The sequence below is a fragment of the Pseudarthrobacter raffinosi genome, assembly GCF_023913835.1.
In the GTDB taxonomy this organism is placed as follows: Bacteria; Actinomycetota; Actinomycetes; order Actinomycetales; family Micrococcaceae; genus Arthrobacter; species Arthrobacter raffinosi.
In genome coordinates this window covers 56,373-111,152 of sequence record NZ_JAMXBG010000011.1, presented here as the reverse complement: position 1 = coordinate 111,152, position 54,780 = coordinate 56,373, and the positions used below count along the sequence as shown (strand labels likewise).

65 protein-coding genes and 1 pseudogene (2 of these 66 running past the window's edge) are annotated in these 54,780 nt (G+C 61.8%); 22 read left to right on the top strand and 44 right to left on the bottom strand.

Annotated elements, in window-relative coordinates:
- A protein-coding gene (locus NG697_RS12705) for a hypothetical protein (RefSeq protein WP_252614408.1) crosses the window boundary here: on the bottom strand, positions 1-64 show its start. 239 nt of this gene lie to the left of the window's left edge; 64 of the gene's 303 nt are visible here — the first part of the coding sequence; the start codon lies at positions 62-64; the stop codon falls past the left edge of the window.
- A gap of 604 nt (positions 65-668) precedes the next feature.
- Between NG697_RS12705 and NG697_RS12700 the strand changes: the two genes are divergently transcribed.
- Together NG697_RS12700 and NG697_RS12695 are read left to right on the top strand one after the other, a co-directional pair.
- Positions 669-1,481 (top strand): hypothetical protein, encoded by an 813-nt coding sequence (locus tag NG697_RS12700; protein WP_252614407.1) that lies wholly within the window; start codon positions 669-671, stop codon positions 1,479-1,481.
- Between the two features lie 136 nt (positions 1,482-1,617).
- The gene (locus NG697_RS12695) at positions 1,618-2,397 is read left to right on the top strand and encodes an Rv1352/Rv1906c domain-containing protein (protein ID WP_252614406.1); all 780 of its coding nucleotides are present in this window, start codon (positions 1,618-1,620) and stop codon (positions 2,395-2,397) included.
- A gap of 16 nt (positions 2,398-2,413) precedes the next feature.
- Here NG697_RS12695 and NG697_RS21545 read toward each other — a convergent pair whose 3' ends face one another.
- Entirely contained in the window at positions 2,414-3,607 is a 1,194-nt protein-coding gene (locus NG697_RS21545; protein ID WP_509908556.1) for a zinc-ribbon domain-containing protein, read from the bottom strand.
- Positions 3,608-3,958: 351 nt separating this feature from the next.
- Between NG697_RS21545 and NG697_RS12685 the strand changes: the two genes are divergently transcribed.
- Positions 3,959-4,150, top strand: a complete 192-nt coding sequence (locus NG697_RS12685) for a hypothetical protein (protein ID WP_252614404.1) — start codon at positions 3,959-3,961, stop codon at positions 4,148-4,150.
- A gap of 150 nt (positions 4,151-4,300) precedes the next feature.
- Here NG697_RS12685 and NG697_RS12680 read toward each other — a convergent pair whose 3' ends face one another.
- Positions 4,301-4,444 (bottom strand): hypothetical protein, encoded by a 144-nt coding sequence (locus NG697_RS12680; RefSeq protein ID WP_252614403.1) that lies wholly within the window; start codon positions 4,442-4,444, stop codon positions 4,301-4,303.
- 9 nt (positions 4,445-4,453) lie between these two features.
- Positions 4,454-4,672: a hypothetical protein gene (locus tag NG697_RS12675; RefSeq protein ID WP_252614402.1), complete on the bottom strand. Its 219-nt coding sequence runs from the start codon at positions 4,670-4,672 to the stop codon at positions 4,454-4,456.
- Positions 4,673-4,865: 193 nt separating this feature from the next.
- On the opposite strand from NG697_RS12675, the gene NG697_RS12670 reads away from it, so the two are divergent.
- Positions 4,866-5,327: a helicase associated domain-containing protein gene (locus tag NG697_RS12670; protein ID WP_252614401.1), complete on the top strand. Its 462-nt coding sequence runs from the start codon at positions 4,866-4,868 to the stop codon at positions 5,325-5,327.
- Positions 5,328-6,100: 773 nt separating this feature from the next.
- Here the strand turns inward: NG697_RS12670 and NG697_RS12665 are convergent.
- Positions 6,101-6,310, bottom strand: coding sequence for a hypothetical protein (locus NG697_RS12665; protein WP_252614400.1), 210 nt, complete (start codon positions 6,308-6,310; stop codon positions 6,101-6,103).
- A gap of 652 nt (positions 6,311-6,962) precedes the next feature.
- Between NG697_RS12665 and NG697_RS12660 the strand changes: the two genes are divergently transcribed.
- Positions 6,963-8,528 (top strand): hypothetical protein, encoded by a 1,566-nt coding sequence (locus tag NG697_RS12660; RefSeq protein ID WP_252614399.1) that lies wholly within the window; start codon positions 6,963-6,965, stop codon positions 8,526-8,528.
- A gap of 51 nt (positions 8,529-8,579) precedes the next feature.
- On the opposite strand, the gene NG697_RS12655 is transcribed toward NG697_RS12660, so the two are convergent.
- Positions 8,580-8,921, bottom strand: coding sequence for a hypothetical protein (locus NG697_RS12655; RefSeq protein WP_252614398.1), 342 nt, complete (start codon positions 8,919-8,921; stop codon positions 8,580-8,582).
- Positions 8,922-9,144: 223 nt separating this feature from the next.
- Here NG697_RS12655 and iscB point away from each other — a divergent pair, with 223 nt between their 5' ends.
- The 5 genes from iscB to NG697_RS21350 all read left to right on the top strand — a co-directional run bounded on the left by iscB (position 9,145) and on the right by NG697_RS21350 (position 13,503).
- Complete coding sequence (gene iscB, locus NG697_RS12650; RefSeq protein WP_256472942.1) at positions 9,145-10,725, top strand: RNA-guided endonuclease IscB; 1,581 nt, start codon at positions 9,145-9,147, stop codon at positions 10,723-10,725.
- 72 nt (positions 10,726-10,797) lie between these two features.
- Entirely contained in the window at positions 10,798-11,385 is a 588-nt protein-coding gene (locus NG697_RS12645; protein WP_252614396.1) for a hypothetical protein, read from the top strand.
- Between the two features lie 34 nt (positions 11,386-11,419).
- A complete protein-coding gene (locus tag NG697_RS12640) occupies positions 11,420-12,181 on the top strand; it encodes an ATP-binding protein (protein WP_252614394.1) in 762 nt (253 codons plus the stop codon).
- A 107-nt stretch (positions 12,182-12,288) separates the two neighbouring features.
- On the top strand, positions 12,289-12,720 hold the full coding sequence (locus tag NG697_RS12635; protein WP_252614393.1) for a hypothetical protein: 432 nt from the start codon (positions 12,289-12,291) through the stop codon (positions 12,718-12,720).
- A 306-nt stretch (positions 12,721-13,026) separates the two neighbouring features.
- Positions 13,027-13,503 (top strand): double zinc ribbon domain-containing protein, encoded by a 477-nt coding sequence (locus NG697_RS21350; RefSeq protein WP_374209923.1) that lies wholly within the window; start codon positions 13,027-13,029, stop codon positions 13,501-13,503.
- 311 nt (positions 13,504-13,814) lie between these two features.
- Here NG697_RS21350 and NG697_RS12630 read toward each other — a convergent pair whose 3' ends face one another.
- Both NG697_RS12630 and NG697_RS12625 read right to left on the bottom strand, forming a co-directional pair.
- Entirely contained in the window at positions 13,815-14,087 is a 273-nt protein-coding gene (locus NG697_RS12630; protein ID WP_252614392.1) for a tyrosine-type recombinase/integrase, read from the bottom strand.
- Between the two features lie 23 nt (positions 14,088-14,110).
- Entirely contained in the window at positions 14,111-15,409 is a 1,299-nt protein-coding gene (locus tag NG697_RS12625; RefSeq protein ID WP_252614391.1) for a Y-family DNA polymerase, read from the bottom strand.
- Between the two features lie 72 nt (positions 15,410-15,481).
- Here NG697_RS12625 and NG697_RS12620 point away from each other — a divergent pair, with 72 nt between their 5' ends.
- The 3 genes from NG697_RS12620 (at position 15,482) to NG697_RS12610 (ending at position 19,805) form a co-directional block, all read left to right on the top strand.
- The gene (locus NG697_RS12620; protein WP_252614390.1) at positions 15,482-15,823 is read left to right on the top strand and encodes a hypothetical protein; all 342 of its coding nucleotides are present in this window, start codon (positions 15,482-15,484) and stop codon (positions 15,821-15,823) included.
- Between the two features lie 1,057 nt (positions 15,824-16,880).
- Positions 16,881-17,861, top strand: a complete 981-nt coding sequence (locus NG697_RS12615) for a hypothetical protein (protein ID WP_252614389.1) — start codon at positions 16,881-16,883, stop codon at positions 17,859-17,861.
- A gap of 756 nt (positions 17,862-18,617) precedes the next feature.
- Positions 18,618-19,805 carry a hypothetical protein gene (locus NG697_RS12610; protein ID WP_252614388.1) on the top strand — a complete coding sequence of 396 codons (1,188 nt, stop codon included), beginning with the start codon at positions 18,618-18,620 and terminating at the stop codon, positions 19,803-19,805.
- Here NG697_RS12610 and NG697_RS12605 read toward each other — a convergent pair.
- From NG697_RS12605 to NG697_RS12560, 10 genes and pseudogenes are all read right to left on the bottom strand, one after another.
- Positions 19,792-20,042: pseudogene (locus NG697_RS12605) on the bottom strand (Y-family DNA polymerase); the annotation flags it as partial. The gene NG697_RS12610 and the pseudogene NG697_RS12605 sit on opposite strands and share 14 nt — an antisense overlap.
- A gap of 8 nt (positions 20,043-20,050) precedes the next feature.
- Positions 20,051-20,422 (bottom strand): LexA family protein, encoded by a 372-nt coding sequence (locus NG697_RS12600; protein WP_252614425.1) that lies wholly within the window; start codon positions 20,420-20,422, stop codon positions 20,051-20,053.
- Between the two features lie 369 nt (positions 20,423-20,791).
- Complete coding sequence (locus tag NG697_RS12595) at positions 20,792-21,181, bottom strand: hypothetical protein (RefSeq protein ID WP_252614387.1); 390 nt, start codon at positions 21,179-21,181, stop codon at positions 20,792-20,794.
- Between the two features lie 105 nt (positions 21,182-21,286).
- Positions 21,287-21,553, bottom strand: a complete 267-nt coding sequence (locus NG697_RS12590; RefSeq protein WP_252614386.1) for a hypothetical protein — start codon at positions 21,551-21,553, stop codon at positions 21,287-21,289.
- A 168-nt stretch (positions 21,554-21,721) separates the two neighbouring features.
- Entirely contained in the window at positions 21,722-22,516 is a 795-nt protein-coding gene (locus NG697_RS12585; RefSeq protein ID WP_252614385.1) for a hypothetical protein, read from the bottom strand.
- Positions 22,517-22,518: 2 nt separating this feature from the next.
- The gene (locus tag NG697_RS12580) at positions 22,519-22,905 is read right to left on the bottom strand and encodes a hypothetical protein (RefSeq protein ID WP_252614384.1); all 387 of its coding nucleotides are present in this window, start codon (positions 22,903-22,905) and stop codon (positions 22,519-22,521) included.
- A gap of 32 nt (positions 22,906-22,937) precedes the next feature.
- Positions 22,938-23,429, bottom strand: a complete 492-nt coding sequence (locus tag NG697_RS12575) for a hypothetical protein (protein WP_252614383.1) — start codon at positions 23,427-23,429, stop codon at positions 22,938-22,940.
- A gap of 85 nt (positions 23,430-23,514) precedes the next feature.
- Entirely contained in the window at positions 23,515-23,721 is a 207-nt protein-coding gene (locus NG697_RS12570; RefSeq protein WP_252614382.1) for a hypothetical protein, read from the bottom strand.
- Positions 23,722-23,789: 68 nt separating this feature from the next.
- Positions 23,790-23,939: a hypothetical protein gene (locus tag NG697_RS12565; protein ID WP_252614381.1), complete on the bottom strand. Its 150-nt coding sequence runs from the start codon at positions 23,937-23,939 to the stop codon at positions 23,790-23,792.
- A 194-nt stretch (positions 23,940-24,133) separates the two neighbouring features.
- Positions 24,134-24,532 (bottom strand): hypothetical protein, encoded by a 399-nt coding sequence (locus tag NG697_RS12560; RefSeq protein ID WP_252614380.1) that lies wholly within the window; start codon positions 24,530-24,532, stop codon positions 24,134-24,136.
- A gap of 614 nt (positions 24,533-25,146) precedes the next feature.
- Between NG697_RS12560 and NG697_RS12555 the strand changes: the two genes are divergently transcribed.
- Both NG697_RS12555 and NG697_RS12550 read left to right on the top strand, forming a co-directional pair.
- Positions 25,147-25,566 (top strand): hypothetical protein, encoded by a 420-nt coding sequence (locus NG697_RS12555; RefSeq protein WP_252614379.1) that lies wholly within the window; start codon positions 25,147-25,149, stop codon positions 25,564-25,566.
- A gap of 250 nt (positions 25,567-25,816) precedes the next feature.
- A complete protein-coding gene (locus NG697_RS12550; protein WP_252614378.1) occupies positions 25,817-26,203 on the top strand; it encodes a hypothetical protein in 387 nt (128 codons plus the stop codon).
- A 912-nt stretch (positions 26,204-27,115) separates the two neighbouring features.
- Here NG697_RS12550 and NG697_RS12545 read toward each other — a convergent pair.
- Positions 27,116-28,879, bottom strand: coding sequence for a hypothetical protein (locus tag NG697_RS12545; RefSeq protein WP_252614377.1), 1,764 nt, complete (start codon positions 28,877-28,879; stop codon positions 27,116-27,118).
- Between the two features lie 522 nt (positions 28,880-29,401).
- Between NG697_RS12545 and NG697_RS12540 the strand changes: the two genes are divergently transcribed.
- Complete coding sequence (locus NG697_RS12540; protein ID WP_252614376.1) at positions 29,402-30,256, top strand: restriction endonuclease; 855 nt, start codon at positions 29,402-29,404, stop codon at positions 30,254-30,256.
- A 559-nt stretch (positions 30,257-30,815) separates the two neighbouring features.
- Positions 30,816-31,064 (top strand): hypothetical protein, encoded by a 249-nt coding sequence (locus tag NG697_RS12535; protein ID WP_252614375.1) that lies wholly within the window; start codon positions 30,816-30,818, stop codon positions 31,062-31,064.
- A gap of 34 nt (positions 31,065-31,098) precedes the next feature.
- Here NG697_RS12535 and NG697_RS12530 read toward each other — a convergent pair whose 3' ends face one another.
- The 5 genes from NG697_RS12530 to NG697_RS12510 form a co-directional block, all read right to left on the bottom strand.
- Entirely contained in the window at positions 31,099-31,335 is a 237-nt protein-coding gene (locus NG697_RS12530; RefSeq protein WP_252614374.1) for a hypothetical protein, read from the bottom strand.
- A 96-nt stretch (positions 31,336-31,431) separates the two neighbouring features.
- Positions 31,432-32,004 (bottom strand): recombinase family protein, encoded by a 573-nt coding sequence (locus tag NG697_RS12525; RefSeq protein WP_252614373.1) that lies wholly within the window; start codon positions 32,002-32,004, stop codon positions 31,432-31,434.
- Positions 32,005-33,018, bottom strand: coding sequence for a hypothetical protein (locus NG697_RS12520; RefSeq protein WP_252614372.1), 1,014 nt, complete (start codon positions 33,016-33,018; stop codon positions 32,005-32,007). It lies immediately after the preceding gene.
- On the bottom strand, positions 33,015-33,593 hold the full coding sequence (locus NG697_RS12515; RefSeq protein ID WP_252614371.1) for a hypothetical protein: 579 nt from the start codon (positions 33,591-33,593) through the stop codon (positions 33,015-33,017). Before NG697_RS12515 ends, NG697_RS12520 begins: the two co-directional genes overlap by 4 nt.
- Positions 33,590-34,654, bottom strand: coding sequence for a hypothetical protein (locus NG697_RS12510; RefSeq protein WP_252614370.1), 1,065 nt, complete (start codon positions 34,652-34,654; stop codon positions 33,590-33,592). The genes NG697_RS12515 and NG697_RS12510 overlap by 4 nt, the downstream gene beginning before the upstream one ends.
- A gap of 238 nt (positions 34,655-34,892) precedes the next feature.
- Between NG697_RS12510 and NG697_RS12505 the strand changes: the two genes are divergently transcribed.
- The 4 genes from NG697_RS12505 (at position 34,893) to NG697_RS12490 (ending at position 38,892) form a co-directional block, all read left to right on the top strand.
- Positions 34,893-35,717: a hypothetical protein gene (locus NG697_RS12505; RefSeq protein WP_252614369.1), complete on the top strand. Its 825-nt coding sequence runs from the start codon at positions 34,893-34,895 to the stop codon at positions 35,715-35,717.
- A gap of 503 nt (positions 35,718-36,220) precedes the next feature.
- Positions 36,221-36,934: a hypothetical protein gene (locus NG697_RS12500; protein WP_252614368.1), complete on the top strand. Its 714-nt coding sequence runs from the start codon at positions 36,221-36,223 to the stop codon at positions 36,932-36,934.
- A gap of 47 nt (positions 36,935-36,981) precedes the next feature.
- Positions 36,982-37,233, top strand: coding sequence for a helix-turn-helix domain-containing protein (locus NG697_RS12495; protein WP_252614367.1), 252 nt, complete (start codon positions 36,982-36,984; stop codon positions 37,231-37,233).
- A 414-nt stretch (positions 37,234-37,647) separates the two neighbouring features.
- Positions 37,648-38,892 carry an SNIPE associated domain-containing protein gene (locus NG697_RS12490; RefSeq protein ID WP_252614366.1) on the top strand — a complete coding sequence of 415 codons (1,245 nt, stop codon included), beginning with the start codon at positions 37,648-37,650 and terminating at the stop codon, positions 38,890-38,892.
- Between the two features lie 30 nt (positions 38,893-38,922).
- Here the strand turns inward: NG697_RS12490 and NG697_RS12485 are convergent, their stop codons facing one another.
- The 16 genes from NG697_RS12485 to NG697_RS12410 all read right to left on the bottom strand — a co-directional run bounded on the left by NG697_RS12485 (position 38,923) and on the right by NG697_RS12410 (position 51,725).
- A complete protein-coding gene (locus NG697_RS12485; protein ID WP_252614365.1) occupies positions 38,923-39,690 on the bottom strand; it encodes a metallophosphoesterase family protein in 768 nt (255 codons plus the stop codon).
- Positions 39,687-40,004, bottom strand: a complete 318-nt coding sequence (locus NG697_RS12480) for a hypothetical protein (protein WP_252614364.1) — start codon at positions 40,002-40,004, stop codon at positions 39,687-39,689. Before NG697_RS12480 ends, NG697_RS12485 begins: the two co-directional genes overlap by 4 nt.
- Before the next feature lie 104 nt (positions 40,005-40,108).
- Positions 40,109-40,957 (bottom strand): FtsK/SpoIIIE domain-containing protein, encoded by an 849-nt coding sequence (locus tag NG697_RS12475; RefSeq protein WP_252614363.1) that lies wholly within the window; start codon positions 40,955-40,957, stop codon positions 40,109-40,111.
- 68 nt (positions 40,958-41,025) lie between these two features.
- Positions 41,026-41,460 carry a hypothetical protein gene (locus NG697_RS12470; RefSeq protein ID WP_252614362.1) on the bottom strand — a complete coding sequence of 145 codons (435 nt, stop codon included), beginning with the start codon at positions 41,458-41,460 and terminating at the stop codon, positions 41,026-41,028.
- Positions 41,460-42,407 carry a hypothetical protein gene (locus NG697_RS12465; protein WP_252614361.1) on the bottom strand — a complete coding sequence of 316 codons (948 nt, stop codon included), beginning with the start codon at positions 42,405-42,407 and terminating at the stop codon, positions 41,460-41,462. The genes NG697_RS12470 and NG697_RS12465 overlap by 1 nt, the downstream gene beginning before the upstream one ends.
- Before the next feature lie 35 nt (positions 42,408-42,442).
- Positions 42,443-42,823 (bottom strand): hypothetical protein, encoded by a 381-nt coding sequence (locus tag NG697_RS12460; protein ID WP_252614360.1) that lies wholly within the window; start codon positions 42,821-42,823, stop codon positions 42,443-42,445.
- Between the two features lie 174 nt (positions 42,824-42,997).
- Positions 42,998-43,849 carry a hypothetical protein gene (locus tag NG697_RS12455; RefSeq protein WP_252614359.1) on the bottom strand — a complete coding sequence of 284 codons (852 nt, stop codon included), beginning with the start codon at positions 43,847-43,849 and terminating at the stop codon, positions 42,998-43,000.
- Positions 43,842-44,594, bottom strand: coding sequence for a hypothetical protein (locus NG697_RS12450; RefSeq protein ID WP_252614358.1), 753 nt, complete (start codon positions 44,592-44,594; stop codon positions 43,842-43,844). The genes NG697_RS12455 and NG697_RS12450 overlap by 8 nt, the downstream gene beginning before the upstream one ends.
- 47 nt (positions 44,595-44,641) lie before the next feature.
- A complete protein-coding gene (locus NG697_RS12445) occupies positions 44,642-47,008 on the bottom strand; it encodes an FtsK/SpoIIIE domain-containing protein (RefSeq protein WP_252614357.1) in 2,367 nt (788 codons plus the stop codon).
- Positions 47,009-47,023: 15 nt separating this feature from the next.
- Positions 47,024-47,923: a hypothetical protein gene (locus NG697_RS12440; RefSeq protein ID WP_252614356.1), complete on the bottom strand. Its 900-nt coding sequence runs from the start codon at positions 47,921-47,923 to the stop codon at positions 47,024-47,026.
- Positions 47,924-47,925: 2 nt separating this feature from the next.
- A complete protein-coding gene (locus NG697_RS12435) occupies positions 47,926-48,873 on the bottom strand; it encodes a hypothetical protein (RefSeq protein ID WP_252614355.1) in 948 nt (315 codons plus the stop codon).
- 152 nt (positions 48,874-49,025) lie between these two features.
- Complete coding sequence (locus NG697_RS12430; RefSeq protein ID WP_252614354.1) at positions 49,026-49,376, bottom strand: hypothetical protein; 351 nt, start codon at positions 49,374-49,376, stop codon at positions 49,026-49,028.
- 49 nt (positions 49,377-49,425) lie between these two features.
- Positions 49,426-49,968: a hypothetical protein gene (locus NG697_RS12425; RefSeq protein ID WP_252614353.1), complete on the bottom strand. Its 543-nt coding sequence runs from the start codon at positions 49,966-49,968 to the stop codon at positions 49,426-49,428.
- A gap of 29 nt (positions 49,969-49,997) precedes the next feature.
- Positions 49,998-50,747, bottom strand: coding sequence for a M50 family metallopeptidase (locus NG697_RS12420; RefSeq protein ID WP_252614352.1), 750 nt, complete (start codon positions 50,745-50,747; stop codon positions 49,998-50,000).
- The gene (locus tag NG697_RS12415) at positions 50,748-51,326 is read right to left on the bottom strand and encodes a hypothetical protein (protein WP_252614351.1); all 579 of its coding nucleotides are present in this window, start codon (positions 51,324-51,326) and stop codon (positions 50,748-50,750) included.
- A 210-nt stretch (positions 51,327-51,536) separates the two neighbouring features.
- On the bottom strand, positions 51,537-51,725 hold the full coding sequence (locus NG697_RS12410; RefSeq protein ID WP_252614350.1) for a hypothetical protein: 189 nt from the start codon (positions 51,723-51,725) through the stop codon (positions 51,537-51,539).
- Positions 51,726-51,908: 183 nt separating this feature from the next.
- Between NG697_RS12410 and NG697_RS12405 the strand changes: the two genes are divergently transcribed.
- The gene (locus NG697_RS12405; RefSeq protein WP_252614349.1) at positions 51,909-52,445 is read left to right on the top strand and encodes a hypothetical protein; all 537 of its coding nucleotides are present in this window, start codon (positions 51,909-51,911) and stop codon (positions 52,443-52,445) included.
- Between the two features lie 49 nt (positions 52,446-52,494).
- Here the strand turns inward: NG697_RS12405 and NG697_RS12400 are convergent, their stop codons facing one another.
- From NG697_RS12400 to NG697_RS12385, 4 genes are all read right to left on the bottom strand, one after another.
- On the bottom strand, positions 52,495-53,112 hold the full coding sequence (locus NG697_RS12400) for a hypothetical protein (RefSeq protein ID WP_252614348.1): 618 nt from the start codon (positions 53,110-53,112) through the stop codon (positions 52,495-52,497).
- 77 nt (positions 53,113-53,189) lie between these two features.
- Positions 53,190-53,858 (bottom strand): hypothetical protein, encoded by a 669-nt coding sequence (locus NG697_RS12395; RefSeq protein WP_252614347.1) that lies wholly within the window; start codon positions 53,856-53,858, stop codon positions 53,190-53,192.
- Positions 53,859-54,040: 182 nt separating this feature from the next.
- Positions 54,041-54,667, bottom strand: coding sequence for a signal peptidase I (locus NG697_RS12390; RefSeq protein ID WP_252614346.1), 627 nt, complete (start codon positions 54,665-54,667; stop codon positions 54,041-54,043).
- Positions 54,668-54,695: 28 nt separating this feature from the next.
- Positions 54,696-54,780, bottom strand: the 3' end of a protein-coding gene (locus tag NG697_RS12385) for a TasA family protein (RefSeq protein ID WP_252614345.1). It continues 560 nt past the right edge of the window; only the last 85 of its 645 coding nucleotides appear in the window; its start codon lies off the right edge, out of view; its stop codon occupies positions 54,696-54,698.

The window sequence follows — 54,780 nt, the reverse complement described above, 5'->3', positions numbered from 1 at the left end:
CGACCCGTTGGCTGTCCATGAGTCCGCGCACCGAATCTATGACCGCGATTTCCTCTTTCTTCATGCATTCTACTGTGGCATCAACAAATCCGTTGCACAAGGAAAGGTGTCGCGAATCGCGGGATAGGGGTTCATTTAGCGGAGATTGGCTGTCAGGTCAGTCTCAGGCAGGTAATTGAAGCGATCTTTCGGCCTGGAACCCGGTTTTGTCCACTTTGCGGGGAGCTTTGTCCACCCTTATCCACCTGCTCTCCACTTCGCTCATGGTCTTGCATCCCAGTACTGGCGCGGATTTTTGGGATTCGATCCACTTTGTCCACCTTTTCAGTAGAGGAGCTCCCCATCTAGATGTCATGGGCACGAACGAACGGACATGCATCGGAGGGAAGGAGAATCTCTCTATGCGAGGGCCCTCTTGGAAATAAGTGGACAAAGTGGATAGAACTTAAATAGGAGAGACAACTTCCTTGTAAATAAAGGGATGCAGGGGGCATCGAGAGATTTTCGGCGAAGTGGATAGAGGGTGGATAGAGGTGGATAAACCCTCCTTCAAAGTGGACAAAAGTGGATGTGGTTTCTTGTCGGCTTGTGACTGGGGCTCCCGTCCGGGCGGAATCGTGCTCTACAACTGTCCGCGGCTCAAGCCCACTGCCCCTAGACTTCAGGCCGTGATCAAATTCGCGGTCGATGACGAAGAAGAAGTCCAGTACAGCCAATGGATCATGCGGCTGTTCTCCAGGACAGAAGAAATCGATGCCGCCCTGGAGCGCCGGTTGGAGCCGCTTGAAGGTTCCGCTCTGTCCCTGGACGACATCCGGTGTCCGCATTACCCCGTCTCCGGCTACGCCGTCGGCCAGCTCTCGGTGGCCATGGGCTGCATCGCTTCCTTGAAGCTGATGATGGTCCATGAATCTGATGGCAAATTCCACATGGTGGCCAGCCCCTTTGGCGCCTACGCCCTGGTGCGGAACGCTCTGGACTCCGCAGCCGCAGCCCTGTGGCTGCTGGAACCCGTGAACGGCACCCTACGGATCAAACGAAGGATCCAGCTGGGTGTAGACGAGGTTGGTAAGAGCGCCGCCCTGCGCGAGACCATGGGCCAGCCGTCGGTGAAGGCCCAGCGCCGCGCTCGGATGCAGGAAGTGGCAGAGCTCGCTGGGCTGGCAGGGTGGAACCCTCTGAGCAAGAACGAGGGCCTGCCAACCATGACGAAGATGCTCAAGGATTTGGAGCGACTGCACTCAAACGTGGTCTTTCCCTGGTTGGCCGCATGGCAGCTTGCAAGCGGACATGCGCACGGGAAGGTGTGGGCTCAGACCTCGACGAACGAACTGCAGGAAATCGAAGGCACCCGGACTGCGACAGGAGCTCAGTTCCAGATGACGATCCGGTATGGGATGCTCGCAGCCCTCCTGCTTGAAGCCATTCAGCTGCTGGAGACCGCCGGCGCCCGCTACATCGAGCTTTCCGGCGGACACTGAACATAGCCGCGGGGCAGAAGATCGAATATGACGGGCTTGATTCGCAGAACTCCCGTCACTTCTCGGACCGCCGCCAGTGGGCCGGTACTGTTTGCTCACGTGGCGCAGTGAAGCGCTCCGACCATTGGGGGATGTTTTGAAATCGACGCTGTACGCTGCACTGCTAGTGGCCTGTTCGCTGGTGATGGCCGGCTGCGCCGCCGGTGCTCCTGAGGCTTCCACGACGACGTCTCCAACGCCGAGCAAGTCCACGTCGGCGAGCCCAACGCCAACGCCTGCCAAGACCACGAAGACGGCAAGCCCAACGCCCACGGCCACTCCAGCCGGCCTTACTTACGATCTGCGTTGCAGGGTCGGCAGCGACGGGCCTGCTGTCACCGTCACCGATTACCGGGCGGCCTGGGCCCAGCCTTTCGACTTCTGCACGGTCAACACTGCCGCAGGCAAGCCTTCTGCCGCGGAGAAGGCAGCCGGTGACGCATCCGGCGGAAAGTCTCCGGACACAGCAAAGTTCCTGTACTCCCTGTGCGCCCAGACCGCAGGCCTCTACTTCAACGGCACCGTCAGTGAAGGTCAGGCCAAGGAGATCGCAGCCGCCCTGACGCTGTGCCCCGACCACCCCAAGCGTGCCGCGCTGGAAGCCAGTGCTAGTGCCGGGCTAGCCCTTGAATCGGACAAGGCCAACGGAAAGCTTGTCTATTCGGGGAAGTACCTCGTGGGTAAGACTGCGCAGCCGGGTACGTGGCAGTCTCAGGGGGAGTCGGTCGAGAACTGCTACTGGGAAGTTTCCGACGCTCAAGGGAATATCATGGCCAACAACTTCATCAGCATCGCCCCACAGTTCACGATTTACGTCCCGCCCACGGCTGCAGGGTTCACAGTCCAGGGCTGTGGCTTCCGGTGGATCTGGGGATAGTCGCTATGGAGAGGCCTCACAGCTGATTGAGCCAGCCGGCTATCGCTTCCATAGCGGTCTTCGGTCGCGGGGCACTGGAATACACCCGGATCTCCCTGTAGTGCTGATGGTGGATGGGGAGCCGAGGCAGACCGTCCTCGCGGAGGCGTATTACGAGGAAGCCGGCGGCCAGCAGATCCAGGGTCTTACGTTCGTCTGTGATGATCTTCGCGGGCGCTGAATGCCAGTAAGCGCCGTCGTATTCGATGACCAGCTCCTTCCCATCCACCTTCGCGTAGATGTCGGCCGTCCAATTCTTGCGGGTGGAGAACTGCTTGGAGCGGAGATTGGCGCCGGACCGGGCGCCCTTAAAGATTTCCTTGGCGGCGGCGAAATGGGCCAGCTCGACCTTTGATTTTCCTGCCTCCCGGCAGTCCGGGCACTCTGCTCCGTTGGACCGGGCACTGAGGGGACTGTCCCATACGTGGGACGGGTTGGTCGCGCAGATCCACTGCGGCAGGAATGGCGTAGCGGCATGTGGCCGGACGTCCCATGCGCTCAGGGGGTTGGATGGGCTCCACTCGGCGGCCAGGCCAGGGTCTTGCCAGGCCAACGACCCAAGAATGGTTTTGCACTTCGGGCACCGCAGTCTCTCGTACTTGTCACGGTTCCGAGGGCTGTCCTGCCATTCATGACCGCAGCAGTCGGCCTTCCAATGAACAATTTTCTTGGAGTCCCACACAACGTCCTGAGTGGTGAGCTTGCCGTTGAGGGTCGGGTGCCACTGCGAGGCAATCTCCGGCAGGATGTCCGCCAGCCAGTTCTTCTGGGTCCGGCGGGTCTCAATAGCCCGGCAACTCGGGCAGCCCGCCGTGAGAAACCGTAGTGGATCAAGCCTGGGATGGTGTCCTACGGGGCACCTGAAGCGCCGCAACTGCCAGTCGCCTGAAACCATGACAGTTTTCGGGTCGGCTTCGTCAGCCCATGCAGCGGCCAGTTCGGGAACGTCCGCGACCGGGGTGGTTCGGAATCGATCGACTTCCGCGACCCACTCAGCTTGTCGCTTCTCGCTACAGTCAGGGCACGAGTGGCGTCTGACGGTCATCTCGAGGACCCGCTCTTCAAATGAGAGCTGGCAGTCCGGGCAGATCCAGTGGCATGAGCGTGTTGCACGCAGGGTTACGGTCCGGAAGGTCTTTTCGTCATTACGCCGGTGGTCCCACCACTTCAAGGCCTCATCCTCTGATTCAGCCAACAAGGTTTTGGCCCCTCGGGGAATGACCGGGTTCGAAGACCGTATGTTCCGGGAGGGGGTAGCGGAGGGCGCCGCAGTCTCCTTCCTGCGTGACGGTCTCGATCTTCATGGTTGTTCCTCAGGGTCTACACCGGTACGGCCGCCCACTGACGTGCGGTCTATCCGAGCCTAACTGGACGATCTTGTGAAGGTCGGGATTCGGTGCGGGTGCTTACTGGGGACCCGTGTCGCAGATGTGGCGCCAGTGCTAAGGCAAAGCGGCGACATGTGGGTACGCTGGCATACAACGTAGCTGTGCAAGCGACGTTCCAGGAGAGGGAGACAACCATGGCGAAGAAGATTCACGAGCCCCCGCACCGGTGCCTGTTGCACTACGACCCGGAGGTCAAGGGCACTTGGATCGGGCACGGTGTCGACTTGAGCCCCCGGTGCGGACAAAGCGAGTACATCGGTGTCACCAGCGTCATTGAAGCAGTGGACTGTTTGAAGTGCCTCGCAAAGGAACAGTCGCCCGTCTGACCGGTGGCTGCCTTCATGAGGCACCAAGCCGCATCGGCGGGGGAGCGGTGACCGGCCTGCGTGCCATGTTTCTCACGGTGGAGATGAAGCAGCACCAGCTCGTCGCCAGCGAGAAGACTGAGAGCCCCTTAGAGACGTAAGAGACGGCGGCTAGAGCGTGCGGATCACAATCAGCCGGTGGACTTCCGGGATCTTGGTGTCCAACGCAGCTCTGGCCTCTTCGTAGCTTCCGCCGTCTGCAGTAATTCGGCTCTGCACGCCGTCCGCGTCTTCAACGGTGCCTGAAATCTCCACCTGACAACTCTAGGCCGCCATTGTCGAGGAAAAACCCAGTAAGCCAGGGACTGCCACGTGACATTCGTCAGCAAGGCCTGGTCCCTCGACGAATAGATGGCCGGAGCTTGCAGAGTCAGGGGGAACGATGAATACGAACCAGATAGCGAACACCAGACGAATGCCGGCCATGAGCGACGCCAGGTTGCTGCGCAGTGTGTAGCTGTCACCGACGATGACCTCGCTCAAACGCCGGGCTCCTGACCCGGAGTGGGTGCAGATGTACCGCCAGGGCATCCCGTCCCAGAAGATCGCAGCAGTCGCAGGCGCTGCAGCCAGTACGGTCCGCTATCACCTCAGCCTTGCCATACGGCAAGAAGCCGGTCTGAAAGATGCCCATGAGGCGGCTCTGGTAAAAGTCGCTCGCCAAACGTCGGCCGGGATGAGGAACCTCAAAGACATCCTGGCGTTTTACGAGACGGAAGGACGGTTGCCCACCACCAGCGAGAGGACCGCACGGCAACGAGCCCTGGGTGCCTGGCTGCACCGCCGCCGGCAGGACGTCGTGTCCGGCACACTCTCGGCGACGTACCGGGAAGCCTTGAGCGTTATCCCCGGCTGGGAAGCCCCTTCAACCTGGCGGGCCGATAACGAGACTCGGTGGCATCGCCGCCTAGACGAGGTGGCTGAATACCTGGCCGCCGGCCATGGATGGCCCCGCCACAAGGGCTTCGCCGACGAGGCGGAAAGAATCCTTGGAGTCTGGCTGCACGTGCAGCGCATCAGCCACCGTCAAGGAAAGCTTGATGCGGCCAGGAAGGCGAAGTTGAATGAGTCGCTTCCGGGCTGGAGGGAGGGGTGGCCTCGCTCTGGAGGACGCGCAGCCAGATCTGACCTCGCTTGATTCATGCGGGGCCCGAGCTCCGGTGTTGTTGGTGTCCCCTCAAAGGTTGCTCCAGCTCAGCTCGAAGCAGGGGCATGCCGTGCGGCTGAGGCCCACCGCGATACGACGGTTGCTGACCCCTTTCCTCAACAATCAGAGTTCGCCGCCGAGGACCACTACCTGAGATGCAGTCGCGGCCGTTTCCCTGCGATCCACCCAGGCCGCGCTCGGCCGCGGACCCGTCCGTGGCCAACCCGTTGCACGAGTGGTACCCCCTCATGGTGGACCTGTCCGCGACCCCCTCAGGCACAGGCACATCGCGGCTCATGAACCTGGCCCAGGAGAGACCACAGGAGGCTCTGTGCGGCCCTCGAGGGATCGTGCGGCCCGGCACGCGTGAATCGGTTTAGAGGAGCTCACGGCGGCATGTGGGGGTTTTTGGTGACCCAATGCTGGTTGGACCTGATGGTGCACCGGAACCGCTCCGGCTCCGCGTGCCGTGAACCTTCGTTGGACCGGGTTCATCCGGACAGGCTGACCCTGCCGACGGGCGGTTCATGACCCTGGTGCGAACCGCCCTCCGAGACCCCTTGAACCGGCCCCTTGAACCGGGCTAATGGACCGGCCGTTGACCCGTCATGGACCGGCCGTTGACCCTCACTCCGAACCGGCTCAATGAACCTTGCTGACCCTCACTCCGAGCCGGCTCGATGAGCCCGGTGAACCCCGGCTGTGAACCCGGTTCGATGAACCTGTTGACCCAGGCTGTGAACCCGGTTCATGCACGCGTGACCCTAGGCTGCTGACCCCGATGCTGACCCTGTTTCGGTGAGTGGGGTGACCCGGTTCACGACAGCGAAAGCCCGGCCGTCCAGGACCTCCCAGGGAGTGGCGATCTCGAAGCCCAGGATGACCCGGGTCAGCTGGGTGAGCTGGTCGAAGTCGAAGGCGCCAGGTCCGGCGTTGTACTTCACGATCCGGAGTTCCTTGCCCTCGAGGACCACGATCTCGAGGCATAGGTGGCCTCGTCTTCTGGCTGGTCATTGAGCTGGGCGATGGCAACGCAGGGAGTCATGGGGGAGTCCCTCGATCATGGTGAGCAAGAGTCTATGTGTGGTGGACGACAGGTGGCCGACAGGCGAGCCAGGAGCTAAGAGGTAACCAGGAAGATGAACTATCAGGGAAACGAAAAGGGAACCAACTAGAAGAGAAACATATAGAGAACTTAACGGTCATCTCGAAGCCTTCCGCACAGCTATCAGGTCCACTCAACGATTACGTCCAGTTCCCCGGACCGACCCCTGCCAGCCGTAACGGAGGGCGCAGCCCGAAGTGAAGGTGGCAGCCGTAACGCCAACCTTCCAGAACAACGGAACGCAAAAACGTAGACCCGGCAAAGAGAAACCCCTGCGAAGAAAGATGGCCTCAAAAGCATCCGCCGTCTTTCCGATAACCTCCACGCAGTGCGTACTGCCTACATGACGGACACGGTCCGTGCCATCGGCTTTCCCTTCTCCCGTCGGCCCTTTCCTCTCCCACCGCGGTCCATCCGACCCTCTAGTAATCCTTTCCATTGAAACAAGCACGTTCCTTTATTTCTCTCCCATGCCGCTTTGTCGCTACGCTCCAGCGGCATAGAGGGCTATACTTATTGTCATGTCCGTGTTTCTATCGTCTGCTCCCTCTCTGATCGAAGCCTTGATCAAGACCGCCTCCGCCTACCCCTCCACCAGGGCCACCCCTTCGGAGTTCGTCAAGGCCGTCTCTGTGCGGGCCTTCGCGCTTGGACTGACCGACAAAGAACTGACCCTGTTTTTGAAAAAGCAGACGGCCTCTCATCCAGGACTCTCCGAACTGCTGGCAAACCGTTCCGCTTCCCGTCGACTCATTTCGTCCTGTCGCGCAGCGGCCCGTTCTTCCAGTCCTGCGGCGGCGGCCGAAAACTCGCTCAAGACGGCTCGCCTCACCCTCGGCCGGATACTCTCCCCGGTGCCAATGGTCACGATGTGGACGGAGCCCTCGGAGGACGGAGCCGAGACAGAACCGGTCCTGGTTCCTGCGCTGACGGCAGCCCGCCAGATTCGCGCCCGGGGCACGATGGCGATCCTCTGCGTGGAGATCCTGAAATCCATTCAGGATGAGAAGGGCTGGAACACCCTGATGGTTTCCCGGAAGTGGCTCGCGTTGCGGATGAACGTCACGGTGATCACTGTGCGGGCAGCCCTTGATGACCTAGTGGCGATGGGCTGGATCACAGAGCTCGGTGGCCAGCGGCCGGACTCAGCGAAGCGCTACAAGATCGGCGGCAAGCTCACCCGCGAGCAGGGTCACGTCATAGACAACCCGCACCTCTTCACGGCCGTCGGCTCACTGGCCGGGCTCAACGATGAACCGGCTCAGACCGCGATCGTGACCCGGTCCGTGACCCACACGTCCTGGACCTACGGGGATGACCCCCTGACCTTCAAGAAGTGGCTCGTGACCCTGGCTCATGCAGCCGGTGTTGACCCGGTTCAGCTGGGTGTTCCGGCCCGGTCCATGACCCCGGTCAGGAAGGCCCTGACCCTGGCCGGCCTGACCCTGTCAGACGGGCTAAGGATAGGGGACGACAATCATGTTATGGACCGGCTCAACGAGTGGGGTCACCGGACGGGTTCATTCACCCAGGCCTCCGGGGCCAGGGAGGCGTACAAGGCTCAGGCAGCCGAGCGCACGGCGGAGTTGAACCGGGTCAGGGAGGGCCGGGCCAAGGCCAAAAAGGATCTCGAAAAGGCATTCGGTCCGGTCGGCTTAATCCCTGCTGTAGACGCACCCGTGGACCGCAGGAATGCCTGGCTGAAAGGTGCAGCCCAGGCACTATCCCGTGAGCCGATCATCGAGGACCGACGAAAGGCTCTGCAGTACGAGCTCACCCGCCGGCTCAAGACCAGAGGCTACAAAGGGGACGTTGTAATTCGGCTGGTGGAGCACCTCCTGAGCCATGCGCCGGCCCTTCTCGCTGAGGAGGCCATCCCTGCATCAACGGAAGAACCGGCCGTGAAACAGCAGTGGCTCCAGGGTGCCGCGGCCGCCGTGTCCGGCAGGGTCATGCGGTCCACCGAACGGGACGCCTTCAGCGATGAGATCTTCAGGAAGCTCCGCCGTCGCGGTTACGAAAAGACCAAGGCACAGCAACTCTCGGGTCTGATCCTGGGAGAGGTCCACCTGGCCGAAGCGGCCTAGATACGGGACACCAGTTCCGCACGGAAGGGGCGACCGCTCCGGAAGTGCGACTCATTCAGGTTCTAGGTAATGCTCCGGCATTCTTGAAAGGAATTCCCCGCTGGCCCTGTTCGTGAATGCGTCCAGTAATCGATCAGGAATCACCCAGTAATCGCGTTGTGTGTATTCGGAGACAACCATGATTGTTCCGCATTCGCCAAGCTCCATACGGTGCCATGCTTTGGTCGCTCTAACCCGCTCGCCCTGGGCGTAGGTCAGTTCCTCTGCCCTCCATAGCCGTTTCCCTAAGCGGTTGTACGCCGGGGGGAGATCAGTCCTGTGACCTGTGGCGTCCAACGGCCTTCCCGCAGCATCGGCGGCTACCGGAGTGTGGCCCTTCTTGAGACGCTTCATGGCGAGACTCTACTGGGACTGTGAAGGAGTTCGGAACAGCTTGCGTCTGGCTCGGCCCCGGATGCTGCGTTTCGCCTGGCGTGCCATTGACCCAAACCTGAGGGGAGTGGACACTCATCTCATGGAAGGCAGAACCCTTTCAACGTACACATGAGTTCCGGCTGCCGCTCGAGCCTTCAAGGCTTGGTGGTCCAGATCCAGGCATCTGTATGAGGTGACTCAGATGCCAGCGTTGCGCGTGAGAAAAAAGACCGACGGCGGAGTGCTTCCTCAGCTCCGTACCAACGAAGCCGCATCAGCAGACAAGCCTCGAGCAGGCACGAAACGGGATGCGGTTGACGGGCATCTGCCCCGAAAGCCTGGCGTGCAACATCATCGAGGGGAGACCTCCGGACGTTCACCTGCTGCCGGAGGCGTCACGGCCGACCCAGGGAAACCTGGCCAGCCAGAGCAGGGTCGTAAGGCCCAACCAATCGTCCCGGTCCTCGGGAAAGACAAAATGCCGCTCATGCCTACCAGCGCCGCGCGGGCCAGAAAACTGCTGCGGAACGGGCAAGCAGTCGTCGTCTCGGTGGTTCCTTTTGTCATTAGGCTCAAGCACAAAACAACAGCGGACGGCACGGCTTCAGTGCAGGAGATGGGGCTGGGTATCGATCCTGGCTCGAAACACACCGGGCTTGCGGTCTTCATATCCTCTGGCCCGGACCGGTCCGCCCGGCGAGGTGTATACGCTGTGCGGGTCGATCATCGGTCAGGTGCCATCACGCAGCACATGAGGTCCCGCGCCCAGCACCGCCGGCATCGTCGCGGCCGGCTTCGCTACCGGGAACCTCGGTTCTCGAATCGGACAAGGCCCGAAGGGTGGCTCGCCCCATCGCTTCAGCATCGAGTTGATGGTGTCATGTCCATGGTCAACAAGCTGAGGCGTTGGTTCCCTCTGGCCGCGATCCACCAGGAGCTGGTCCGTTTCGATACCCAGAGGATGGGGAACACGCAAATCAGTGGTAGCGAGTATCAGCAGGGAACGTTGGCGGGTTACGAAGTCCGGGAGTATCTCCTGGCCAAGTTCGGCCGAAGGTGCGTCTACTGTGACGCTGTCGCTGTTCCGCTGAATCTTGACCATGTCATTCCAAAGTCGAAAGGTGGATCTGACCGGCTCTCCAATCTGGCGCTTGCGTGCGTGCCCTGCAACGACGAAAAGGGGAACCGGCCTGTGGAGGAGTTTGTCACGGACCCGGTTCGTCTGGCGCTGATCCTGTCGCGGCTGAAACAGCCACTGGGCGACGTGGCGGCAGTAAATTCGACCCGATGGGCCCTTTGGCGCGAGCTCCAGGGGACGGGACTCCCCGTCTACGTCGGCTCCGGTGGCCGGACGAAGTTCAACCGGACACGAAATGGCCTGGTGAAGAGCCACTGGGCCGATGCCCTGGCGGTAGGGGACGTAGAAATCATCAACTCGAGCATCGATTCGGTTCTCAATGCTTATCAAGCGGGTAGGGGCTCGTACGCGCGGACGAGATCGGACAAATACGGGTTCCCCCGGCTGGCCTTAACCAGGCGCAAAGAACACTTCGGATTCACCACCGGTGACACTGTCCTCGCCCGTGTGCCCCGCGGTAAATACGCAGGCCGTTACATGGGAAGGGTGACGGTCCGTAGCAGCGGCTCGTTCGCGATCAGGGCCCGCGGCGGCACGATCCCGGCCGTCTGGCACAAGCACTGTGTCCGTGTGCAGCGCGGGGCTGGCTGGTACTTCACCACTGAGGTCGCGGGGGACGAGGAATCTTCTTGGCGCGCTGCTTGAGCCTGGCCTCCCCTTTGCGGACGTTTTGGCTGGCTAAGATCAGCACAGACAACTGCCTAGGGGAGGACATCCATGAGCGCCAAAGACCAACCGACCGAAGAAGAGCTCCGTTTCCTGAAGGAAATGGGCATGACAGAGGTCGAGCCCGGCCGATGGAGCAGCGCCTGGCAGGGGAGTGGGCCCGGCATGCAGGAGTGGCTGGACGACCTGGGAGATGAAGGTGAGGAGCAGCTGGATCTGCTGATGCGGGCCGGCCGTGTGGAGAACGAATTCAAGATGGAGCAGGGCGGTGCCGGCGCCACGGCCAGCGTGCAGCGCATCACCACAGGCCCCTTGGTTGACGCGCAGCCCCTTGAGGATCACACCCCGGTGGATCTGGCCGTGTTTGCCGCCATCAGGGACTCCAGCACGTACGACTTGGACGACCTTAAAGGGGACGACATCGAGGCGACTCTCGATCAGGTTCGCGAGGAGTACCCCTTGCTGACACCTGCCGACGCGATTGCCGTAGCCCTCCGCAAGCTCGGTATCAAGAGCAAAGCCATCCGCATCGACGCCCACACCGCAGGTCCGGACGAAGGCCCAAATCCCCGCGATTACCCCGGCTTCCGCGCCGTCCTGCTCCACTTCCCGGGCGCCAGGAGGATCTGGCTGGACTGACCTGACGGGTCAGAACAAAGGGAAATAGAAACTCTTGCGGAACCCGTTCCGACCCACTGCTGGGGCCAGACCACCTGATCTGATTGGCCGGCCCGGGATCCTCGATGCCTTCGGCAATAGATTGGCCCAGGGCTCCTCTACCTCGACGATCATCACGGGCGCCCGCGGCGTCGGCAAGACGGTCATGCTTGGGGCGGCACAGGATCTGGCAGGGAGGTCTGGCTGGGAGGTCATCTCCGAGACGGCAACACCGGGTGTGGCAGGGCGAATCGAAGAGTCACTGCGCCGGCTGATAGCGGCACGGTGCGGGCCGCCGGAGCCAGGGCTCCTAGAGGACACTCAAACCCTCTTTGAACGCCTCCGGGGTGCCGGCATGGGCCTGATCATCACCATTGACGAGATCCACGCGGTGGGCAACGGGGACTTGCCACGCCTCGCTGCATTCACAGAGGACGGAGCCGCCTTGGTTGTGGCAGGCCTGCCCTCCGAGGTCTCGGGACTCCTGAACGAAGATCCGGCCGCGTTCCTCCGTCAAGCGGAACGCATCGTCCTTCACAACGTGGACGTGGCCGACGTCGAGGAGTCATTCGCCAGGACATTTGCCGCCGGCGGGTTCGATGCCCCGGCCGGCGCCGTTCGCCAGGCTGCCGAGGCGACCGCCGGCTACCCTTTCCTCGTCCAGCTGGTCGGCTACTTTCTCTGGAAAGAAGTAGAGGGCGGTGCGGAGATGACGGCTACCGCGGTGGGGCGGGCAGTCGAAAAGGCCCAGCAGCGGTACGCGCGCACGATCCCCTAGGCAAGGGGCAAGGAAACCTATTTCACACCGTTCAGGTCTTCTGCCTTCTGCCTTCTGGTAGTAGCGTGAGGCTATACAAAATGTATAAGCCGAAAGGAGCGCTATTGATGCTGACCATCAAGGACCAATTGGCCCGGACGTTCGCCAATCGCGAGCTCAACCGGATTGACAGGCTTCGTGATTGCGCCGAGGCCAACAAGAAGGGGGTGTCCCAGGCGGAGATCGCCAGGCTGCTTGCAATCTCGCAGCCGGAAGTCAGCCGCATCCTCAAGAAGCTTAAGAACTTCCCGGAACTGCTGGACCGGACCCCGCGCGAGGTCATCCTCGACTTCCATGGCGAGCGGATTAGCCATGACCAGATGATGCACGAGCTGATGGATTGGCCCTACTCCTTCGCTGAGGACGCCGAACCAGGCAATCCTGAGGGGGCGTTGACCAGCGGAGACTGGGATCAGATCGTCGATGCGGTGCACCGCGACCTGATCGACATGGCGGACTATGAAACGCTTATGCGGACCGTCCACCCCACGGCCGCGTAGGTGGATGATGCCACCCTTCGCCGGGTCGAACATCAGCTGAATGACCTGACGGCCACAGGTGGTGAGCTGCACAGGAACTCGTCATTGGCCACATATCTTCCTGGGCAACCCATCGCCCCGGAAGCGTTCGTTTCCAGCGGCGCATGTGCCCTTACGAGCGCAGCCCCGGTGTCCTCGACGAATTCGTGCAGCCATGCGACCATCTCCGCCTTCCGGGTCCCTGGCGACCCGCCCCGCAACGCGTTCCGGATGGTTGATAGACCGCACGGACGGGAGTAGCCTGAGTAACCTTGGGAGGTGGAAAAGATGGTCGATGCAACAGAGCGAACTGAGAACGAGAACCCGCCGGGCGCGGGTGACACCACATGCCCCTTCTGCAAGGAAGTAATTCTCGCGGGGGCGGTGAAGTGCAAGCACTGCGGATCAAGGTTGGCCCCAGATTCTCCATCGCACGGGGGGCAATGTCCTTACTGCCGGGAGCAGATACATCCCGAGGCAACCGTGTGCAAACACTGCAAATCGAGTTTGCTGACGCAGCCGATCGCCGGAGCCAACCTCGGCGGGGCGTCCACCAGCGGATGTCAAGACTGCACGCCTCCTGGGTCCGATCAGTCGTCAGCGCCCTACGTGTCTCGAGCAGGCCGAAACTGCGTGAGAGTGCTTGAGTGCAATGGGGCGGATCCCCCTTACAGAGTCTGTGCTTGGAAAGTAATCTGCGTTGGGTTGACGTCTGAAGGGAAGCTGGACGTCGACATCCGTACCGGTCCTGCGTTTCCAGTTTAGAGGACTCGTGGCACACCCTCCCACGGCCGTCACTAGTGCCAACGATTGAACGCATGCCGATCGTGCTCCCGAAGTGGATGCATGCAGTACGCAGCGTCGCCCCGGACGCCGGACTTTCTGTGGAGCAGACGCTGTACTCGCTCGGGCACCGCGTGACAATGCGATAGGGCTTATACGGTCGGATGACGGCTTCGTTGGGCTACCCGCACTCGCACTAAGATGTATTCGTCCATCCGCTGACATGAAAATAGGAAACGTTTTCTCCCGCCACGGCGGAGCGAAGCGCCCCTAGACAACTAACCGCCCAAAACTCATCCCTTCGCGAACGCACGCTCGAGAAGCGACGCCGTTGTGGGATTCACGCGGATGTAGTGCTGGAGGGTGATCTTCGGGTCAGTGTGGCCGAGAAGCTCCGCGGCAAGGTCGACCCCAGCTTGCTCGTTGATTGCGGTTGCGACGGCCCGGCGGAACGTGTGGGGTGTCACTCCTTTGCGTGTGATCTCGAACCTCTCGTGCGTCCTGGATGCCTGCTCAACAAAGCGCGCCAGCTGCTGCTGAGCCTCGATGATGGTGAAGGATCTCATGAATCAATCTTCGCGCCGATAGCTCAGGCGGCCTTCACGACGAGCAGTTCGTCCCATTCGGTGGTGTACCGGGGTGAAAGTGCGGCCCGTTTCATGGACCAGTCCGGCGCAGTGGTCATCCCGGCACGGCCGAGCCCGATGGAGTCGACCCCGAATTTGTCCATGACGTCTCCGAGGAGCGCCCCGATGTGTTTGTCCTCGTGGGCGGTGCTGAAGCTCGGCAGCTGCGGCTGGGCGCCGGCGGGTCTCAGATCGGTCAGCATTACCCCGGCCCGGGCGTAGGGCACACCGTCGAAGACCAGACCTTGAAGGGCGGCCACCGCGGCCTTGGTGAGCAGGACCGGGTCCGCCGTGGGTGCGGGCAGCTTCACTGTCGCCGACGGGAACGCTGAGGCGGTCTGGTTGAAGTGGGAGGTCCCGGCGAAACAGGTGAGCACCTTGGCCTGAAGGTTCTCGCGCGCGAGCCGGACGGCCGCGTTCTGGGCGTAGATGGAGAACACCTCGTGCATCCGGGCAGCGGACATCACGGGTTTTGAGAAGGACCGGGAGAAGATCAGCTGCTGTTGGGTGGACCGTTCCTCCTCCAAAGGAAGGCACGCGATGCCGTTGAGCTCCATGATGGTGCGCTGCATCAGGACCGAGAACTTCTTCCGCATGACGTTCGGGTCGGTGGCTTTCAGGTCCGCGATGGTGAAGATGCCCAGAGCGTTCAGCCGCTTGCCCAGACGGCCAGCGATCCCCCAGATGCCTGTCACAGGCACCTTAGCCATGACCGCTTCCGCGGTGCCTGGCGGGAGAGCGTCGTAGTTGCAGACCCCGGCCATATGCGGGTTCTGCTTGGCTAGTCGGTTCGAGAATTTGGCCAGGGTTTTGGTGGCGGCGATGCCAACGCAGACGGGCAGGCCCACGTGCCTGGCGACGGCGTCCTTGATCTCGCGGCCGACCTTGAGCAGATCCTCTGGTGTGCCCCGGAGACCCAGAAAAGCCTCATCGATCGAATAGACGCTGACCTCGTAGGAGTACCTGCCGAGCAGTTCCATGACCCTCGAGCTCAGGTCTCCGTACAACTCGTAGTTCGAACTCCGGTGGATCAGGCCGGTCCGCTTGGCGTCGGCCGCCAGCTTGAACCAAGGGTCGCCGTTGTCGATCCCGAGTGCCTTGGCTTCGTTGGACCGGGCGACCACGCACCCGTCGTTATTGGACAGAACGACGACCGGTTTGCCCTCCAGTTTTGGGTCGAAGGCCCGCTCGCACGAGACGTAGAAGCTGTTCACATCCACCAGGGCGATGCTCTGGACGTGCCGTCCGCATGAGGACGTCATCGGGCATGCTCCCGGCAAGTTGCCAGTAAGCTGTCAGGAAACATACACATTGCACTCGTTTTGGGGGATCCCTTGAAGAAATTCGCTGCCGTCGTTCTGGCTGCATCAGGCCTGCTGGCCATGACAGGCTGCGCCCCGCAGCTGTCCACCTCGGAGACCTGCGTGGAGCTCCGTGCCATCACCAGCGGATTCCCGTCTTCTCCCTCGGACGAGGAAATCAAAGCCTCCATGCAAGAGGTAGACAAGCTGTCCGGGAGGGCATCCGACACACTGAAGGGCGTGCTCAAGGATGTAGCTTTCGCGAACTTGGAGCGGCTCAAGCCCGCCAAGGAGCAGGACACCGCGAAGATCGATGAGGCACAGAAGCGCATTGACGCTAAGTCCGACATGATGGAAGCCACCTGCAAGCTGTAGGTTTCAGCGCCGTTATGCCGGTAGACAGCGTTTTTCGTTCCGGCGCTTTTCCCGGCCTCTGGCCCGGATCCAAGCGGATCGAATACCACGGGACGGTGCGATTCGACGTTCACGACACACCCTTTGTTCGAATGTATGTTCGAATAAAGTGTACCGTCGGGCTCTGACAATTGGGCGTCGAGGTCACCGGATAACTGCTCCGTAGGATCGGTTCGATGAGAAAAGTAGTCATGACTCCCCAAGCGGTCGGGATACCGCTGGCGCCAGAAACACCGGCCCCGACCAATACTGCTTAAGCGCCTGGATTGGCCCGGAGGGCGAACGCCAGTGTCAGCAGCGAGTCCTCGTGTGGTGTGGGGCTTGCCATAGTCATCACCGTATCTGTGCACGTGGTTTGGACGCCGCACTGACGAATCTGTCCTGCCAAGCTAGGGGGACCCGTCCGAAGAAGAGTTTGCCCTGACGCTTCGCTCAATGCTCCGTCTCGTTGTGTCTTTTTCTATAGAGGAGCGAGGCAACGTCCAGCAGTCCCAAAACGACTCGCCCCAGAACCCACGCAAACACGAAACACCAGAGGGCATTTATGAGGAGCTGAACATAGAATGCCCGTCGATAGCAATCTCGGTGTCCATCCGTCCCACCGTGGCCAAGAAGTAGCCAAAAAGGGGGCTGAAAGTGACCACGGTGACTAGCACGAAAAGTTCATTCCCTATGACCATCGCTATCAGCATCATGCAGATAGACAGCAGGGCGTGGGTCACTGCGAGTCGAATAATTATTCTCTTAGGACCTCTCTCTGTATCCCCCACGCGGCGAGCCTAGTGGACTAGCGGGGTTCATGCCGCTTATTCGGCGCGCATTGAATCAGCTATTTCCTCCGTAGGCCTGCTTAGGGTATCCGCTTGCTCCTTGAAAGTGGGTGAGCCCTGGAGTCTCCACGAAACCGGTCATACGAGAGAGATAATTCAGCCACAGAGACGCGGGGTCTATACCGAGCACACAATTGTTGTTACGCCCGCCAAATTGGTGGGAGTGCTCAACAGGGTAAATTCTTGGGATGCCCCACACTGGAATACATGACCTCGCTGCGCGACTGGGAATCGATCTCGATCTTTCTGTTGAGCCGACCAAAGAAGATCTCCTGAGCGCTATCAACGTCGAACTCAGAGACCTGCAAGTGCCCCAACCCACCGCAGCGCAACACGCACGACAAGTTGCTCTCATTGAGGCTCGCGGTGAACTTCTTGGGACTGGCCAAGCAGGGGCGTCCCCATCCACAGATCTAGTACCCGTCTCACTCGTGAGTCAGATGGTCGAGGCCATTCAAAGTAATCTGGCCAAAGAACCGATGGCCGCTCCCTCCCGTCCAGATGCAACCTTGACCATGAGGACAAACGTCAAAGCCACTGCCACCCAGGCATCGGCGGATTTCACGAAGGCACGCTCACTACCGTTCGCTGGGGCCGGGGCGCTGGCAGTCTCGGCCTACGGGCTCAGAACCTACTTCAACGTTGGCGACGTGGAACTCCCATCAGACTGGTTCTATCCACTTTTTTGGACAGCAGTCTTCATCATCGGCGTCGGCTATCTCGCATCCACTGTGGCCCAGAGGCAAGCCAGCAGAATCCTGCGGGCGCTCTACAATCCCGACATCCAGGAAGAGGCTCTGAACCATCTTGGAGATGAATCCGTGGACTATTTCGGCAGCCACAGCCAGAGAATGATTGAGATGGATGGCGAACCCGGAAGACCGCATCGGGCTATTGACAGCGGAGATGGGATTATCGTCAATCGAAGCCTATATCGATATGGTCTACGCGAGCTCGCTTACGGGAGGGTCGGGAGCCTGAGGTCCGTTGTGGACCTTCTGTCCACGGTAGACCTCGCGGCGGCGACTGACGACGCTACAGGGTTGGCATTGGACCGTCTCTGCGATCTGAAGATAATCGAGCCCGTCGTTTACCAGCGCCGCCAAGCGTTCAGACTCATATGGGACCGTCCAGAGATCGAGATTCGCATGGGCAGCGGCCGCGAATGAACTAGAAGTTGTCCGTCCGAATAACGAGGCGTTTCTTACCTTCAACTAGTAGTGCGTTGAGCTTGGTGCGGGCTCTGTAGCACCTTCGGTGCTGAGTGGTGACTATGCCGCTGAGTGTCACCGCACGATTCTGATTGCCAGGCTAGGCCGGGCCGCCGGGAGCCCCGCTGCGGCGCCTGCCCTAAGCAGACGCCGCGAAGCTCTACTCCTGCTAAAGCGTGTTTGCCAGGGCTGCGAGGCCGCCCGCCAGGAGCGCCGCGACGGCGCCGGTGGAGGCGCAGCCCGCCGGGCGTGGTGCTGCTCAGCCGGAATCGGTGAACCAGGGGCACGATGAACCACCAGAGTCCCAGTGCGGCGAGGAAGAAGATTGCGGGAAGTGCCATGGCATTTCCGCCTTTCTGACGTGGGGGCGCAGCGCCCACTCGCTGGGTAGACGCCCCGGGTTCGAGGTATCTATCTCCATGTGTGCGGCTGGTTTCGTTCCCGCGCAGCGGTTCGAGGACGCTTACGGCCCGTTCCCATGACCGCATGTTTGGCGGCGGTGGACAGTTGCGGGGCTTAGCGCGGCAGCTGCACGTTCCCTGGATCCAGCTCCGGGCGCGGTCGAATGTATCTGATGGCGCGGCGGAAGGCGTTGCCCGTCCAGGCGATGTCGGCCGTCGAGTACGCGGGACGTCATAGCGAGTTGGGCGTCGGGTCGCGGGTGGTAAGAAAGTTGGACGGGGTATCAGAACGATAGGCAGTGAGAACAAGAGCATGTCAATTTCGGCTACGTGGGAGCAGACCCGTCATGGGCTATTGCTCGAGTTGGCGGCGCTCCCTTCCGAGGGTGATGTCGTGCAGTGGCAGCGGCGCTTGGCTGACGCGATCATCGACGCCGAAGGTGCGAAGGTCGCGACCGACATGGGGGAAGCGAAAAGACACCGGCATTTGTTGCGCGTGATCGCGGACGGCCTGGTGCATGAATTGTTGGACGAACACACGATCCGGTCGCTTTCGCGCCATCCCGGCAAACCAGCATCGCTGTTAGCGCAAGGAGCCGACTTTGATTTCGTTTTTGAGCAGGCGAGCAGGCTCCACAGCCTTGGTTTCATTCCAATCATTGCCGATTTGACGACACTTATTGGTGTGGGCGACATCGTCGGCTGGAGCGCCACCGGTGTGGTGGTGTTGGAGTGCAAAAACCGGCCAGCCCCGCTGCGAGAGGCCACGACCGGGCGGTTGGCGCGGCAACGTCAGCGTGGTGAACAGGTTGAGACGTATCTGACCACCAGCACTCTGGATGAAGGCGACTCGCTGCGGCAGGCGGTTACGATGTCGTTGCCGTCTCCCGATTGGGCTGCGGTCACTGACCTGCTCGAACGTTGCGAGGAATCGAGCTCTGGCGCCGCGGTGTATTCGCTTGGGCAGAATGACATCCTTGTGGCTGCTACGGCGCAGGCGACGCCGGAACAAGTCATGACGCTAGTGCTCGACTTCATAGAGTCGACGAGCCCGACAGTTGTGTTCTACTCGGAGCTGATCAACACCGCCAGCTACCGGTTTATGGCCCCGTCGAGTTATCCGGTCGCCGGTGACCGACGGTGGCGGCTACTTGAAGGTGAACTACGACTAATCAGGCTAATCGACATGAGCGCATTTGCGGCAGAGCTCGTGCACGAGGGTGCTGTAATCACGTTAGTGCCGGAGCAATCCGCGGCGCGGCTCGATTTGCGGATCGACGTTGACGGGCGGGAGTACACGAGGTTTACCCATCAGCTCGCAGAGTTCTGCCTATGGATGCCGGTGCCCTTGGCGGCGATACGGCAAACGCTCATTGACTACGCACTCACGCTGGTTAAGGAACGAGCGGCGGCTTCTGGTGAGACCGCTGACAGCCCGAACCTCGCTGCGGGGGACAACTTCATGTACGCCACGGTGTACAGACCCGAATCCGGGCGCTGACGTCCCAGAGCTCGTAGTTGCTAGACAGTGCGACCAAGCCCCATTCCTTGGCCCGGGGTGCGAGTTAAACCATGGCTCGCCCAGCGCTTTGGCCTCGGGGGAGCGTGTGACCGCACAGCCGTCGTTGTTGGACAGCACGATCACCGGCTTGCCCTCCAGGGAAGGGTTGAACGCCCGCTCTGCGGAGGCGTAGAAGCAGTTCACGTCCACGTGGGCGATCTGCGACATGTGCCGCATCGGTGCCGCTAGACATGGTGCAGGCATCGGGTGACGACACCCCACACGGATACTTCCGATAGCTCCGGGACGATGATGTCCGGGTAGTCGGGGTTCTCCGCTGCCAGCCTGACGCGTCCGCGCTCGAGCCGGAGCCGCTTGATGGTGAGCTCGCCGTCGATGATGGCCACCACCACGTTCCCATCCACTGGTGTGAGCGACCGGTCAACGACGAGCTCGTCCCCGTCGGAGATGCCGGCGCCATCCATGCTGTGGCCGCTGACCCGGACGAGGAAGGTGGAGGTGATGTCGTGGATCAGGTGTTTGTTGAGGTCGATGCGGCCGGTGAAGTAGTCCTGGGCCGGGCTCGGGAATCCTGCGGCCACCGAGACTGGAGCCATCGGGATACCCAGTGAGTTCAGATCCAGGCTGGGGGAGAGCGCACTTATCACCGTGACAACCATGACTTCTCCTCAGATAGAACGCGTGTTCGGCTGCCCAAAAAGAGGATCGAACACATGTCTTATTGTAGGCCGGAGCCATGACATAAGGGACACCGGATGCGCATGCGTGGCCGGAGTACAGTCTCCTCCCAGGTCGTATTCGTGGCGGTAGCGCTACGAATACGACCTGCGGCAGTCAAGGGGACCGCGGAGCCGGCGGGGTCCGTCCGGCAGAGGGAGCGAGGAAACCTTTCGGGCCTGTGCCCAGGCAAAGACAGAGCCGCCCGCCAGCAGACCAGCCGGCGGGGCGGTTCTGCGAGGTGGGGCTTAGTCGTCCTGGGCGACCAGGTCGGCGTCGGCCAGGGAGGTCCACTGTTCCAGGATTTCCTCCGGGCTTCGAACCGAGCCGGCCGGGTCAACGACCACCACGTGTCCGCGGGCGTGGCCGCTGCCGACACTGCCTGCTGCCGCGACGCCGTCTCCGGGGTTGCCGTCCTGGTCGCAGGTGACTCCGGCCGCGGTCAGGGCTGCCACGATCACCGGGGATGCCTCGGTGAAGATCGCATCGTTGTACGCCTCGGTGGCCTCGCCGAGGCCATCCTCGGTGGTGTTGTCATCCATCGCAGCGGCGGTGAAGAGTGCGTCCCACTGCTCGGCGGTGCGGACGGAGTACAGGGCGGCGGTGGCGATCTCGGCGATGGTGTTGCGCTGGTTCATGGGGGTTGCCTTCCGTGGTGCCGGGCTGAGCCGGCGGGTTCTGATCACTCGGTCTGGTGACACCCCCGAACGTTCGGGGAATGGTCTGGGTGGTGCCCGGGAGGCTTACGAGGCCATTCCGTACTTGGCGGCGAGGTAGGACTTCGGGTCATCCTGATCCAGGCCGAGGGCTTCCATCCGCTCATCCTCATCCATGCTCCAGAGGGTAGCGGAGGCGGCGAAGATGTTGTCATCGAGGTCCACCAGGGTCTCGGCGATCTGGGAAGTGCTGGTGTGGGCAAGGGCCCCGGAGCGGCCGGCGCGGGCTTTGAGGTTTGCTGCGGCGATAGCGGCGACTGCTTTTCGGTTGGCCTGGTCGGTTGCTGCGTTCACGGTAGTATCTGTGGCTGTCATGGTGCAGGTCATCGTTTCGCCTTCTTCTCAGTGTTCCTTGCTTGGTCTAATGATTATGTCATTAAATACGTATCGCTGTCTACTCTAGAGGGGGCAAAAGGACCAGACCAGGGGGCACGCAAACTATTTTGGGGGCCGGGGCGGTCGTTACTCGGCGGGATGGGCCTTTTGCAGCTCGGCCAGCGCATATGCCGAGCTGATCCGTTTGGTTTTCCGCGTGGTCCCAGTGAACGTCGGGTCTCCGACCGTCTCAACTTGCCCCCGCTGGATGCGCCGTTTCAGGGTGTCCTGGGCGATGCCGAGCATGAGCGCGTAGTCGGCTGGCGTGATGGTCGCTCTGGAGGCCAGGAAGACCAGCGTAACGGGATCATTTGCGCCGCAGGCGCTCTGGTCGCCGACGGCACTCTTGACCTCTGTCAGGCCTAGGGAAGGCTCGGCGGCGAACACCTCGGCAGTCGGCCAGGTGGGCTCCTGCGAGGCCAGATAGGCGGCAACATCCAGGGATGCGGCTCGGCGGCCTCCGTGCTTGGATTTCGGGTCCAGCTCAAGCTCGAACGGCAGCTTGCCGGCGGTGTACCGGGTGTTGACCACCTCCGGTGCGATGCCCAGAAGTTTGGCCACCTCGGCGGTGGTCACCCAGCGGCTGCCGGCCAGCAGGGCCACCGCCGGGTCCTTGGGCGCAGCAGGGGACATTGGAACCCCGGACTCCGCACCCTTGTGAGCCTTGACCACGGCTGCGAGCTGAGCCTGGGTCAGGTGCGGCCGGCGCTTCATTTCGGCCTCGACATCGGCGCGGGCCACCATGTTGTAACGGCCCTGCTTCTGCACTGGCACCGGGAAGCGGCCCTGGGAGAGGGTGACGGTGGCGGATGCAGGGGTGGAGCCCAGAGCGATGGCGGCGGCCGCCATGGGGATCAGGTCCGGTGCGGGGGAGTTTGTCATGGTCATACGTTCCTTGCCTCGGTGACGCCGTGCAAATCGAGAATCTTGCGCAGCTCCCGCTCAAGCTGCCGCTGGTCGTGCCCCTTCTTCCATTCCTCATAGCGTCGCTGGAGCTCGCCGAGGCCAAGCTCCATGATGCGCATCTGGTTCCCGATGGAGTAGGCACGGTCGACGGCGAAGCTGAATTTGATGCAGCCGATGCGGACCGTGTACAGCTTCTCCGTGCCCCGGACGGATTCGGGAAAGAGCTGGACCTGGTATCCGGAGCACATCTCGAAGATCTCCTCGCAGGATTCGGCGATGCCTTCGTGCTGCTCGATGTGCTTCTTCTTCTCGGCCTCAGGCATCTTGTCGTATGCAGCGTGCAGCGGGTCTGGAATCCTGGTCATGACTGGCTCTCATCTCTTCAGTGGGTTAGTGGTCAGGCGGCCTGGGAGAACGCTGTTCCCTCGGCGATGGCGTAGTGGGTGGTGATCTCGGCCAGCTCGGCCCAGCGGTCCCTGTTGTCCTTGCTGGCCTCGAGCTGTTCGTCGTCGTCATCGAGGTAGTCGTTCAGGTCAACGAGGACCTCATGGGCGTGATCTGCGTGATGGGCGTATCCCTCGTCTGCCCAGTGCTTCATCTCCACCTGGACGGCATACCGGGCCAGGCCCAGCCAGTAATCGATCCTGGCGTCGGGGAGATTCGGCAGGGCGCCGGCGAAGTTGACCGCTGCCTCCGTGGTGCCGGTCTGGGGGAGACCGTCCGTCCAGTACACGCCGTAGGCCTCGCGCAGGAGTTCCGTGATGCTTGATGCCGCGATACGGGCACCAACCCCGGGATCGGCCAGGGCCAGCAGGGTCGTGGCCAGTCCAGCTTCCTGTTCGTCGGAAGTGGGGGCGGGGACTGCGGCGGGGAAGTTCAGGACGGTCATTGCTGGCTCTTTTCGGTGGGTACTTCTTTCGGGTGGTACTGGCTGTCTATGCGGCCGGGCCCGTCGCGGGTGTCGCCTCCGAAACTCAGGTGTTCTGGTTGGTGCAGCGGCGGGGGCTCCGAGTGGGTGCCCGGTATGCGCTGCGGATGACTGATTCGAGAGCAGCTGTACGGATTGCGTCCGCACTCTCAACGGCGGAGAAGCGGTAGTCGTCGTAGAAACCGACCGAGCTTTCAAGCCAGACGGCGACGTCGGTTCCGGCGGCGTTCTCGTTGGTGTCTTGGGTGGTCATGGCCTTCTCGTTTCTGGTTGGTCCGGTGTTACTGAGGTCTATGCGGTGGAGGCGAGTGCGGGTGTCGGTCAGGCTTCTGGGGTCTGCGACTCAGCGGAAGCTGCCGTGAAGTCGCCGCCGCTCGTGAGGGGCCACCAGGCGTGGTAGCCACCGCCGGACCGCACTGTGATTTCTGGGCTGTGTGCTGACTTTTCTTCGTGGGTGTTCTGGGTGGTCATGGCCTTCTCGTTTCTGGTTGGTCCGGTGTTACTGAGGTCTATGCGGTGGAGGCGAGTGCGGGTGTCGCTTAGGCGGCGAGGCTGTGCGTGGCTTTCGGGGAGTCCAGCAGGGCGAGGATCTTTGCGTCTGCTGCCTGGCGTTCTGCCTGCTCGGTCTGAACGGAGCGGCAAACCCGAGCGAAGGCGTCTGCTGCCTAGCGTGCTGTGTCTTCCTGGGCGGACTGTTCGCGGGTTGCCAAATAGAAGTGGACACTTTCAGCGGTGATTGCCGCGAACTCGGCCTGGGCGTTCCGGGACATGTCGGGAGTGCGGCCGTAGACGGTGGCGTGGCCGATGATGCCTCGGGTGTCCCAGGTGTCGTCGGCGGTCCGATGGCCCTTGGGGAAGAACTTTGCGTAGGAGCCGACGGAGCGTTCGAGCCGGCCTTCTGCAATCAGGAGCTCTCCGCCACGGATGACTGCCAAGGTCATCGTCTTGCCAAAGAGGTTCACAGCGCGGGATTCCGAGTAGCCAAACTGGGAGCGGAGGACCTCCAGCTTCGCTGCAAGGTCCGGCCGGTGGTATCCGGCGATGATGATGGCCTGGGCTGTCATGTTGCTTCCTTCGCTTGTTCCTACGTTGAATAAAGCCTAACACGTATTGCCGTCTAGTTCGTATACTGCATCGGAAATGTTGCAAGGGGCATGGAAACCAGTTAATGCGGGGTTCACTATGACTCCCAGACCACAGAAATATGACCTAACCTTTGGTCTCCGGTTGAGACCGACGGGAAGGCTGCCGCCTGGTGCGAAGGCCATTTCCGCGGCGCCCCCGAGACCCTCAGGGAAGCCCGCATCAACATTGAGATCGACTACGAATACCGGCTCTTCAACGTCTGGGTCATATGCAGCGCTGACAATCCCGTCGGCATTGCTGCGGCCCTGTGTTCCTGTAGGCCAAGGCGTGAGCTCATCCAGGGCGGACCCAAAGAAGTGTGGGCCCTGGCCCCGGCCGGCTGCGTGGCGGAAGCTGCTGAGCCCAATGTGCCGTAGCTGTGAAGAGTTCGCCTCCAGTGGCCGGTCCAGCCGCCGCTGCACTGAGCCATCCGCTGCGGCAGCTGCAGCCCGGAGAGACCATGCCGTGAAGACCATCGAACGGGTGGTCCCAGAGGCAATAGAGCCCGAGCCGCCGGTCCCGGATCGTAGCCCTGCAGGCCTAGAATCGAGACATGGAAGGCTGGCACGAAGCGCAACACGCCTCCGGGGGACCCGAGGCGGCAGTTCTCCTGCATGATGTCTGCGGGTGCGGCCGCAGGAACCCGCGCACGATGTCCGCCTCCGACCTTGCCAGGGACACCAGCGGGGACCGGGAAGTGCAGCGGGCCGCGGCCCGGTTGCGCCTCGTCACGGACCGCAGGCTTGAGCGCCTGCCGACACCCCAGTGGGTTATCGACCTTGCCCACGAAGACACAGATCCACTTTTGGAACCGGGCTGGATGGAAAAGGCCATTGCCCGCCTTGACCGTGAGGCCCGTAAGCGGTGCCCCTGCCGCTGTCACGGACACAAGACCCCGAATGAGCTGGCCAGGGATGAGCGGGACGAACGGAATCTCGTACGGGCGCGCGCGATTTCAGAGGACTCTCGATGAGCGTTTTGGCCGGACCACACCCGAAAGCGTCTTGAGCCTGGCGGCCGAAGGGGACGAGTAGCGCAGCGGGACCGCTGGTGCAGGAAACCCCGCGGCATTGGGGGAAAGCCGCGGGGTTTCGCCATTGACCATAGCGGTAGTGATTGATGACTACCAGTAAGGGTGCACAAAGTCCGTTGGGGAACATAGAAACAGAGGTGCCATTTCGGCACATGCGGTATACGAGTTGAATCTGTGAAAAACTGCACACATGACGACGACACCGAACGATGACGCCAAACTCGTCCGACTGGCCGAGACTCGACTTCGGGCGGCCGCGGCAGGGGAGCGCGAAGCGCGCGAGGCCCTTACCGCGGCAGAAGAACTCACACTCTCCGAGATCGAGACGGCGAGGGATCTGGGCATCACCTGGGCGCGCATCGCCGAGATCACCGGGTTGACGGACACCCAAGCGCAGTGGCGCATCCATCGCAATGACCCGTCGGTCCGTGCGCTGCGTGACCGCGAACGTGTTCCGGAGGGCGAGAAGAGGAAGGCAAGCGGTCCCTGGCCCGGAAGGACTTCGAAAAGGTACTGGCAGAGAACAGCAGCTACCCCGGTTTGCGCGAGCACCTCGCTAACTTCGAGGACTGACTAGGCGTCCGTGTGAGGGCATGCCTGCCGGGCTTCGGCCACCTATCGCACTGGCATGGCCAAGGCGGTTTCAGGCCTCCCGTCCACCACGGCAATGCCCGGCGGGTCCGTATACGAACCCAAATGGGATGGTTTTATTTACTGCACACTGTCAACCGCTGACCCATCGACTTGCCCATAAGCGGTTCGCACCAACCCGGATGACCTGAACCGATAGCAGTCGATAGCAGTAGGGTATGAGCATTCATTGGCACGGCTGAAGAGACCACGCTCTGATTCCAGTGGTTGGCGGAGGAGGGGAAACATTCAACATGAATGCAAAGGCTGTTCTAGTCTCCCATCGGCATGCCGCGCGGAAATACAACTTTCAGCGAAGCCTCCCGATCCTGTAAGAGCCAAGTGCCCACTGCCGACGACCTCCGTCCCTGGTCGTCGATTAGATGCCACTCTTGCGCTTTCGCATCAAGCTCGGCGACAAACTGATAGTGGCTCTGCCCGGACTGGCTGACGCCTGTTGCTCGCACCGAAGTGTAGGGTACCCTCTGGTTCGCATCACCAGGAAAACTGCCGTCGACGTGGTCCGGGTCGCGCTACAGCGCCTGGCCACCCCGATTCCGAGCCTCCAACAAAATTATGCCCATGTCCTCGAACTCGTCAGGCAAGAACCGTAGAGGGATCCCTCCGCCGCCAGGAAACACCAGAACCAGAACGCGAGAAGGAGCGGGGTTTCGGCCGCGGCTAGGCGAGACCGAAAAGCCAACGGCGAGAAGAGGAGCGACCGATTGGTCGCCCCTCTTTTGTGCAGCTACTACAGATGCAGGAACACCCTCATCGGTTGAAATCGCGGACACTTCAACTGTGAACAACATCCCACTGGAAGCGCGATCGCGTGGATGCGAGCGAGGATGTCGCACGCCTAGGCTTGAGGATCCCAACGCAGACGTCCGCGAATCGTCGCGGCAGGAATAAGGCGAACGGCCTTCCGAGCCTGCTCATGGACGCTGCTCGGTTCGACAGGCACGAGTTCGATGTCACCGGTGATCTCAAGGCTGAACGCGAATGCGTAATCGTCGCCGAGCAACGGAAAAGGGATCGTCCAGGGAACGACGAGCTTCCCGGCTTCGGCGCGTGCCATCAGATCGTCGAGCGCTGCGGGGTTGTCTTCGTGCCAGACAACGAGCTCGCCGATGCCGACCTCAGGCTCCAGCCCGGCGACCGCGTCCGCGATGATACACAGACCTACGCCCTTCTGATCTGCCAAAGCCTGCATTTGCTCAGGCAGCGCGATAGGTCGCTTGGCCGCAGTGCTGATGCGGGCTAAGTCCTCGACAGCTGCAACCACACCGGGTGGAACCGGCGGGTCACCTGTGAGCTCGATGGTTTGCTCGGCGGCTCGGAGACCAAATTCGTCCTTTGGGCGTAGCAGGTTGTTGTTCCCCCATGCCGCGCAGAACCGCAGCGCCGGCAGGACGCGTTGCACAGGTTCACCCACCCAGCGGTCCCCACGCACCTCGAGCTTCACCGTCATCGACCCCCCAGCCGGGGTTTTGGGCATCATGTACAAATCAACGCCGATATATCCTTCGGCATCGGCGCCTTGGGAATGTTGGCCACCTGTGATTCCGCGTCCTGTCCGCCGCAGGGAGAAGAGCCGCTCGGCCAATACTGTTCCGTCGGTGTCTTCGATGCTCCAGAGGGACCGCCCTGTTGGTTCGTCGTCGAACTCGCCGAAAGCCGGGCCGATTCGCAGCACTGCATCACCAGCGGGCAGGTCACCGCCGAGTCCCCCGGGGAGGTCGATAGTGAGTTTGTCGACGACGTCGCCTTCGAGGGTGAGGGGCGTGCCGTAGTCCCGCCATCGTTCCCACGCCTCGCGCTGCTCGCGAGTCATTCGCTCGGGATACACGTTGTAGCTGCCCGGAATGGGACGGTCTTCCAGGGCGGTGTCGTACTTGGTGGAGACATGCCAGGTGACGTGTGGCGCCTCAGGGCTCGTTCGTGCGATCACGCTGGCGACGAGGCCGTTCCGGGGATTCATGTCGGGCAGGTCTGTCGTTACTTGGTAGTCGTAGCTGAAGTGTGGGTCCGCCGCGTTGATGTGCTTATGAAGGTCTGCCAATGTACTCGCGGCATCACCAGGTTCGATCCTTGTCGGATCTGTCGTGAGGTTGTGCAGCCCGGTGAGGCTGTTCATCTGGTTCAGGATCTCTCGTACTTTTTCCATACCGTCGCCGAGGTAGTACTCGCGGATGTTGGGCGATTCGAGCAGCAGTTCCTCGATCTGTGTGAGCCCAAAAATTTCAACGGGGAATGGTGCTTTGAGCTCCGCAGCAAGGTCTGCGAGCCAAGTCTCCTGCTCGCGGGTGAGTTCCATGGGCAGCGTTAGATACCACTTTGAGATTGTGTAGCGAGAAGTCGTGTCCTGGTGGGTCGCGATCGCCGTCTTCAGAGACTTCTTGATTTGGTTTTTCCGCGAGTCATTGAGTCCGTCCGCGAACTTCTTGACCTGGTAGTTCTCGGCATGGAACGACGACTGACCGGGGGGTACCAGGACGTCCAGTCCGCCGTCGCCCTGGGAGGGTTTGATGCGCCGCGCATGCTGGTATCGGCGACACAGCCCGACCGCGATCATCCGCTCGATCGTGTCAGGGTCTACGACGGTCCATGGAATCGCGGTCACTGGGGAGTGGTTCCTTCCGTTCTGATGTGGATCGCCCCGAATGCCTCCCGTGGCATCGCAGGTAATGGGAGGTAAACGATTTGGCACGACGTCGGTGTTGCTTGCCTGGGTAGCCGTCCCAGCCTTCCGTGCCAACCTGATGGCTTCCCGATTCAAACTCTATTACGACGGGTTCGAAATCAGGCGGACGTTCTGGAACCACGAAATCGGGTCACCGCACACCGGCTCGTTCGAGAGCAGGTTCCGTCACAGGGGCACACCTCTAAGGGGTGCCCCACCACCCATCGATGAGTGGGACAGGTGAAGGAAGCGGCCCCTGTGGCAGTGAGTGCGATGGAACTGACTATTGCCACGAGGGCTCTTACTCGTAGCCTTCGTCATTCAGTGCGAGGGAATTACCGTCGCTGTACTCAATGAAGAGGTTTGGTGATAGCCGCACTTACTCGGTGAGTTGTTATCAGTTGGCTCGATGTTAGCGCTGATGAGACAGCTTCCTATCTGCATCCTTCGTATACTCAGGGGATGACAACGGAGCCTGACAAGCACGCGGACAAGCAGGCACCGGTAGGCGAGCCGGACGGGGATGAGCCAGACAAGCAGGCGGTGGAACTCGCCGAGTCGGACGACGACTTCGCTCTCGGCTCCTTGGACTTCGACGGGCTATCTCCCACTGACTTCGAGGCGTTCAGCTTCGACCTCTTAGCCGAGAGCGGCTTCTCTAACGTGGACTGGCGGAAGGGCACTCCCCTGGCGGCTTCACCCTCTGACCGGGGTCGGGACATTGTTGCTCGGAAGCTGCTGCGAGACATCGACGGCCACGAGTACGAGGAAACCTGGTTCGTCGACTGCAAGCACTATAAGCGTGGAGTGCCACCCGATGCTCTCCAGGGCACTCTCGCTTGGGCTATGGCCGAGCGTCCCGCAGTGGTGCTGTTCATAGCTTCCGGCTATCTCACCAACGGCGCGAAGGACTGGATTGCGGACTACCTGCGCACCAACCGGCCGCCCTTCCGGATCCGCGTCTGGGAGAAGCCGCAACTCCTCAGGCTCGTGGAGAAGAATTTGGACCTCGCCTTCCGCCACGACGTGGGCACGAGCACGCTGCGACGGGTGTCCGAAATACTTAAGGCCGAGTCGGAGTTCACGGATCGGCTCTGGTACGGCAGAAAGCCCGCGGATGAGGACGTCCATCTCTACGATTGGGCGGACAACATTAAGGCGGGGATGCTTGCCGCTAAGCGCCGTATGGAGGAGCAGTACGGCGTCGAAGAGTTGGCGAAGGACGTGGAGTCGGACTGGGCCTGGGGTTACCTGTCGGGCCGGATTTCTGCGCTGCGCTGGGTTCTTGGCGACGAGTGGCACATGCTCGACAGCTGAGCACCGCGCACAAGATGCGATCTCGGACGCTTACAGCGCCCAGGTGTGCGTGCCGCTGCAGCCGCCAGAAGACGGCCTCAGATTGCGCGGCTTCGCAGTGCAGTGCTGGGCTGGGCTTCCAGCCCAGCACCGGCTAACAGAACCCAATTTGGCACCCGTAAGCCGGTCGCCGAGCGCGCAGCCAGGCAAGATTCTTGCCTCGGCGCCGTTGCTAGCCTCCCTACCCCCCACGATGATATGCGCGGTGAAGGGGCCTAACCGCTACACTCCCGAACGTCTCGAAACCCTGGGGTTTTGTGAAATCTCAAGGGCGATGGCATGAGGGCCGCTCCCCTTTTTGATTGCCGGCTTTCCCTTTCGTCCCTACCGGCGCTCTAGTGCAGAAGACTTAGTGTAGACAAGGCTTAAGGCGAAGCGTAGGGACAACCTGGACGTCATTTGCGGTGGTGTTATCGGCCGCATAAATCGTCCGGAGGCAGTCGTGGCAGGACTCCCTATCAATGGCCAGTTATGGATCGTTGGCCGAACATCGCAGCTGAGTTCGGCCGCATCAAAGGAGTTGGCAGCATACCTGCACGTTCCACGTTCAGGGCACCCTTGGCCTGAGGAGCTCGCGCCCGGAATTCTGGACAGGTTCACCAGGGAGAAGGAGCCCGTCCACCTGACCCTGGTTGAGCCGTTGGTCATTGAGGTGGCCGCCGACGCCGCCTGGTCAGGGAGGGCGTTCCGGCATCCGTTGCGGTACCTGCGAGCCAGGCCAGAGCTCGCACCAGGTGAGGTGGAGCTGCCGGAGCAGCTGGCTCGGTAACCCGCCGAATATTGAGTCCTTCTCCGCGCCGTGGCTACCACTTCTCAGGATGCTCTGTGAGCTCTCGGGCGAGGATCTCTGCGCAGTTCCATGCTGCCTTGCACCGGTGCGGCGCCGCGAGGGTCTCAGCCGGCGTGGATGTCCCGCTGAGCAGGAAGACCACGTCATTCCAGCACGTCCTGCAGCCCGTCAGGCTCAGCTCCCACTCGGTAATAGCGTGGAAGTAGAAGCGCACATAGTCGGTCGCCTGGGTGTTTGTCTGGATGTTCATTATCAACTCTTTCGTGTTTCATGTACCCAGGGATTTGGGTTTGTACCCTCAATGTGTGCGGACCGTGCGGTTGCCCTCTTCAATGCCGCAGCCGTCTCATGTCGAAGATCCCCTGGCTCCGTTCTTCGCGAGTGATCGGTACAGGGTGGCCTGGCTGACGCCAACGGCCGCGGCGATCTCCTTAACCGTGAGGTTCCCGGCGTCGTAGAGGTCCTGGGCCCGGCTGAGCGACTTGGGGGAGAGGGCCTTGGGGCGGCCGCCGTTCCTGCCGCGGGCACGCCCTGCCATCGCAATCTTGGTTCTCTCGCTGATGGTCGCCCTCTCCAGCTGAGCAAATGCCCCGGCAAGATGCATCGCAAACAGGCCCGAAGCGGTGGACGTGTCGATTGCCAGGTCAAGCACCTTCAGCGTGACGCCCTTCTCGTCGAGTTCCTCGTTGATCTCCAGCAGGTGCTTCAGGTTTCGACCGGCCCGGTCCAGCCTGGTGATCACCAGCTCGTCGCCGGCACGTAGCGCCTTCCTGCACGCATCCCACTCTGGCCTGGAGGCTACCGAGCCAGTCATAACATCCGAGTAAAGCACCTCGCAGCCAGCGGCCGTCAGCTGGGCTTGCTGTGCGGTCAGTGACTGGTCCGCGGTGCTCACGCGTGCGTATCCGATGCGTGCCATTTAGAAGTCCTCGTCCTCATCGATATTGGTGTTCAGAAGCTCGTTGATCTCGTAGAGCCCGATCTCCGCATTGGCCTGGACGGCGTCGGCGATCCGGCGGTCTCTTATGCTGAAGTACCTGCCCGTCTTGGTGAAAGCACCTGAAGCGAGATCACGGCGCGCCCAGTCAAGCGCAGCGGCAGCTTCCCGCCTCTCCTTGTGGGACAGGACGCCGTCCGAGTCACCGAGCTGATCGATCTCAACCCGCACTGCCTGTGTGCAGTCTTGATGGGTAAGTATTGCCTTCCGGTCGCACTTTCCGATAAGGGCTGTCAGGGTCTGTGGGTCGAGGTGCTCGAGCTCGATCAGGCGCTCCTGGGCTCCGTGGGCGGAAGTTTCGTCCATGCCCAAGATCAGCTCGATTACGTCCGCCGGCAGTTCCGACCGGTCGATCACAAAGGCCAAGGACCAGGGCGACTGCTTGGCTAGCAGCTGGGCGGTCACGCTAACGAAGCGTGCGTCCAGGTAGGGGTTTCCGAGAAGGCGGATGCAGATGGCCTCATGTTCATGATCCGGGAAGCGGCCCAGGAGCGCTTCAAATGCCTCAGTCGAGATGGGAGCACCGACTTCAGCGACGGGCTGCCGTTCAGCGCCCCACCATCGTGTCTTTTCGGTACGATCAGGGTCCGGCTCGGCATGTTCTTCATCGTCAAGCGAGCAGAGGAACTCGTCGAAGAGATTGCGGTAGCGCCAAGGGTACCGCAGTGCGCTTAGCCGCTCCTTGATGGATGCCTCATCCTCGAGTTCGACCTCGCCCCAGTGCAGGAGGAACCATAAGGGGAGATCCCCGTTGCTCCTAGCCCTCCCCTCGTCGCGGAAGCAGTCCCGCACCCTCCGCCACGAACCAAGGGCGAGCCGGTGGAGCGTGAAGTCATACTGTTCGCGGTCGTCCGTGAACGCCGCCGCCCTACGCGCGACGGGACCACAGTCGATGCCCATGTCGTCAAGGGTGAGACCGATGCCGATGCCGGTCATGCCTTCCACCCTTGGTCTTTGATACGTGCGTGGATACCGCGGACCATAGTTGGTGCAAGGGCCGGATTCTCGAGCAGGGCGTAGAGCATTTCAGGACACTTCCGAGCGTCCTTCTTTAGCTCCTCGAGGACGTCCTGCGGCGTACTTTCATTCGCCGCCAGACCCTGCCTGACAGGCTCCTGATGCGGCATGCCCGGCGCCACCATGAGGCGGATTTGGTCTTCCTCGACCACGTCACGAGCCCAGTTGTAGAGGTGCTCGTGCAGGGAGTTGTGTACTGACTCGTCGTATCTCAGGCCGGTGAGCGCTGCTTTTATCGACTCTTCCGTCTCGTTCTCGGTCTGCGCCCAGTAGAGGGCAAACCAGAGAGGGGTTTCGCGGTGGTCAACTCTGAAGCCCTCTTCAGCTGGCACATAGAGTGCGTCCCTCAAATCCCGCCAGGAACCGTAGAGGGCGAGCTCCAACGAGAAGTCGTACTCCTTGGGGTACCCACTCGTTTTCCGAGTGGTGGTGTGGTTGCCCGTCGAGCCGTTGTCGATGCCGAGGTCGTCCAGGGTAATGCCAATACCGGTCATTTGTTCCGTTCCTTGCGCTGTGCCTTGAGGGCGGTGATCTCTTCGTGTGTGGCCAGGCGGCCGGTGGCGGTGTAGCTGCAGCCTGCTTCATCTGCTCCGCCGTCGTCCGCTTCGCCGCTGCGCCATGCGCGCTTGACGGTGACCAGGGTGACGAACGCGTCTTCGGACTCGGCCCAGATGGTCTGGCCCACAGTCCATGCGGCCTGCTCAACCAGGGCGTCATCGGGGTTGAAGGTGTAGAGACTGATCGGTGGTGCGGTCTTCTCGCCGGCTTTGGCGGCCTGAGCGGTGCGCCACTTCCCTAAGGCAGAGTTCACGTCGACGGCGAAGTCCGGCAGGAGCCTCCAGCGCTTGGTCAGCGGGTCGTACTTGCCCTGGAGACGCTTGGCCGCCTTGCGCACGCTCGTTGCCTCGAAAGGGATCGAGACCCACACCAGGCTGGCCAGCTCGGCGGTCTTGGCGGCCTCTGCGGCGATCTCACGTTCGGCGTCCTGGGACGCGTAAACGCGCTCCTGAGCGGTCAGCTCATCGAAGACCTCGACAAGCTCCATGTTCCCGGCCGCACCGATCCGCCACCGCTTAGAGGCGGGCTCCCAGGTGCCGCCTGCGTCCTTGACGATCGCAGCCATCTGGTGACCGTAAGAGGTAGCGAAGTAGAGGCGCCGGTCTTCCTTCGTGATCCTGATGTCGGCCGTTTCGCGGAGGATCTCGACGGCGGAGGCCAGGACACGCGGTGCTGCCTTCTTGGCAGCCCGGGCAGCGGAGCGGGTCAGCCCATCCTTGTTGAGGCCCAGTCCATTGAACCCCCTGGCATCGTAGCCGTCGCTGTCATAGCCGGTGTGGTCAAAGCCTCGGTCGTCGTATCCGACCACAGAACCGTTGAAGCCGCCCTCCGGAGCGTGGGCCACGAAGAATCCGTTCTCGGTTGCGGCCTCCGTAACCGTCGCACGATCTCCGCCGATGATATTCAGATTGCCCATGCTGGAGACCTTGAAGATGCAGTCGACCCCTTTGAGGGCAGCCTCGAAGAGAATCTGCTGTTCAGCGGTTGCCTTTTTCACGCGGACTCTTTCCAAGCGGGTGTACATGTACATATGTGGTACTGAAAGACTATCAAAACATACCCCTAATTGATAGATAGATTCTGAGAGTCTTTTGAGAGACGCTCCGCCCTGGGCTTTGGTGACCTGGCCACCACTGGCACATACGACCGTGATTGTGAGAGCAGATGTGCTGTTCGATAGTTCTCGGGCATGTGGCGAAAGTGGATTGGGCTAGTGGCTGCCGTATGCTCAACTGATGAAAATCGAAGAACGAATCGTTGGGCTGGATCACGCTGTGACAACTGGCCGGTATGCCTCATGGCATTTTGATGAGCTGGAGCTTCGGAGCTTCCTGCTGACAAGTGCGAAGGGTATGACGGCCTGGTTCAAGTCAAAGGAGGAAGAAGCAGAGCGTGAGGGGCGGAAGTCTTTCGACCGCGATACCTACCCGGGCCTTGCGGCTTACAACAGCTTCATGGACGAGACTGGCATCTTCTGGGAACAGTACTGGCAGCAACTGTCCGCGGCGGTTATCAAGGATGCCTTTACGCTCTTCGAAGTCTTCCTCGAGGAGTCGGCGCATGATTTGCTTCGGCGGTATGGATCTGGGCTGAAGAAGCTCTCCACAGAGGGGACGTGGTTACTCCACCAGTGCAACAGCTTCTACGAAGACTATGTAGGCGTCACCATCACAACACCGGAGATCGAGAACATCCAGTGGATTCGGAACAAGCTTTCGCACCTACGCAATTCCTTCCGCACCGTGGAAGGGAAAAATGAGTTTGCCGATAAGGTCACAGCCTTAGGAATTCGCGGTATCGAGAGTAGTGACGAGGAGGGTTGGGGGCTTCCTAACCAGGATCATGACGCGAATTCTCTTATGACAGGATCGCTAGTGCTCAGTCCTCTGGAATCCTGGCGAATCCTCGACATCCTCAGAAAGAATGTCGAGGCACTAACACTCGTGCTCCATGGCATTCAGTACGGTTCCAAAACGACGCCCGCACTGGATGACCTGCGGGCAGGCAAGACAGTAGAAAAGAAACGCGATGAGAAGCTTCTTTCCGTCCCCGTGCCATAGTTTTCCAAGACGGACAGCGGTGCCAACCAAAGGGGCCGGCATGCGGATCAACTTGATGCGGTTGGTTTGAACAGGTGTCGGTCCTGAAACGCCTCGACAGCATTTATACAGTTCTCGGTAGCCCTGACTCCGCTTTGTCGTTTCCGCCCCGGAGGATAAGGACGAGGCGTGGCGGATGCGGTTCGAAGCCCAGGAGCGGGGGACACCTTTCCTCTGCTCCTTGGCGGTGGGTGGGTGCGGTAGCAAGCTGAAGCTCGCCGCGGGGATATTCGTATCCCTTACTTCAGCCACGCGCCCAGGCGCTTTGCGACCTGAGTGAAGCTCCCCGGGACTTGGTTGCAAGATAAACCTGGCATTCGTCCGCGCTTCCGCAAGTTTGGCCAAAGATTCTCCTTGGATCGCCCATTCGGGACTCACCCCTGTGAGCATGGTCTTGAAGCGGGGGCGTGCCTCGCGGAACTGTGGCTAACAATGCGGTTAGCCGGGCTTGGGGGAATGCAAACATGGCCATAGAGAATTTCAAAGTCGACGAAGACTGGTTTGGTACGATGTGGGACCCGCTGCGGGACGAGTACGGGTACCCAATTAATTCAGCCCTTCCAGCCGGGCTCTACGTGGATCACCAAGGGATCGTCGCTAAGCGGTGGCACCCCGAAGCTGGGAAATGGATCGCCTTCCACGACCTTACGGTGACCCCGCTGACGGCGTTGCGTGAACAGATTCGAAGAGAACCTCCCGAGTTGCCGTTTGAAGCGCTGGACTTTGAGACTCGGAAGGCCATCCGCAAGCAGCGGTCGAGAGGGCAGATCCGACCCTCCGCCAAGGCTCTCCCCGCCAGACTTGACCCGACTGGTGCCGGCCGCCGCCAGCGCGAGAAGACGACGATTCGTAACCGGAACATCGGCGGCTCCATTGCGGCTGCAAGCGCCCTGCTTATCGCCGGCAGCTTCATCTTCTCGTCCGCCAACGGTAGCGCCGACACGGGCAACAAGTACGGTGCCCAGTCCGCCTGCGAAGACGGGGCCAAAGCGCGGCTCAAATCGCCCAGCAGTGCCAAATTCAGCAACATGCGCTACACCGAGAAGGGAAGTTCCTACACCATCCGGCTGGATGTGGATGCCCAAAATTCGTTCGGAGCAGCCCTGCGAAATACTGTCACCTGCGAGGTCACGTGGACGGGGAGCAGATACCGGCTGGAAAACCTGGCGGGACTATAAGGCCACTCCAGTCCTGATTAGCAGACACTGAGCCGTAGGCTGTTGCGGTGTCCGAAAAACCTGCGCCGCGCCGCTTCCTGACCATCGACCAGGTGGCTGAGGAACTGAACGTCTCTGATGCCCAAGTACGAGCTCTGCTAAAAACGGGGGACCTCCGGGGAATCCAGGTTGGCGGGAAGGGCTTGTGGCGCATTGGGGCCACCGACGTCGAGGACTATATTGCCGATGCGTACCGGAGAGCGGCCGAACGAATTGCCAGTGGGGACCTGGGAGCGGCAGATGAGATCGAGCCGAGCTGACCTACATCATGCAGGACCTTGAAATGATTGTCTCAGCCAGCGGCTTCCCTGTGGAGCTAGAGCCTGACGGCGCCCGTTGGGTGGTCGGAATCCAGCCCATCCGGTGGTTCGAGCGCGTGTCCTGGTGGGAGACCAAAACGAGGATGAGCACCAGCGGAGGGCAGTCGAATCGATGTTGAGGTGTGGCAACTCCAGGCTCATCCTGCAAGCTGGCGACTCGGCGGATCTCAGGACTTTCGAAGTCCTCCGAGATGGTGACGCCTGATCAATCCGGTCCCCACGTTAAAGTAGGTCGCCGGTCGGTAACGTCAGGCTGGTCGACGCCACGACTGCCGGTCGCAGATGTCTCGTTGCACAGTGGAGGAGCTTGGTACCCTCATCTCGTGCGCATCCACGCGCCGGCTAGGGGGAAGCATGGACGCGTCTCAGCCAGCAGGCTGGTATCCAGTTCGAGGCCATGAACACCTGGTCGACCTCTTGCAATGGTGGGATGGAAGCGCGTGGGACATCCGCCTCGGAAACGTCGTCAATGACGAAGAGCGGGACGCCCGGAAGGCGGAGCTCGTCCTGCTGCACTCCGAGATCGACGCCGCCAAAGAGGTCTTGAAGCACCTGGAGGAAGCGGCTGCTGCCGTGCCGACCGATAATCTTCCGGCGGCCCTCGGCTTCGGCGACTACAAAACGATTGCGGACAATTCCGAGTCCATCATGAATGACATCAAGTCCCTCCGGGCCAAAGCCAAAGCTCTTATCCGCGGCCGGTCGGCAGTATCACAGCGATCTGTGTGGTTAACCTCCAACGACGGCGCCCTTGTCGATATGCCGAAGAAATTTGCCGCGAGCATCGGGCCGCTCCTCTTATCCATTCTAAATATGCAGGTCGAGATCGAAGCGACCCGTAAAACTGGCAACTTTCGGGATGCCCAGATGCGGCTCAACAAAACCTGGTACAAACTCAACGACATCGGCTGGGAGTTCGGGACCAACCTGGATGCCGGTTACCTGCACTTACGCACCGACGAACTCGAGCTCCTGGAGGTCCACCGGAACAGTGTGCTCAGGGAGAAAGAGGAAGAGCGTGAGCGCCGAGCGCAGCTGAGGGAAGAGGCCCAAGCCCAGCGAGAGCTCGAGGCAGAGCGGGAAAAGCTACAGAAGGAACTCGATCACTACTACAACGTCATGGTGGCGCTGGAAGCCCAGGGCGACACGACTGGAATCGCCCGAGTGGAGGAGCAGATACTCGCCCTCGAAGAAGAGCTGAAAGAAATCGACTTCCGCGCCGCGAATATCAGGGCAGGCTATGTCTATGTCATCTCGAACATAGGCACCTTCGGACCGGACATCGTCAAGATCGGTCTCACGCGGCGCTTGGACCCCCTCGACCGCATCCGGGAGCTGAGCAGCGCCTCGGTTCCGTATAGATACGACGTACACGCGTTGTTCTTCTCGGCTGACGCCGTGAGTATCGAGACAATTCTCCACAATCATTTCGATGCCCGCCGCGTTAACAGGGTGAACCGACGCAAGGAATTCTTCCGGGTCCGACCGGATGAAGTTTTGGCCGCGCTACGTGAGCACGAGGTAGAACTAATCGACTGGATCGATGAGGCTGAGGCCGAGGAGTACAGGGTGGGGCTCACACTCAATACCGGCACCTGACCGGCCTTGTTCGGCACCCGCAGTGGAGGTCTATCTGCCGCGGATGATGAGCGGTTCGATGCGCAGCGGGGCCGTGCCTGGCCAGACGAGTACGGCGTTACCTCGACTACCTTCCATATCCAGTACATCAACCCGGGTCGAATGACCGCCTGGGTGAACCAGCTCGTGGGTGACACGCTGATGCCAGTGCCCGGCAAAGACGTTGGGCACGCCGGTTCGATCTATAACGTCACGCAGCAGAATCCGGGTCCGATCCGCTTCCTCGACCAGGTCAGCGGGCAGGTCGAACGCACCCTGGACCGGCACCCCCATGGGCACGTCGTGTGCGATGAGGATGTCGAGCCCGCCGCCGGCCATCAACTTCTCGGCCTGTTCAATAGTTGGTTGCTCGTCACCCCAGTACGACTTTCCTTCCACCCGGAACTGCCTGTCGACGGAGAGGGCGCCGCCCAGGCCCCCGATCCGCAGCCCCTCGATGACCGTCCGGCCGCCCTTGGGGAGCACCCGGATATTGGTGCGCCAAGTGATGAGACCATCGGGTTGGACCTCTTCAAGGTCGATCCGGGAGGTGTTGTCGTGGTTGCCGGGGGAGACTATAAGGGTGGCGCCGAGCTCCATTAGGAGGGCGTTCATACGCTGCTCCCATCGGTTTCGCTTGGGGCCTGGCCAGTCCAGCCCGACATCCCCGACAGAGACCATTGTTTTAGCGCCTTCACGCGCCGCTGCCTTCACCGCGTTGATAGACCACCCCAGGTCCCCATGCCAATCCCCGAAGACGGCCAGGACAGAATCACTCATTTTCCGGCCGCCGCCAGTTCTTCAATCCGGACCACCGGGGAGGTCATCCTTTCGGTGGGGACATGATCTTGCCTTATCTGGAGGAAATAGATGGCCGGCTCTCCGACCATACAGCGCTCGATCATGAGCAGCTCGACGGTCTCACCGTCACGACGAAGCTGCGACACGCCGGCTTCCCTGTAATCCGTGACGGGGGGAGTGGCGGCCATCTGGCGCTGGAGCGTCCTGGACGTCAGATCGAGAACGTAATGGCTGCCTGTGGCCGTTACGACGAGGTACCGACCCGTATCATCGTTGCGTAGCTCCTGCTTCATGCTTGCGAGTTTAGCCAGACCCCCCGACATCTATTTGGCATGCAGAGCGCCCGCACCTCGTGAATCCGGTGCGGGCCCTCTGCTGCTTGGTTCGGGTCGGACGGCTACTTGCTGTACGGAACGTGGAACCGCTGGACGCCACCTGCGCTGGACGCAATAACTGCGTCACCATGAGAGGCGCCAGAATCTGCAGTTGCCCGGATGGCGGCCGATACGGCTCCAACATCCTCCTTATTGAACGCCATGGCGATCGAACTGTCGCTGACGGCATGCCCGGGGCGCATCATCATGACCGTGTTGCCGATGCTCCCGCGGATGGCGCAGGGGGTATGTGAAGGATCGACCCGCTGGGTGCTAATTACGAGGTGAACACCGCGGTTGCGGGCGGTATGAACAATCTGCCGCACGAACTGCAGAATGCGCGCCACTTCGGTGTTGTGCTCCAGGATCCCCCGGTACATGTCGGAGTTGCTGTCGAGGCTGGTCGGCACTTGGTTGTTGTGGACGGTGGATGCGTACTCATCGATGAAAATCACGATGGGGTGGATGCCGTCTTCCCTGCGGACGCTCTCGGGGAGCTGCTGCCAGTGATCGACGTTGTATTTGGCGAAGAGCTCGCCGCGACGCGCGATCTCCGACGCGGTGCTTTCGAGCTCACTGGCCGCTGCGGTTCGGTCGGTCACCTTGTCCGCCGTAAACAAATCCCGGAAGCCGACGCCATGGCGGATGAGGTCGATGACAGTGGTCTTAGCACCGGCGGCAGAGCTTCCGGCTACGAGGTGACGCAGAAGGACGGTTTTGCCTGACCCGCAGGGGCCGACCACGAGTGTATGAGGATTGGCATCGAGATTGAGCATGACGGGTTCCCCCTCGGGGCTGGTGCCAAGGGGAAGACTGAGCGCGGAGGCAGTGGTGAGGGTCAAGATGGTCCAATCTGTGGTGAGTGTGGCCAAGGGCAACAGAAGTGTTGCACTCCCTCCACATTAACACTGCAACGGGTATGTGGCAATACGCGAGCCCCCTACTCCTCGCGTGCCGCTTCGAGGCCCGGATCGCCGGGCAGGAAGTACCGCTTGCGTGGTGGCTTGCCGGCAGCGCCGGGATAAGCGCGGACGATGATGCCATGCCGCTCAGGGTGTGCAGCTACGGTCTGGTGGTGAACGTTGCCCAGTCGCCGGGCCATGGCTGCCGCGGGCATCCCCGGCAGGGCAACAGCAGTCCGGTCTTCACTGAACTTCGCTTGGGCTGTCTGCCGCGAGGCCAGCCGCAGTTCGTCGGCGACCTGCTGCCAGGTGGCGCCTTCGCGCCGAGCATCCGCAACGACCTCCTGTTCGGTGCGCACCAGCTCTTCCCCGACCAGGGTAACGGCTGCCATCCGGGAGATGCCGCCTTCGACTGCGGCCTCATTCACCAGCCGGCGTAGCTGCGCGGCCGCGAGGTCCTGGGGATCTGCCATCAGGAAACCTCCGGCTGGACAGAGGCGACGACGTCCAGCTCGATGCCGGGCTGCAGGAACGAGGCGAGCTGCGTAGCGTCTGCCGGGGAGAGCTGGATCATCCGCGGCTTCATGTCCGCAACGTCCTGTGCGGTGTAGCTGCACTCCGCGCTGGGCCCCGCGATGAACACTGGCGAGACGGACTGTCCGCGGTAGCCGTCCTCGGTCTCGGATTGGGCTGACAGTTTGATCGGCGCGGCATCACCACAGCCGGCGGCGACACCGATCCCGGACGAGATGAAGGTCGGCCCCTCGGGGACGCCTGCTCCAATGTTGGCATGGTAGACCGCCAGGGGCCGCCCGGCTGCACTGATAACCTCCAGACGGTTGTTGTCCTTGCTCACGAAGACCCGCGGCAAGCCCGTCTTAATGGTCACCTCCGAGGTCTTGATCCAGCCGGTGCCGCGATTGACGAACTGCTTCAGAACGCGATCCGGGGCCGTGACGCCTCCTTTCGGCCGTGCCTGAGTAGGCAGGAGCCGGCGGGAGGGCAGCATGACCCGCACCCAGCCGGGTGAATGGGCGATGACCGGGACTGACTCAGCGGGAGATAGGAGGGCGAGCGGATTGCCGTCCACCGCGTCAAACACCGTGACCTTCGAAGCGCCCGGCTGGGCAACCTCTCCTGTCGGCCCGGCGTCGCCATCAATGACTGGCGTCATTGCGACAGTGTCGTATCTCAGCTCCTGGAGCTCCGCTGGGGCGGCGCCGGGAGCGATGGCAGCGGGTGCAGTCATCTGTGGGGTGGCATCGGGAGCTGCTGTCGGGCCTTCCGGGAGTTGGCTGCAGCCGCTGAGAAGGAGCGCCGCGGCAATGACCAGGACTGGTGCGCGAACTGCCATGCGGCGGGGGAGGGACATTACTGGGTCGCTTTCATCGTGGTCGGTAACTTCGCGGGGTGCTGCCAATTGCATGACTTTAGTGCCAGTGTGGTCGAAGGCACTCAAGCCCTCGGGGCGGTTTCCGCACCGCCACCCGTTGCGGAGTCGGAAACCACCTTGTAGTTAGGGGCTTCGTCGCTGGTCGCGACCAACGTGAACTCGCGGCCATTGGGGGAGACCTTGACGGTAAGGACGGTGCCATCGGTCACCTTGCATTCCGCGACGGTGGCAGCAGCCCCACTCTGGGTGAACCTACCGCCCGCGAAAGCGGCGTTGTAGATCAAGTCGCCCTGGCAGGCCTGGAGATCAGAAGTCATGACGGTGGTGTGCGCCATTTCTTCCCCCTGGTCAACCATTTCTTGGGTCATGACGAGGACGCCACTGCCGACGCCGGCGGCGAGAAGGACACCGACCAGGGTGTTGGCGATGGGTGTGACGGCCATTTTGCTTCCCCTTTCGTGGGAGTTTTGGGTAGGGCTAGGAGTTCGTAACTTGTAGTCTCCATTTGACAATATACGACTTTGACCTAATTTGCAACATATCAGTGGCATGTTGTTGCAGGAACACAGAACTACGGCGGAGCCGTCAGGCTCCGCCGTCCTTTGGAGATCTGTGGGTCAGGCTGCCACCGCTTCCTCCTTGGTCCAGGCCTCTGCCGGCGGCCGGCCCATGGAAAGGGCTGAATGCCTGATGGCCTTGGCCCCCGTCAGGCTCACCCGCGCTGCCTCCAGCCTGGCCTTTGCTGCCTCCAGGTCCGCCACGGCCTCACTGTGGACAGGGGTGTTGTTCGCGACGCCCTCCAAATAGGTCTCGATCCGGGCGGTCGATTCGGCGTACCGCTGGGCTGCGAGGTACTTCTGCTTCCTGGGGGTGGGCGCCCCGGTTCTCGGATCAAATTTGTCATCGATCGGCTTCAGCTTTTCCCAGGCCTGGTCCCTGGCGGTCCGGGCATCCTCCGCCTCGGCCCGCGCGATCGAGTGATCCCAATGAGCCACGGCATTGGCGCTGCAGAACCCCTCTGCCTCGCGGGTCCGCATCTCCATGCAGTGCGCCTCTTCGTGAGCGTCCTCGGCCGCCTCGAATTCCAGCTGGGCGGCCTCTGCATTCCGGACAGCTACTTCAGCAGCTGCGCGCTTCTCAGTGTTCTTCACTGCGGCAACCTTCTCCGCGTAGTGCTCGGCCCGCTTCTTGGCCAAAGCATCCCGCTTCTCCCGGAGCCTGACCCTCGCCTTGTCCCAGGCACCCATGACCTGCGAGAGCATTTGCCGCCAGCGGGACAGGATCTGCTCGGATTCCTCCCCGGTCTTCGCGGTGCCGAGGTCGGACAGCCGCTGCTTGATTGCATCGAACAGGCTTGTGGCGGCGTCCTGCAGTTTGCCGGCCGCGCGGGCCTCGGCCTTACCCTCCGCGCTGTGAATCAGGCAGTGCGGATGCGCACGGTTTCCCGCTTCAGCTATGGACCTACACATTTTCGGTCTCCTCTGCATCGATGGTCTGTTCGCTGACGGCGGCGGCTTCCTGGCTCGTGGCGGCCAGGTAGGTTGTGCGGGCCCACCAGAGGGCTGCGATCAGGACCAGCACACCGCCGACCAGGGAGCCGGCTGACAGGATGGTGTCTGCGATTCCGGTCGTCTGCTTCTTCATTGCTGCCACCGAAGATTCTCCGGCCATCTTGGCAACAGGGTTTGAGGTCAGCGAAGAGGTAAGGGACTGGACCAGACCGCCGAGGAAGATGGAGCCCCACCAGGCACCGATACCTAGGCCGGCCAGCACGACCTTGCCGATCGGCTGGTACGTAGCGCCCTCCACCGTCAACTCCATACCCCCGGCGGCGAGCACCCGGCGAGTCATCACCGCAGCACCGAAGGCCAGCGGGATGGCGCCCCACGGCATACCCAGGAGGAAGGCCGCTGCCAGCGAGCCGAGGCTCAGGACTGCGGCGGAAGCCCACTGTGCGGGCGCGGCCAACGGAGTGATCTGCCCCCTGGTTTCGTGCCGGATCATCGTTCCGCGGTCCCAAATGAGAGTCGCCACGATGCTCAGAACGAGCGCCCGGGCGCCCCAATGTGCCCACTCAATCGCCGTACGCCCGACGGGGAGGGTGTACGGGTTGAAAGGCTCCGGGACGGCAAGAACCATGCGGCTCACCTGGCGCTGGCTGGTTGGGACAGTCCGGGTGCGGTACGCGGCTCGGACGCGGGGCTGGGTTTCCATGGGGCCACTTTCTGTTGGGTTTGGATTGCTTACACTGCTCGTTGCGGTTACCACTCGAAGTCGATCTTGGGTTTCGGCTTTGCGGGAGGCGTTCCGCCGAACGGGTCGTCATCCTCATCGGGGACGGCGACGCGGGTTTCCGGCCTCGCAGGCTTATCGGCGAAAGGGTCATCGTCCTCGTCGTGCCAGGCCGGAGTGGCCGGGGCTGCTGCGGGGGGTTCGTCCCAGTCCGGGTCGGCCGGAGCCGGCGCGTCCGGCGCGTCAGTTTCGAAGGCGGCACTCCAGTCGAGCTCGGGAATCTCCACAAGGGTCTCGACCATCGTGGAGTCTTCCTCCAGATCGTCGAGGCTGAGCGCCATCTCCTCGAGATCTACCACCTCGTTTTCAACGGGCTTGAAGTAGGTGGGGGCAGGCTCCACGGTGCCGAACGGGGATTCCCTCTCCAGGACGATCGGGCGACGGTCGCCCTCGTAGCGCGGAACTTCGAGGGCGACAAGACGCTCCACGAGCTCATTTTCGGGTGCATAGGCACCCTGGAGCGCCACATGCCCGCGGCCGTCAATCTCCGCGAGTCCGCGCCCCGGGGTGGCTTCGCGCTCGGTGTCAGAGGGGTCCTGGTCCGCTGTTGCGAAGCCGTGAGCAATCTCGTAGGCCTCTGCTGCATCCTGGGGATCAGCACAGGCCATGGCGAGGGAGCTCGTTGAGGTACGCCCAAGAATGATTCTTGCGGGCATGTTCTCTCGCAATTCGCCGGCTCCCTGGCCAATTTCCTGCACCCCGAAGCGCTGGGTTCCGAAAATCAGGTGGATGCCCACGAACCGGCACTCGCGGAGAATCTTCCCCACGTACATCAGAATGAGCTCCTTGGAGGAGTTCATTTCGGTCATCTCGAGGTAGAGCGGATCCTCCTTTTCCAGAGTCTTGGGGATGCTGATCAGTTTGGCCAAAGACGTCCCCTCGTCAAGGACGACCAGGATGGGGCTGATCCCGTACTTGGCCTGGTCCTCCTTCGAGAGAGCATTCCACTTCGGGACGTTCAGCCCATCGAGAATTTCCAGACGTCGCGTCGCCTCCGCATAGACACCCTTGATGGCCTCCAGCGCCTCGGGGAAGTTCTGGCACCCCCAGCCGCCGTCACGGACGTAAGGACGGGCCCACCTGAAGTCCAACCCCCTCTTAGAAGGATCCAGGATGGCCAAGTCAAAGCCATGAACCAACGCCGAGAAGATCATGGTCTGGATGAAGATGCTTTTGCCAGAACCCGTGCGGCCGACAACCAAGGCATGGGGGGTTGCGGCGAGATCAACAATGACCGGCTTGTTGTAAGCGTCACGGCCGACGACTAGCTCGCCCCACTTGCCGGATTCGATGACGTCGAAGTCGTACGGAGCCCTCGACGGGACCTTAATCGGTACTCCGGCATTCATGGTGACGACTCCTGTCGCGTCGTCAATCTTCACCCACCAACCGTTATGGCCGATGACTGTCTTGGCCAGACCCAGCCAGTGGGCGTGCTCCTTGGCGCGCTCCGGCGAAACAGTGTCCGCCCTCGAAATGATGACCTGGGCGAGGTGTCCGACCCCGTCGCGTACACCAAAGATCGGCAGCAGCTCCAGTTCCCAGGAATTCTGCTTGGGCAGCTTCCGGAGAAGCCGGTTGCGCAGCTCCAGCGTCGCGGGTGGCAGAACGGCGACTTCCACCTCGCGCTTGAACGGGTCATAACCGAGCATCGTGCGACCGTGTGCTGTATGTTCGGCTGCGATGGCCGCCCCGTTACCCGTGGTGGCGCTGGGGCCGGCGCCATAGACGCTGGCGCCAGGTCGCATAGCGGGCCGCTCGCCGCGAACTGCCTCGACCTCGGATGAGTCGGCGTTGAAGGACTCAACCTGCCAGTCGGACCCGAACTTGCGCCATAGGGCGGCCACCAGTTTCGCGCGTTCCTCGATCGAGTCCTGGTACTCCGCAGGCACGTCTACGAACATGCGTTCCACTGCGCCAACCGACGTCTCCTGCTGGAAGGCGGCCTCACCCGCGCCATCCGAGCCAGCCGCCCCGGCTTCAACCGAGTCATCGAGCCCGAATGCAGCCCAGTACTGCTCCACTGCAGGGGAGACGTCTTTAGTGTCAAGCTTAAGCTTCTTGAGCAGCTTCTTGGCGCCCTTTTCATCCTTTCCCTGCATGAGGGCCACGGCGGCCCTTGCGGCTGCCATTTCTGCGTCACTGTAGACGCGCTCCGGATGGAAGTGATCAAGCACAGCGGTGAAGTGTTCGAACGTCCACCCGTGCTGATCGAGCAGGGCGGTAGCGCCCATGACGTCGTTGTCTTTGACTAGGGCGAGGTATGCCATCGCAACTTCATCGTCCTGGGACGTAAAGCCGAATGCCTTGTTGCGGGGCTTGAGGAAGCTCAACATGGGTTTGGTCCTTTCTTAGTAGAGGTCGTCTGCAGTGATGCTCACGGCGGCGCGTACCGGGGTAGCTGTGGTGGCATAAGCGTCAGAGAGTTTCCCGGCGATGAGCCCGCCGGAGCGGGATTCTTCCAGGCGGCGCTGGACGGTCTCATCAGATGCTGCATTCAGGACGATCACGTCCTTGCTTGACTCTTGGTGGTTCATCTCCCATTCAGGGGCCACCTGGGCCAGAATGCTGTCGGCCTGGGCGAAGTGGAGCACAGCCCCGACAGGTACCGGGGCAACAATCAGCGTCATGCCCTCGTCGGTGAAGGTGGATTCGTCCCAGTTGCCCTCGGGCGTGGAGTACGCCTTAGCGAAGATGCCCGTGAATTTCGCCTTGGTGGCCTTGTCCCTCATATCGGTCGCGGCATTCATCTTGGAGGCGCCGTAGGCCAGGTAAAGCCAGGTGCCCCAAACGACAGTCGAAGCGAGAGCGGCAAAGAACGAGGCCGGAAGGCCGAACATGGTCGCCAGCTGCAGGGCCAAGGCCACTGCGGTACCGACGCGGACAACGTTTCGGACCCGGCCTTCTGCCAGGAGCTCGGTGATGTCACCGTGGATCTTCTTCAGTTCATACGGGGCGCCCTTCCTGGCGGAGAGCCGCCGGGCCACAACGAGAACCATTAGCGGGAGCAGGGCAAAGCCCCACACACCGAACGTGACCATCACGAAAAGCGGCAGCACCGTGTAGAAGGCAGCCGAGGGCCACTGTGATCTGGTGGCGAGCCAGCCTTCATTGACGTCCCCTTTGGCCCGTGAAGGGCGGTCGCCGATAAAGCCGAAGAGGAGAAAAAAGCCGAAGAGGACGGTGAAGAAGATGCCCTCTATAACTTTGGTCTCGACGGAAGTCCGACTCGGAGCCTGGCTGGTTTTCATGGTTAGCCTTTCTCGGCTTCGACGGGGCGTCGCTTGAGGATGAAGAGGGTGTAGACCATGACCAGGGCGGCGAAGATGGTCGCCGCCACGTGGCCAAGAATCTTGCCGAATGTGTCGGACTCCGCTTCCGGCTCGGCAAGTCGAACGGTGGGAGCTGCAGATGCCGTCGGGGCGGGCTGGGCGGTCGGCGCTGAGGGCGCAGCAGGGCCTGCCTGGACCTCGCCGGCAGCCGGTGCAGCAGTGGGGGATGCTTCCTTCACAGGCGCCACGATTGAGAACCGCTTGTCGGCCAGGATGTAAGCGATTCCTCCTGGAACCAGCCCCTCGGCCTCTACTGCGACCCAGGATTTCCCGAAGTTCTCGAAGATGGCGGAGGACTTCAGCACGTCGCCCTGTTGTTTCGTGGACTTCTTCAGGTCATTTTCGTAGGACTCCACAGGCTGCTTGTACAGGCCCGTCGGATGGGTCAGCTCGATCGTCGTTACCAGGTCGGCCTTGGTGCTGGGGATGTGCTGCGCAAAGGCTTCCGTCTCGTGGAGCGTCACGGTCCCGGCCCGGATGTAGGCGACGCCGGGAGCGGCCAGCGTGCTCTTGGCCGTGTCCGTCCCGTAGGCGGTTTCCGGCACCAGGATTGCGACCCACTGCTCGTTGTGGGCGGTGAAGGGCGCAGATACCGTGACTCGGTCTTCCGCCGCTCCGAGGGCCCGGACCTTGGGCAGGACGTGGGTCATGGTCTTGCTGGAGCTGGCCGGCTCGCTGTAAACCGGGGCGTTGGGGACCACCGAGCCGGTGAACGTCAGTTCGGCCCTGGTCGAGGGGATCTCTGCACCTTCATATGCGGCCGCGTCCACGAGGGCGTGCGTCGCTGCACTTGCCGCAAGCGGCGTGGCAAGCAGCAGGCTGGCTGCCAGGGCTCCTGCCAGGATGCTGCGTGTTGATCCGGTCGTCATTCTTGCCTCTCGCGGATTAATGCCACATATCTGTTGCGCTACTGAAGAGCATATCAGATCTGTTGCATGATCGGTATCCCCTCAAAGGGAATCGCAGGGGGGCGGAACCGTTCACCTGGCTGGGGTGCCGGCGGGCGGTCCTGCGGTGGGGCTTAGTCGCTCTGTGCGTCCAGGTCTGCCTGTGCCAGGGAGATCCACCGCTCCAGGATTTCGTCCGGACTCCGGACAGAGCCGGCCGGGTCAACGATCACGATGTCCTCGCGGGCATGGCCGCCGCCGACGCTTCCTGCTGCCGCGACGCCGTCTCTGGGGTTGCCGTCTTGGTCGCAGGTGACTCCGGCCGCGGTGAGGGCTGCCACGATGACCGGGGATACTTCGGTGAAGACCGCGTCATTGTATGCCTCGGTGGCTTCGCCCAGGCCGGCCTCCGTGGTGTTGTCTTCCATAGCAGTGGCGGTGAAGCTCGGATCGATGCTGGGAATGCGGCACTCGCGGAGGGACACTCATTCCCGTTGAATCGGACTGGTGTTGGCCAGGCTACTGCTGGCGGGGCTATTCGGAGGCGGAAGGTTGCTGCTCGGGGAGCAGGTAGCGCATGGACTCTTTGCCGCTGGCGCTGGTCACAGTCACCGTCTCGATCTCGCCGCGGAGTGCTAGCTGCTTCACTGTTCGCCGGTCTACACCGAGGCGCCGGCCGGCCTCCAACGCGGACAGCCCTGGCAGCTCCAGTTTGGGCTGGGTGGTCTTCCGGTAGGCCGCAATCCGCTCGCGCTGTGCGGCCAGCTTCGCCTCCCGGTCCTCGGGCGAGTTCCGGCCGGCCTTGGGCCCGTAGTGGTAGTGGGCCGATGAAGGGTTCGCCAGCCCAAGCGCTGCGGCGATCTCTCCCCAGGTGGCGCCGTTGGTCAGGGCCTCATCGACAAGGACCTGAATGACATCCTTCGTCTCGGCGGCGACGGCGACGGCGGCGCTGATCGTGCTGGTGGCGGTCCTGGGTGGCAGCTCGGATTGATCATCCGACGGGTCGGCGAACTGCTCGTCCTCGAGGGCCTTGATCAACTGGAGGACTCGTCCGCCACTGTCCATTCCGCGTACCATACGCCCCAGTGTACGTGGGGCGCGGGTGCTCAGGCGGTAGCGGCGGCGAATACCTGGTGGACCGAGGTGGCGGCAAAGAACCACGCTCCGAGGATTGGAACGGCGAACAGACCCAGCCAAACGGGGGAGGGGATCCCGGTGAAGCGGGAAAGGATCTGCGCGTCCGAGGTCTCGATCTCATCCTGTCGGCTCGTGTGGACACTCAGGACTTTGAACCAGTCCCGGACAGACCCGATCAGCAGGCCGATACCCAGGAACACTGTTGCGTAGCCAAGGATTTCGCCCGAAGCGAGCAAGAGCAAAGCGATGGACGCGGCCATGACACTCAGCACCACTGACAGGCCGGCCCAGTTCCTGATGACCAGGACGGTGGCCAGAAGAACGATGGCGCCAATGGAGAGCGCCGCCGGCGCCCAGCCTGACAGGCCGGCCCAGATGAGAGCCCCGCCGACGACCGCGGGGACGGGGTAGCCCCAGAAGGTACACCAGACTTCACCCGGGCCGCCCAGGTTGCCGTAGCTGCTGGTAACCCCGGAGTGATCGAAGCGCAGCTTGATGCTGGTGACGATCCGCCCTGTCATGATTCCGGCGACAGCATGTCCCAGCTCGTGGACCAGGGTCACAAAGAGGGCGAAGAACCGCCAGGTCACGGGGATGGTCGAGACGGCCGCCGCGACCAGGGTGACGGCGAGGAGCTCGAGGAGGCCAACCGAGGGGGCTTCAATGTGTGCGAAGCCCCCTGCGATCTTGGCCCATATAGCCGGCAGGACAGATTCCACCTAGGCTGCCATCGCCAGTTCGGGCTCTACGTGGTCCGTCCGGTCGTTGGCTTCGGCCATGCCGGCATACGCCACCGCGAAGTAATCGAAGTCTTCTCCTGAGTCCATCCCCTGCTCGACCGTGGCCTTGAGCTCAGGGTGCCCGTCCAGCAGGCGCAACATCAACTGGTAGAGGACTTCCCATTCATGTTCGTTGTGATTGGCGTTGACGTCCTTGTAGCTTTCACGGAGCAGCATCATGGCATGGTCCGGAGTCAGCGCCTCCGCCAGTGGAGTATCGACGGACATCAGGCAGTGTTCGGTCTGCAGCGGGTAGGTCGCCGCCTCAACAGCCGGGGCGAGGAGCCGCTGGGCCGTTTCGATGCAGTTGAAGTCGTCGTTCCTGGCAGTCACGTTGAGGTCGAAGATGCGGTGGTATTCGCGCTGAACATCGGGGAAGCAATCCATGAGCGCCTCGATCGTATCGACGACCCCGTGCACGAGTGTCTCCGGCAGGTCATCAACGCTGCGGAACGAGCTAAGGGTCTTCATGGCTTCGGGGATGGGCTGGGAGAGGAAGGAAAGGCTGGGCTGGAACATGGCGTCTCTTTTCGATGGATTGTGCTGCGGTGTTTTGGGCCTTACATAGTTAATGTGTGCGGCGGCCGGGATTGCCCTTACCGCCAGCGGTCAGAATGTGCCTGAGATCACCACACCCGGCGGTCCTTTGTCAGGCAGCTGCGAGGTACGCGCTGCGGGCAGCCATTGCGTCCTTCGCGGCCATCAGCACATATTCGATGGCATCCGGGCTCAGTCGCCCCTCGGGGATCTCTTCGAAGGCCGGGCCAACTTCGGGGATCCGCCGTTCGAGGACCGCGAACAGTGCGTGGACGGTGCCTTTCGGAATCGCAACTTCGCTGCGGCCTTGATTTCATCCAGGCGGTCCAGAATTTCCTGCGGGTCCAGGTTGGCGAAGATCGAGACGGGTACGGCTTCCATGGCTTTTCCTTTTGCTTAGTGTGGTTGTGCTGACACCTCAAACTTTAGCCCTAAACACGTATCCCCGTCTACTCCATGGGAGAAGTTCGCCGTGGGTGAAAATGGGAATCGCCGTCTACTCTGCAAAACGCTGGGACTCGAGAAAACGCAACATACAAGTTGCATTGCCGTATACTCCAACGTATGTCCATCAGCTTCGAACCCCTCGGCCGCGCAGTGGATTCCGGCCGGCTTCACACTGCCCTTGGCTTCAATCGCGCACGGCTCAACAAGCTGGTCACCAAGACCTACGATTACGGGCTGGGCGCCGTCCTGCCGCGGCCTGTCGGGGTTCTCGGGGGATCCATGGTCTGGGACCTCCACGACCTGGAGAAGGCCACGCCGAAGATCCTGGCCGCCAAGGGGACTGTCTCCCGGAACGCACCGCGCATCGAGCGCGAGCCGCTCGACTTTGAGGAGCTCGCCCGGCGCCGGGAAGATTTTGAAGGTCTCCCGCACGTCCTCGGCTTCGTGGACGCCGTCATGATTGCCGAGGCTTTCGGCCTGGGGGAGGGCGGAGCCAGGGTCCCGGGCGAATGGGCCTCCCGCGGCAAGCTGCTGCCTGCGCACGCCGGAGTGATCGGCACCCGCCGCGTCTGGGATGTCCGTGAGGTCAAGGAGCGCGAGCCGCTCATCCTTCGCCACCTGGAGCGCCGCAGGGCGTTATCCGAGACGGCATAACAACCAATAAGGGCGTGGAGGCAGGCCGCCTCCACGCCCTTCGTTCGTCCTACCCTCGGGGCTCGTAGTTCAACCCTCGCAGATGCACCATACGATCATCGGGCCATTCGATTTTGCCGCCGGTGATCGGTGCCTTGTTGGGGTCAGGATACGGAGACTCACCGATGACCAGGATCTCCCTGCCTTCGGTCAGCCACTGATCCACTCCACCTTCTTCGCCCTGGTGCTCACTGACCACTCGCGGAACCACGATGGCGTGGCCGTGGATGGAAGCGACGTCGAGGCATGCAGGGTCGAAGGTGACGAGCTGCAGCGGACGCGCCCACGCACCGGCGGCCTCGGCGCTCGGCTCGGTGGCCCAGGCAGTGGTGCGGTCGTCACAGTGCACATACGCCAGCGCATCGGCAGGCTCTGCCATCAGGATCGAGGAGCCTGCCAGGACGTCGCCGGCGGCGAGAATCGGGATGCTGGTAGACCCGTATTGGGTCCCAGGGATAGTCATTGTCTGATTGGCCAGGTCAATGACGATGGGGTTTGAGCCTTCACTTACCGGCTCGATGGCGGGCGCGGGCGGAGCAGGAACATCGGTGGCCACCTGGCTGCCGGCACAGCCAGTCAGCAGCGCGACGGTGACAGCGGCCAGAACGGCCAGGGACTGGGTTTTCATTGTGCTGCTTTCTCCTGATGGATGGATGGACTCCGGGTTGAACGGGATGACCTGTACGCGCGGGCGATCCATGTGCATCATGAGACCCTTGTCGCGGTCTCTGTGTTGGCCGGCCAGTTGACCTTGATTTTCCCCAGCGCGGCGAGCCCGAGGGAGAGCAGGCTGGCTTCGGGCACCGGTGAGATGCCCTCGACGACAAAAGCCATGCTTGACGGCAACAGCTCCTTGGTAGCCACCGTTGGCCCGTCCTCGATGCTCACCTGCTGCGGAACGACGACTGTGTGGCCACTGATAATAGGGATCGCCCAGCAACCCGGATCAAAAGTGATGAACTGCACCAGATGGGTGTCCTCGTGTCCGCCGCCGTCCGGAAGATCAGGCTCCCAGGCCGAACCTGCAACCTGATCGCCACAGTGGCTGTAGTCCCCGTCGGGAGCGTCGTCGACCGGCTTTGTGCCGGTATTGATCCCCCCGGGGGCGAGCACGGGGATGGACAGGGGGCCGTAAGCAGCACTCGGCACTGTCAGCGTCTGCTTGGTCAGGTCGAGAACCATCTGCGCCAGGGGCGGCTCGGTATTCTCCGGCACTGAGGAGGCGGCTGCCATCGTCTCAGCGGGTTGCTCAATCTGGGTCGGCTGAGGCGTAGAGGAGGGGACGGCCTGCGCGGAGCTCTTGTCGGCCGGCCCGTCTCCGCATCCGGCCAGGAGCGGGAGGACGATCAAGGCGGCGGCAATTCGGAGTTTCATGGGTTCCTTTTTTCGGTGTGTTGGGTTGCTCCGGCGTGCGCTAGATTCGCTCCTGTCATGCAACACGTGCGTTTCATCTCAAGGCTACCATTGCCACAGACCTGATGCATAGCGAGGAACATTTAGGGAACAAGACAGCCCCGCGGCCAGGGATCGGCTACAGGGCTGTTGCGTGGTCAGGGCTACTGGCGGAGGGCTTCATTTCCGGGCTCCGCGGGTCGCTCCTCGGACCCTGGTTTCTTCCACCAGATGCCCACGATCATCCAAAGCGCAAGGACTGGCACCCCATACCTGAGCGTGTTCTGGGCCAAGGGTTCGCGCAGTGCACGGATCGCGGTTCCGAGATGAGGGATCGTGAAGGCGTATCGATCGACGTTTGGGGCATCCAGCACGGCGGTCCAGTAATCCCTGCCGGGGTTGGCGTCTCCCATCGTGCGGACGGCCATCCGCCCCTCTGGGTCGGTCACGATTTCAGCGACCCGGTGAGTGACGTTGCGCCTGTCTTCGACCGGGATGTTGTAGGTGATGACGTCGCCTACCTGGATGTCGGTCACGGGAACCGGGGTGGTGACCACGACATCGCCGGGGTTGATCATTGGGGCCATCGAGCCCGTGAGCATCGTTGTGGTCTGATAGCCAAGGAACCGCGGAGCGATGCCCAGAAACAGCAGCGCAGCCACCGCGACAATGAGTACTGTCGTGGCGGCCGCGCTGCTAGCCTTTCGCGCCGAAGTCTTGAAGCGGGCCGGTCTGCCCCCAGGCTGCACAGCAATAGCGGCTACGTCATGGAAGTCGTTCGCAGTGTTCATTGCTGTGCAGCCTTAGGGGTCGGTCGGGTCAGTCGTTGATGAGCTTGCCGTTGCGCTGGGTGCCAGTGAACGAGAAATCAACTTCCGCAGACAGGTTCTGGAAGGACACGTCC

Excerpts from the sequence above, each read along its gene's own strand:
- NG697_RS12410 (WP_252614350.1), bottom strand. The coding sequence starts at position 51,725 with ATGGAAGCCGTACCCGTCTCGATCTTCGCCAACCTGGACCCGCAGGAA.
- NG697_RS12575 (WP_252614383.1), bottom strand. The coding sequence starts at position 23,429 with ATGACCGTCCTGAACTTCCCCGCCGCAGTCCCCGCCCCCACTTCCGAC.
- NG697_RS12630 (WP_252614392.1), bottom strand. The coding sequence starts at position 14,087 with ATGAGATCCTTCACCATCATCGAGGCTCAGCAGCAGCTGGCGCGCTTT.
- NG697_RS12540 (WP_252614376.1), top strand. The coding sequence starts at position 29,402 with ATGACAACGGAGCCTGACAAGCACGCGGACAAGCAGGCACCGGTAGGC.
- NG697_RS12425 (WP_252614353.1), bottom strand. The coding sequence starts at position 49,968 with ATGGTACGCGGAATGGACAGTGGCGGACGAGTCCTCCAGTTGATCAAG.
- NG697_RS12600 (WP_252614425.1), bottom strand. The coding sequence starts at position 20,422 with ATGGCTCCAGTCTCGGTGGCCGCAGGATTCCCGAGCCCGGCCCAGGAC.
- NG697_RS12635 (WP_252614393.1), top strand. The coding sequence starts at position 12,289 with ATGCTGACCATCAAGGACCAATTGGCCCGGACGTTCGCCAATCGCGAG.
- NG697_RS12530 (WP_252614374.1), bottom strand. The coding sequence starts at position 31,335 with ATGAACATCCAGACAAACACCCAGGCGACCGACTATGTGCGCTTCTAC.
- NG697_RS12560 (WP_252614380.1), bottom strand. The coding sequence starts at position 24,532 with ATGACAGCCCAGGCCATCATCATCGCCGGATACCACCGGCCGGACCTT.
- NG697_RS12610 (WP_252614388.1), top strand. The coding sequence starts at position 18,618 with ATGTCAATTTCGGCTACGTGGGAGCAGACCCGTCATGGGCTATTGCTC.
- NG697_RS12645 (WP_252614396.1), top strand. The coding sequence starts at position 10,798 with ATGAGCGCCAAAGACCAACCGACCGAAGAAGAGCTCCGTTTCCTGAAG.
- NG697_RS12565 (WP_252614381.1), bottom strand. The coding sequence starts at position 23,939 with ATGACCACCCAGAACACCCACGAAGAAAAGTCAGCACACAGCCCAGAA.
- NG697_RS12485 (WP_252614365.1), bottom strand. The coding sequence starts at position 39,690 with ATGAGTGATTCTGTCCTGGCCGTCTTCGGGGATTGGCATGGGGACCTG.
- NG697_RS12655 (WP_252614398.1), bottom strand. The coding sequence starts at position 8,921 with ATGAAGCGTCTCAAGAAGGGCCACACTCCGGTAGCCGCCGATGCTGCG.
- NG697_RS12585 (WP_252614385.1), bottom strand. The coding sequence starts at position 22,516 with ATGACAAACTCCCCCGCACCGGACCTGATCCCCATGGCGGCCGCCGCC.
- NG697_RS12670 (WP_252614401.1), top strand. The coding sequence starts at position 4,866 with ATGAGGAACCTCAAAGACATCCTGGCGTTTTACGAGACGGAAGGACGG.
- NG697_RS12490 (WP_252614366.1), top strand. The coding sequence starts at position 37,648 with ATGGACGCGTCTCAGCCAGCAGGCTGGTATCCAGTTCGAGGCCATGAA.
- NG697_RS12405 (WP_252614349.1), top strand. The coding sequence starts at position 51,909 with ATGTCCATCAGCTTCGAACCCCTCGGCCGCGCAGTGGATTCCGGCCGG.
- NG697_RS12460 (WP_252614360.1), bottom strand. The coding sequence starts at position 42,823 with ATGGCCGTCACACCCATCGCCAACACCCTGGTCGGTGTCCTTCTCGCC.
- NG697_RS12525 (WP_252614373.1), bottom strand. The coding sequence starts at position 32,004 with ATGGCACGCATCGGATACGCACGCGTGAGCACCGCGGACCAGTCACTG.
- NG697_RS12480 (WP_252614364.1), bottom strand. The coding sequence starts at position 40,004 with ATGAAGCAGGAGCTACGCAACGATGATACGGGTCGGTACCTCGTCGTA.
- NG697_RS12555 (WP_252614379.1), top strand. The coding sequence starts at position 25,147 with ATGGAAGGCTGGCACGAAGCGCAACACGCCTCCGGGGGACCCGAGGCG.
- NG697_RS12520 (WP_252614372.1), bottom strand. The coding sequence starts at position 33,018 with ATGACCGGCATCGGCATCGGTCTCACCCTTGACGACATGGGCATCGAC.
- NG697_RS12515 (WP_252614371.1), bottom strand. The coding sequence starts at position 33,593 with ATGACCGGTATTGGCATTACCCTGGACGACCTCGGCATCGACAACGGC.
- NG697_RS21350 (WP_374209923.1), top strand. The coding sequence starts at position 13,027 with ATGGTCGATGCAACAGAGCGAACTGAGAACGAGAACCCGCCGGGCGCG.
- NG697_RS12415 (WP_252614351.1), bottom strand. The coding sequence starts at position 51,326 with ATGTTCCAGCCCAGCCTTTCCTTCCTCTCCCAGCCCATCCCCGAAGCC.
- NG697_RS12395 (WP_252614347.1), bottom strand. The coding sequence starts at position 53,858 with ATGAAACTCCGAATTGCCGCCGCCTTGATCGTCCTCCCGCTCCTGGCC.
- NG697_RS12440 (WP_252614356.1), bottom strand. The coding sequence starts at position 47,923 with ATGAAAACCAGCCAGGCTCCGAGTCGGACTTCCGTCGAGACCAAAGTT.
- NG697_RS12435 (WP_252614355.1), bottom strand. The coding sequence starts at position 48,873 with ATGACGACCGGATCAACACGCAGCATCCTGGCAGGAGCCCTGGCAGCC.
- NG697_RS12470 (WP_252614362.1), bottom strand. The coding sequence starts at position 41,460 with ATGGCAGATCCCCAGGACCTCGCGGCCGCGCAGCTACGCCGGCTGGTG.
- NG697_RS12390 (WP_252614346.1), bottom strand. The coding sequence starts at position 54,667 with ATGAACACTGCGAACGACTTCCATGACGTAGCCGCTATTGCTGTGCAG.
- NG697_RS12570 (WP_252614382.1), bottom strand. The coding sequence starts at position 23,721 with ATGACCACCCAAGACACCAACGAGAACGCCGCCGGAACCGACGTCGCC.
- NG697_RS12505 (WP_252614369.1), top strand. The coding sequence starts at position 34,893 with ATGAAAATCGAAGAACGAATCGTTGGGCTGGATCACGCTGTGACAACT.
- NG697_RS12660 (WP_252614399.1), top strand. The coding sequence starts at position 6,963 with ATGTCCGTGTTTCTATCGTCTGCTCCCTCTCTGATCGAAGCCTTGATC.
- NG697_RS12615 (WP_252614389.1), top strand. The coding sequence starts at position 16,881 with ATGCCCCACACTGGAATACATGACCTCGCTGCGCGACTGGGAATCGAT.
- NG697_RS12455 (WP_252614359.1), bottom strand. The coding sequence starts at position 43,849 with ATGTGTAGGTCCATAGCTGAAGCGGGAAACCGTGCGCATCCGCACTGC.
- NG697_RS12400 (WP_252614348.1), bottom strand. The coding sequence starts at position 53,112 with ATGAAAACCCAGTCCCTGGCCGTTCTGGCCGCTGTCACCGTCGCGCTG.
- NG697_RS12550 (WP_252614378.1), top strand. The coding sequence starts at position 25,817 with ATGACGACGACACCGAACGATGACGCCAAACTCGTCCGACTGGCCGAG.
- NG697_RS12450 (WP_252614358.1), bottom strand. The coding sequence starts at position 44,594 with ATGGAAACCCAGCCCCGCGTCCGAGCCGCGTACCGCACCCGGACTGTC.
- iscB (WP_256472942.1), top strand. The coding sequence starts at position 9,145 with ATGCCAGCGTTGCGCGTGAGAAAAAAGACCGACGGCGGAGTGCTTCCT.
- NG697_RS12625 (WP_252614391.1), bottom strand. The coding sequence starts at position 15,409 with ATGACGTCCTCATGCGGACGGCACGTCCAGAGCATCGCCCTGGTGGAT.
- NG697_RS12580 (WP_252614384.1), bottom strand. The coding sequence starts at position 22,905 with ATGACCAGGATTCCAGACCCGCTGCACGCTGCATACGACAAGATGCCT.
- NG697_RS12445 (WP_252614357.1), bottom strand. The coding sequence starts at position 47,008 with ATGTTGAGCTTCCTCAAGCCCCGCAACAAGGCATTCGGCTTTACGTCC.
- NG697_RS12685 (WP_252614404.1), top strand. The coding sequence starts at position 3,959 with ATGGCGAAGAAGATTCACGAGCCCCCGCACCGGTGCCTGTTGCACTAC.
- NG697_RS12500 (WP_252614368.1), top strand. The coding sequence starts at position 36,221 with ATGGCCATAGAGAATTTCAAAGTCGACGAAGACTGGTTTGGTACGATG.
- NG697_RS12595 (WP_252614387.1), bottom strand. The coding sequence starts at position 21,181 with ATGAACCAGCGCAACACCATCGCCGAGATCGCCACCGCCGCCCTGTAC.